55 protein-coding genes and 1 tRNA gene (2 of these 56 cut by a window edge) are annotated in these 57,671 nt (G+C 31.7%); 23 read left to right on the forward strand and 33 right to left on the reverse strand.

Annotation, left to right across the window (positions count from 1 at the left end):
• Nucleotides 1-229: the beginning of a DUF4230 domain-containing protein gene (locus ACFQ0S_RS04320; protein WP_379754354.1), read on the reverse strand. 392 nt of this gene lie to the left of the window's left edge; only the first 229 of its 621 coding nucleotides appear in the window; it begins with the start codon at nucleotides 227-229; its stop codon lies off the left edge, out of view.
• Between the two features lie 2 nt (nucleotides 230-231).
• Complete coding sequence (locus ACFQ0S_RS04325) at nucleotides 232-1,182, reverse strand: GSCFA domain-containing protein (protein ID WP_379754357.1); 951 nt, start codon at nucleotides 1,180-1,182, stop codon at nucleotides 232-234.
• Nucleotides 1,183-1,286: 104 nt separating this feature from the next.
• Between ACFQ0S_RS04325 and ACFQ0S_RS04330 the strand changes: the two genes are divergently transcribed.
• Complete coding sequence (locus ACFQ0S_RS04330) at nucleotides 1,287-3,032, forward strand: ABC transporter ATP-binding protein (RefSeq protein ID WP_379754360.1); 1,746 nt, start codon at nucleotides 1,287-1,289, stop codon at nucleotides 3,030-3,032.
• Nucleotides 3,033-3,068: 36 nt separating this feature from the next.
• Here ACFQ0S_RS04330 and ACFQ0S_RS04335 read toward each other — a convergent pair whose 3' ends face one another.
• The 3 genes from ACFQ0S_RS04335 to alaS form a co-directional block, all read right to left on the reverse strand.
• On the reverse strand, nucleotides 3,069-3,593 hold the full coding sequence (locus ACFQ0S_RS04335; RefSeq protein WP_379819054.1) for a hypothetical protein: 525 nt from the start codon (nucleotides 3,591-3,593) through the stop codon (nucleotides 3,069-3,071).
• Between the two features lie 83 nt (nucleotides 3,594-3,676).
• Nucleotides 3,677-3,940 carry a hypothetical protein gene (locus ACFQ0S_RS04340; RefSeq protein WP_379754366.1) on the reverse strand — a complete coding sequence of 88 codons (264 nt, stop codon included), beginning with the start codon at nucleotides 3,938-3,940 and terminating at the stop codon, nucleotides 3,677-3,679.
• Between the two features lie 18 nt (nucleotides 3,941-3,958).
• The gene (gene alaS / locus ACFQ0S_RS04345; RefSeq protein ID WP_379754369.1) at nucleotides 3,959-6,595 is read right to left on the reverse strand and encodes an alanine--tRNA ligase; all 2,637 of its coding nucleotides are present in this window, start codon (nucleotides 6,593-6,595) and stop codon (nucleotides 3,959-3,961) included.
• 171 nt (nucleotides 6,596-6,766) lie between these two features.
• On the opposite strand from alaS, the gene ACFQ0S_RS04350 reads away from it, so the two are divergent.
• The 11 genes from ACFQ0S_RS04350 (at nucleotide 6,767) to ACFQ0S_RS04400 (ending at nucleotide 16,632) form a co-directional block, all read left to right on the forward strand.
• Nucleotides 6,767-7,744, forward strand: a complete 978-nt coding sequence (locus tag ACFQ0S_RS04350) for a peptidoglycan DD-metalloendopeptidase family protein (RefSeq protein ID WP_379754372.1) — start codon at nucleotides 6,767-6,769, stop codon at nucleotides 7,742-7,744.
• On the forward strand, nucleotides 7,744-8,076 hold the full coding sequence (locus tag ACFQ0S_RS04355; protein WP_379754375.1) for a MerR family transcriptional regulator: 333 nt from the start codon (nucleotides 7,744-7,746) through the stop codon (nucleotides 8,074-8,076). The genes ACFQ0S_RS04350 and ACFQ0S_RS04355 overlap by 1 nt, the downstream gene beginning before the upstream one ends.
• A gap of 74 nt (nucleotides 8,077-8,150) precedes the next feature.
• Nucleotides 8,151-8,429, forward strand: a complete 279-nt coding sequence (locus ACFQ0S_RS04360; protein ID WP_379754378.1) for a GldL-related protein — start codon at nucleotides 8,151-8,153, stop codon at nucleotides 8,427-8,429.
• A 69-nt stretch (nucleotides 8,430-8,498) separates the two neighbouring features.
• Nucleotides 8,499-9,086, forward strand: a complete 588-nt coding sequence (locus tag ACFQ0S_RS04365; RefSeq protein WP_379754381.1) for a LemA family protein — start codon at nucleotides 8,499-8,501, stop codon at nucleotides 9,084-9,086.
• A gap of 42 nt (nucleotides 9,087-9,128) precedes the next feature.
• Nucleotides 9,129-9,566: a TPM domain-containing protein gene (locus ACFQ0S_RS04370; protein WP_379754384.1), complete on the forward strand. Its 438-nt coding sequence runs from the start codon at nucleotides 9,129-9,131 to the stop codon at nucleotides 9,564-9,566.
• Nucleotides 9,566-10,399, forward strand: a complete 834-nt coding sequence (locus tag ACFQ0S_RS04375; protein ID WP_379754387.1) for a TPM domain-containing protein — start codon at nucleotides 9,566-9,568, stop codon at nucleotides 10,397-10,399. The genes ACFQ0S_RS04370 and ACFQ0S_RS04375 overlap by 1 nt, the downstream gene beginning before the upstream one ends.
• 90 nt (nucleotides 10,400-10,489) lie before the next feature.
• The gene (locus ACFQ0S_RS04380) at nucleotides 10,490-10,903 is read left to right on the forward strand and encodes an RrF2 family transcriptional regulator (RefSeq protein ID WP_379754390.1); all 414 of its coding nucleotides are present in this window, start codon (nucleotides 10,490-10,492) and stop codon (nucleotides 10,901-10,903) included.
• Between the two features lie 245 nt (nucleotides 10,904-11,148).
• Nucleotides 11,149-13,740, forward strand: a complete 2,592-nt coding sequence (locus tag ACFQ0S_RS04385) for a TonB-dependent receptor (RefSeq protein WP_379754393.1) — start codon at nucleotides 11,149-11,151, stop codon at nucleotides 13,738-13,740.
• Between the two features lie 123 nt (nucleotides 13,741-13,863).
• Nucleotides 13,864-14,409: a hypothetical protein gene (locus ACFQ0S_RS04390; RefSeq protein ID WP_379754396.1), complete on the forward strand. Its 546-nt coding sequence runs from the start codon at nucleotides 13,864-13,866 to the stop codon at nucleotides 14,407-14,409.
• An 18-nt stretch (nucleotides 14,410-14,427) separates the two neighbouring features.
• Nucleotides 14,428-15,606: a chromate transporter gene (locus ACFQ0S_RS04395; protein ID WP_379754399.1), complete on the forward strand. Its 1,179-nt coding sequence runs from the start codon at nucleotides 14,428-14,430 to the stop codon at nucleotides 15,604-15,606.
• Between the two features lie 285 nt (nucleotides 15,607-15,891).
• The gene (locus tag ACFQ0S_RS04400) at nucleotides 15,892-16,632 is read left to right on the forward strand and encodes a DUF2490 domain-containing protein (RefSeq protein ID WP_379754402.1); all 741 of its coding nucleotides are present in this window, start codon (nucleotides 15,892-15,894) and stop codon (nucleotides 16,630-16,632) included.
• Between the two features lie 7 nt (nucleotides 16,633-16,639).
• Here the strand turns inward: ACFQ0S_RS04400 and leuB are convergent, their stop codons facing one another.
• Both leuB and ACFQ0S_RS04410 read right to left on the reverse strand, forming a co-directional pair.
• Nucleotides 16,640-17,761 (reverse strand): 3-isopropylmalate dehydrogenase, encoded by a 1,122-nt coding sequence (leuB, locus tag ACFQ0S_RS04405; protein ID WP_379754405.1) that lies wholly within the window; start codon nucleotides 17,759-17,761, stop codon nucleotides 16,640-16,642.
• Nucleotides 17,762-17,779: 18 nt separating this feature from the next.
• Nucleotides 17,780-18,946, reverse strand: coding sequence for a 2-isopropylmalate synthase (locus ACFQ0S_RS04410; protein WP_379754408.1), 1,167 nt, complete (start codon nucleotides 18,944-18,946; stop codon nucleotides 17,780-17,782).
• A gap of 154 nt (nucleotides 18,947-19,100) precedes the next feature.
• Here ACFQ0S_RS04410 and ACFQ0S_RS04415 point away from each other — a divergent pair, with 154 nt between their 5' ends.
• Entirely contained in the window at nucleotides 19,101-20,645 is a 1,545-nt protein-coding gene (locus ACFQ0S_RS04415) for a hypothetical protein (RefSeq protein ID WP_379754411.1), read from the forward strand.
• A gap of 22 nt (nucleotides 20,646-20,667) precedes the next feature.
• Here the strand turns inward: ACFQ0S_RS04415 and ACFQ0S_RS04420 are convergent, their stop codons facing one another.
• Nucleotides 20,668-23,442 carry an outer membrane beta-barrel protein gene (locus tag ACFQ0S_RS04420; RefSeq protein ID WP_379754414.1) on the reverse strand — a complete coding sequence of 925 codons (2,775 nt, stop codon included), beginning with the start codon at nucleotides 23,440-23,442 and terminating at the stop codon, nucleotides 20,668-20,670.
• A 95-nt stretch (nucleotides 23,443-23,537) separates the two neighbouring features.
• Entirely contained in the window at nucleotides 23,538-24,848 is a 1,311-nt protein-coding gene (gene der, locus ACFQ0S_RS04425; protein WP_379754417.1) for a ribosome biogenesis GTPase Der, read from the reverse strand.
• Nucleotides 24,849-24,988: 140 nt separating this feature from the next.
• On the opposite strand from der, the gene ACFQ0S_RS04430 reads away from it, so the two are divergent.
• Nucleotides 24,989-25,483, forward strand: coding sequence for a hypothetical protein (locus ACFQ0S_RS04430; protein ID WP_379754420.1), 495 nt, complete (start codon nucleotides 24,989-24,991; stop codon nucleotides 25,481-25,483).
• A gap of 276 nt (nucleotides 25,484-25,759) precedes the next feature.
• Complete coding sequence (locus ACFQ0S_RS04435) at nucleotides 25,760-26,443, forward strand: DUF6268 family outer membrane beta-barrel protein (protein WP_379819055.1); 684 nt, start codon at nucleotides 25,760-25,762, stop codon at nucleotides 26,441-26,443.
• 2 nt (nucleotides 26,444-26,445) lie between these two features.
• Here the strand turns inward: ACFQ0S_RS04435 and era are convergent, their stop codons facing one another.
• Nucleotides 26,446-27,327: a GTPase Era gene (gene era / locus ACFQ0S_RS04440; protein WP_379754426.1), complete on the reverse strand. Its 882-nt coding sequence runs from the start codon at nucleotides 27,325-27,327 to the stop codon at nucleotides 26,446-26,448.
• 349 nt (nucleotides 27,328-27,676) lie between these two features.
• Between era and ACFQ0S_RS04445 the strand changes: the two genes are divergently transcribed.
• On the forward strand, nucleotides 27,677-28,264 hold the full coding sequence (locus tag ACFQ0S_RS04445) for a DUF4202 domain-containing protein (RefSeq protein ID WP_379754429.1): 588 nt from the start codon (nucleotides 27,677-27,679) through the stop codon (nucleotides 28,262-28,264).
• 84 nt (nucleotides 28,265-28,348) lie between these two features.
• Nucleotides 28,349-29,005, forward strand: a complete 657-nt coding sequence (locus ACFQ0S_RS04450) for a response regulator (protein WP_379754432.1) — start codon at nucleotides 28,349-28,351, stop codon at nucleotides 29,003-29,005.
• A 41-nt stretch (nucleotides 29,006-29,046) separates the two neighbouring features.
• Here the strand turns inward: ACFQ0S_RS04450 and moaA are convergent, their stop codons facing one another.
• The 13 genes from moaA to ACFQ0S_RS04515 form a co-directional block, all read right to left on the reverse strand.
• Entirely contained in the window at nucleotides 29,047-30,054 is a 1,008-nt protein-coding gene (moaA, locus tag ACFQ0S_RS04455; protein WP_379754435.1) for a GTP 3',8-cyclase MoaA, read from the reverse strand.
• The gene (gene moaCB / locus ACFQ0S_RS04460; RefSeq protein ID WP_379754438.1) at nucleotides 30,041-30,955 is read right to left on the reverse strand and encodes a bifunctional molybdenum cofactor biosynthesis protein MoaC/MoaB; all 915 of its coding nucleotides are present in this window, start codon (nucleotides 30,953-30,955) and stop codon (nucleotides 30,041-30,043) included. The genes moaA and moaCB overlap by 14 nt, the downstream gene beginning before the upstream one ends.
• Nucleotides 30,956-31,393 carry a molybdenum cofactor biosynthesis protein MoaE gene (locus ACFQ0S_RS04465; RefSeq protein ID WP_379754441.1) on the reverse strand — a complete coding sequence of 146 codons (438 nt, stop codon included), beginning with the start codon at nucleotides 31,391-31,393 and terminating at the stop codon, nucleotides 30,956-30,958.
• 19 nt (nucleotides 31,394-31,412) lie between these two features.
• Entirely contained in the window at nucleotides 31,413-32,489 is a 1,077-nt protein-coding gene (gene moeB, locus ACFQ0S_RS04470; RefSeq protein WP_379754444.1) for a molybdopterin-synthase adenylyltransferase MoeB, read from the reverse strand.
• 57 nt (nucleotides 32,490-32,546) lie between these two features.
• Complete coding sequence (locus ACFQ0S_RS04475) at nucleotides 32,547-32,783, reverse strand: MoaD/ThiS family protein (protein WP_379754447.1); 237 nt, start codon at nucleotides 32,781-32,783, stop codon at nucleotides 32,547-32,549.
• Nucleotides 32,780-33,577, reverse strand: coding sequence for a uroporphyrinogen-III C-methyltransferase (gene cobA / locus ACFQ0S_RS04480; RefSeq protein ID WP_379754450.1), 798 nt, complete (start codon nucleotides 33,575-33,577; stop codon nucleotides 32,780-32,782). The genes ACFQ0S_RS04475 and cobA overlap by 4 nt, the downstream gene beginning before the upstream one ends.
• 154 nt (nucleotides 33,578-33,731) lie before the next feature.
• The gene (locus tag ACFQ0S_RS04485) at nucleotides 33,732-34,475 is read right to left on the reverse strand and encodes a sulfite exporter TauE/SafE family protein (protein ID WP_379754453.1); all 744 of its coding nucleotides are present in this window, start codon (nucleotides 34,473-34,475) and stop codon (nucleotides 33,732-33,734) included.
• 6 nt (nucleotides 34,476-34,481) lie between these two features.
• On the reverse strand, nucleotides 34,482-35,654 hold the full coding sequence (locus tag ACFQ0S_RS04490) for a molybdopterin molybdotransferase MoeA (protein WP_379754456.1): 1,173 nt from the start codon (nucleotides 35,652-35,654) through the stop codon (nucleotides 34,482-34,484).
• 119 nt (nucleotides 35,655-35,773) lie between these two features.
• Nucleotides 35,774-35,846, reverse strand: a tRNA-Met gene (locus tag ACFQ0S_RS04495).
• 176 nt (nucleotides 35,847-36,022) lie between these two features.
• Nucleotides 36,023-36,325 (reverse strand): hypothetical protein, encoded by a 303-nt coding sequence (locus ACFQ0S_RS04500; protein ID WP_379754459.1) that lies wholly within the window; start codon nucleotides 36,323-36,325, stop codon nucleotides 36,023-36,025.
• A 69-nt stretch (nucleotides 36,326-36,394) separates the two neighbouring features.
• Nucleotides 36,395-36,874 (reverse strand): hypothetical protein, encoded by a 480-nt coding sequence (locus tag ACFQ0S_RS04505; protein WP_379754462.1) that lies wholly within the window; start codon nucleotides 36,872-36,874, stop codon nucleotides 36,395-36,397.
• A 405-nt stretch (nucleotides 36,875-37,279) separates the two neighbouring features.
• Entirely contained in the window at nucleotides 37,280-38,134 is an 855-nt protein-coding gene (locus ACFQ0S_RS04510; RefSeq protein WP_379754465.1) for a leucine-rich repeat domain-containing protein, read from the reverse strand.
• Nucleotides 38,135-38,852: 718 nt separating this feature from the next.
• A complete protein-coding gene (locus ACFQ0S_RS04515) occupies nucleotides 38,853-39,128 on the reverse strand; it encodes a 4a-hydroxytetrahydrobiopterin dehydratase (RefSeq protein WP_379754468.1) in 276 nt (91 codons plus the stop codon).
• 87 nt (nucleotides 39,129-39,215) lie between these two features.
• On the opposite strand from ACFQ0S_RS04515, the gene ACFQ0S_RS04520 reads away from it, so the two are divergent.
• Nucleotides 39,216-40,364 carry a GNAT family N-acetyltransferase gene (locus ACFQ0S_RS04520; RefSeq protein WP_379754471.1) on the forward strand — a complete coding sequence of 383 codons (1,149 nt, stop codon included), beginning with the start codon at nucleotides 39,216-39,218 and terminating at the stop codon, nucleotides 40,362-40,364.
• Between the two features lie 13 nt (nucleotides 40,365-40,377).
• Here ACFQ0S_RS04520 and ACFQ0S_RS04525 read toward each other — a convergent pair whose 3' ends face one another.
• A complete protein-coding gene (locus tag ACFQ0S_RS04525; protein WP_379754474.1) occupies nucleotides 40,378-41,247 on the reverse strand; it encodes a diacylglycerol/lipid kinase family protein in 870 nt (289 codons plus the stop codon).
• A 65-nt stretch (nucleotides 41,248-41,312) separates the two neighbouring features.
• On the opposite strand from ACFQ0S_RS04525, the gene ACFQ0S_RS04530 reads away from it, so the two are divergent.
• Entirely contained in the window at nucleotides 41,313-42,275 is a 963-nt protein-coding gene (locus ACFQ0S_RS04530; RefSeq protein WP_379754477.1) for an App1 family protein, read from the forward strand.
• A 56-nt stretch (nucleotides 42,276-42,331) separates the two neighbouring features.
• Here ACFQ0S_RS04530 and ACFQ0S_RS04535 read toward each other — a convergent pair whose 3' ends face one another.
• Nucleotides 42,332-42,724, reverse strand: coding sequence for a DUF4345 domain-containing protein (locus tag ACFQ0S_RS04535; protein WP_379754481.1), 393 nt, complete (start codon nucleotides 42,722-42,724; stop codon nucleotides 42,332-42,334).
• Nucleotides 42,725-42,926: 202 nt separating this feature from the next.
• Nucleotides 42,927-44,834: an ABC transporter ATP-binding protein gene (locus ACFQ0S_RS04540; RefSeq protein ID WP_379754484.1), complete on the reverse strand. Its 1,908-nt coding sequence runs from the start codon at nucleotides 44,832-44,834 to the stop codon at nucleotides 42,927-42,929.
• 64 nt (nucleotides 44,835-44,898) lie between these two features.
• Here ACFQ0S_RS04540 and ACFQ0S_RS04545 point away from each other — a divergent pair, with 64 nt between their 5' ends.
• Nucleotides 44,899-45,279, forward strand: coding sequence for a DUF983 domain-containing protein (locus ACFQ0S_RS04545; RefSeq protein ID WP_379754487.1), 381 nt, complete (start codon nucleotides 44,899-44,901; stop codon nucleotides 45,277-45,279).
• 1 nt (nucleotide 45,280) lies between these two features.
• Here the strand turns inward: ACFQ0S_RS04545 and ACFQ0S_RS04550 are convergent, their stop codons facing one another.
• From ACFQ0S_RS04550 to topA, 7 genes are all read right to left on the reverse strand, one after another.
• Entirely contained in the window at nucleotides 45,281-46,327 is a 1,047-nt protein-coding gene (locus tag ACFQ0S_RS04550; protein ID WP_379754490.1) for an NAD(P)/FAD-dependent oxidoreductase, read from the reverse strand.
• Nucleotides 46,328-46,387: 60 nt separating this feature from the next.
• The gene (porN, locus tag ACFQ0S_RS04555) at nucleotides 46,388-47,302 is read right to left on the reverse strand and encodes a type IX secretion system ring subunit PorN/GldN (RefSeq protein WP_379754493.1); all 915 of its coding nucleotides are present in this window, start codon (nucleotides 47,300-47,302) and stop codon (nucleotides 46,388-46,390) included.
• Between the two features lie 52 nt (nucleotides 47,303-47,354).
• Nucleotides 47,355-48,896 (reverse strand): type IX secretion system motor protein PorM/GldM, encoded by a 1,542-nt coding sequence (gene porM / locus ACFQ0S_RS04560; protein ID WP_379754496.1) that lies wholly within the window; start codon nucleotides 48,894-48,896, stop codon nucleotides 47,355-47,357.
• Nucleotides 48,897-48,940: 44 nt separating this feature from the next.
• Complete coding sequence (gene porL / locus ACFQ0S_RS04565) at nucleotides 48,941-49,579, reverse strand: type IX secretion system motor protein PorL/GldL (RefSeq protein ID WP_379754499.1); 639 nt, start codon at nucleotides 49,577-49,579, stop codon at nucleotides 48,941-48,943.
• A gap of 49 nt (nucleotides 49,580-49,628) precedes the next feature.
• The gene (gene porK, locus ACFQ0S_RS04570) at nucleotides 49,629-51,044 is read right to left on the reverse strand and encodes a T9SS ring complex lipoprotein PorK/GldK (RefSeq protein ID WP_379754786.1); all 1,416 of its coding nucleotides are present in this window, start codon (nucleotides 51,042-51,044) and stop codon (nucleotides 49,629-49,631) included.
• 244 nt (nucleotides 51,045-51,288) lie between these two features.
• Nucleotides 51,289-52,440 carry a formimidoylglutamase gene (locus ACFQ0S_RS04575; protein ID WP_379754503.1) on the reverse strand — a complete coding sequence of 384 codons (1,152 nt, stop codon included), beginning with the start codon at nucleotides 52,438-52,440 and terminating at the stop codon, nucleotides 51,289-51,291.
• Nucleotides 52,441-52,443: 3 nt separating this feature from the next.
• Nucleotides 52,444-54,948 carry a type I DNA topoisomerase gene (topA, locus tag ACFQ0S_RS04580; RefSeq protein WP_379754506.1) on the reverse strand — a complete coding sequence of 835 codons (2,505 nt, stop codon included), beginning with the start codon at nucleotides 54,946-54,948 and terminating at the stop codon, nucleotides 52,444-52,446.
• Nucleotides 54,949-55,277: 329 nt separating this feature from the next.
• Between topA and miaB the strand changes: the two genes are divergently transcribed.
• From miaB to ACFQ0S_RS04595, 3 genes are all read left to right on the forward strand, one after another.
• Nucleotides 55,278-56,723, forward strand: coding sequence for a tRNA (N6-isopentenyl adenosine(37)-C2)-methylthiotransferase MiaB (gene miaB / locus ACFQ0S_RS04585; protein ID WP_379754509.1), 1,446 nt, complete (start codon nucleotides 55,278-55,280; stop codon nucleotides 56,721-56,723).
• Nucleotides 56,724-56,828: 105 nt separating this feature from the next.
• Nucleotides 56,829-57,200, forward strand: coding sequence for a GxxExxY protein (locus tag ACFQ0S_RS04590; RefSeq protein WP_379754512.1), 372 nt, complete (start codon nucleotides 56,829-56,831; stop codon nucleotides 57,198-57,200).
• Nucleotides 57,201-57,251: 51 nt separating this feature from the next.
• Nucleotides 57,252-57,671, forward strand: the beginning of a protein-coding gene (locus tag ACFQ0S_RS04595; protein ID WP_379754515.1) for a sigma 54-interacting transcriptional regulator. The gene runs 837 nt beyond the window's last position; only the first 420 of its 1,257 coding nucleotides appear in the window; its start codon is at nucleotides 57,252-57,254; its stop codon lies off the right edge, out of view.

Here is a 57,671-nt window from a genome sequence, read left to right on the forward strand (position 1 = left end):
TCTCGAAAGAAATTAAATCCAAAAAATATTTATCTTGATCTTTATAGGTCAATACTTGAGAAAAATGCCCTTCGGTAACGATTAATTTACCAACATTTACAATTTGCTGTTGAATTAGATTTGAGTTGTAATCTATAGTTGAAGTATCTTCTTTTTTAAACTCACAAAACTTGAATAAGAAAAAAATAGTAAGTAAGCCTAGAACAATTAAAACGATTCTTTTTTGCATATCTAAAAAGTAATTAATGGATACTCTATTGCTAATTTAGTTATTTTTTCTTCAAGTTTCTTTTTAAATTTGATATGACTTTCGGAACTACTATTAAAAGGGCGATGTGCTAAACACTTTTGAATGCTTTGCACTTCTACCATGGTTTCGTGAGTCAATTTCGAAATCCAAGCTTCTGTAAAACGCTCCCAAATATATGCTATTGCGGTTTCATTTGGATGCAGTAAATCCTGAGCATAAAAACGATAATCACGAAGCTCGTCCATTAAGATTTCATAACTAGGAAAATAATTTAGTCCTTGAGATTTAAGATTTAGTATTTGATGAATTGCGCTTATTAAATGCGATTTACTTCTTTGATTCTCTACAAAACCATCTTTAATATGACGAACTGGAGATATTGTGAAAATAAATTGACAATCGGGATTTAATTTCCTAATTAAATTGACAGTGTTTTGAATCGATTCTTCAATACTTTCAATAGATAAAATTTCTTTATTAAATTGATTTTGTGGTACTTTATGACAATTGGCAACTACTTCGTTATTCGACTTTAATCTGTAAATCCAAGATGTTCCGTAGGTAATAATTATATGAGAAGACTGGGTTAATTGTTGGTGTGTAAATTGGAGAATCGCATTTAAATTTTCTAGAAATCCCTCTTTATCATTAGTACTCAAATCAGAATGAACCTCATAACAATGCCAACGTTCGTTGTAAAAGAAAACATCATTTTCAGTAAATTTTGCTTCATTTATTACTCTTGAAACCAATTTTTCAATAGAAACTGGATTAAAAATGATACCAAACGGATTAACAGTATTTTTAAATTTAAAATACTCGAATTTCTCCGCCATATTCTCCGAAAAACAAGAACCCAAAGACACAATTTTAGAATTGTAATCAATTGGTGCGTGGCTTTCAGGAATTGAAACTTTAGTAGTGAAGTTCATTTTAAAATATATTATCTTTCAAAAATACAAAATAGCAATCAAAAAAAATTATTGATTCTCTATTGCTTAATTAATCGCTATTTTTGCATCTACAAATAAGCAACATGAACCTATTATATTCTTATCTCAAAAAACATAAAATTTTATTATCATTTGCCTTATTAATGGCAGCTATAAACATTTGTTTTAGTCTTAGTGATTCGGTTATTACAGGTAAACTAATGCAGGATTGCGGTGTAGGGATTGCTAAATATAAAGGAAACGAAGTAGGATTTATAAAAGCAGTTGGTTTTTGGCTTTTACTATCTTTAGGTGTATCAATGATTTCCCGATTAACAAAAAATTTTCAGGATTATTTTACCAATATTGTCATTCAGCGAACGGGTGCCGAAATGTATACCGACGGAATTAAAAAATCATTGGATTTACCTTACGAAGATTTTGAAGACCAACGCAGTGGTGAAACGCTGAGCCGATTACAAAAAGTAAGAACCGATTCAGAAAAATTAATCACTTTATCTATTTCTCTAATTTTTCAAACCATCGTTGGGTTTATTTTTGTAATTATTTACATCTCTAGAATCGATTACCGAATTTCCTTTATCTTTTTAATTGCCGCGCCAATTATTGCCGTATTAAGTTCTTTTTTAGGAAAAAAGATAAAAGTAATTTCACGAAGAATTGTTATGCAAACCAATTCACTTGCAGGCTCTACTACTGAAAGTTTGCGAAATATTGAACTCGTAAAAAGTTTAGGCTTAACGCAACAAGAAGAAAAACGATTAAACAACAATACACAAAAAATATTGAGTCTCGAATTACAAAAAATCAGATTCATACGAAGTTTGAGTTTTATTCAAGGTACAACCGTACATCTATTGAGAACATGTGTTGTTTTTACTTTATATTATTTTTTATTTGGAGACCGAATTGTTGTTGGTGATTTGCTAACCATGGTTTTCTTTACTTTCTTTATTTTTAATCCATTACAAGAATTAAGTTCGTTTATAATTGTTAGAAATGAAACCAAAGTATCGTTAGAAAATTTTCAAAATCTACTGAATGCCCAATCGGAGTTTAAACCGGAAAACCCTAAGTCAATAGCAAAAATAGAATCATTGCAATTTTTAAATGTGAGTTTTAAACACAAAACGGCACATTATCCTGCAGTTGAGAACATCAATTTTACGATTAAAAAAGGAGAAACCATAGCTTTTGTTGGACCGTCTGGAGCTGGAAAAACAACTTTAGTGAAATTATTGGTTGGATTATATCCGCCAGCTCAAGGTAAAGTATTGTATAATGATATCAATTCGAAAGAAGTTGACTTGTTAGATTTACGTCAACAATTAGGTTTTGTTACTCAAGATGCACAATTGTTTTCAGGAACTATTCGCGAAAATTTATTGTTTGTAAAACCATCCGCTTCTGATGAAGAATTGCTTGATGTTTTAAAAAGAGCGAGTTGTGAAACTTTATTGCAACGTGCGCAAGACGGTTTAAATTCGACAATTGGCGAGGGTGGAATTAAAGTTTCTGGTGGTGAAAAACAACGATTATCAATTGCTCGTGCAATTTTGCGAAATCCAAATTTATTGATTTTTGACGAAGCTACTTCAGCTTTAGATTCGATTACCGAAGAAGAAATTAATTTGACTATAAGAACTATTTCAGATACGAATCGAATTACGGTTTTAATTGCGCATCGACTTTCAACTATCATGCACGCTGATAATATTTTTGTTTTAGAACAAGGGAAAATTATTGAGCAAGGAAAACACGACGATTTATTATTAGAAAAAGGGTTGTATTACGCGATGTGGAGACAGCAAATTGGGGAGAGAAAATAATGAATTATGATTAACTAATTTCGATTTATGATTTAATCAAAACTCCAATCCCGAAAGACTTATTTCTGTTAAAAAACTTTTAACTTCTTCTTCGCTTGGTTGATTTGGAATTAAAAAAGTAACTTCTTCGTCGTAGTTTATTCCTTTGAAATAGCCGAGTTGTGCAATAAATTGTTTTTCAATAAATTCATCCTTAAAAATTTCTTTTGCTTTTACTACAATTTCCTGAAATGAATAATGAAATTTTAAAATAAAATATAAATCAATATAATCTTTCCATTTTGACCTCCTTCCAAGAGCAAATGCTTTCATTGCACCAAGTGTCAATAAATCGGGCATTTTAAGAAAACCTTTTAACTCTGCATTTAATGGAACTTGATATGGAAATGAAAAAAAAGTTATTTTTACACCTTTTGACAACATATTTATTTGATTATAATCGGCAAACGAAACTTTGTAATCAAGATTTTTGAGTTTCAAATAAACATCTTTTTTTCGAATGTCTTTTTCTTTGAATAAATCAAAATCAATAGATTTTCGATGACCAAATATGCAATGCAATTGCCGTTCCTCCAACTAAATAATATTCTCTTTTAAATTGAGATAATATTGTAAGCAACTCTTTTTGTTCGTTATTTAGAATTTCAAGATGCATATTTCAATGTAATTCTTTTCATTAAATCTAGCATTTCAGGCAAATAATTTCCGATTTTTCTATCAGTTATTTCGTCGTAAACACGTTTTAATTCTTTATGCCCAATGATTTTAATTAAATCTTTTACATCTTGCCAAGTGCCATAATTGAAAATAAATTCCGCCAAAACTTCGTTCCCAATATTTGGAATAGCTTCCTTCTTGATATACCAAAAAAGGTCGGAATGTTTAGTTATGAATTCGTGTCTTGTCATGTAATAAAAATACAAAAATTATTTCACAAATCCAATAGCTTTCTCTATAGCTTCCTTAATTCTAGCAACATTTTTACCTTTTCCCGAAGCGAAGAAAGGTTGTCCACCACCATTTCCATCAATATATTGTCCTAATTCTTTTATTACTACATTTGCGTTCAACCCCTTTGCGGCAACCAATTCTTTTGAAATATAACAATGAATATTAGGCAATCCATCTTCTATTGAAGCTAAAACTACGAATGAATTTGGTTTTGCGTTTCCTAATAATTGCGTTAAATCTTTAGTCGAACTCATAGACAAATTTACTTGTTTGGCTAAAAAGTCAATTCCGTTTATTTCTTGAAAATCAGCAACTAAGGCATTCTTCAGTCCATCTACTTTCTCTTTCAATAATTGATCAATTTGTTTTTTCAATTTGGCATTATCATCTTGTAAACTAGTAACCGATTTTAAAATGTCTTGCGGATTTTTTAACGCTTCTTTTATCTCAGCTAGAGAATTTTCTTGATTGATAAAGAATTGCTGTACCGCATCACCGGTAATGGCTTCAATTCTTCGAATTCCTGCTGCAACCGCGCCTTCTGAAATGATTTTAAAATGCCAAATTTCAGCTGTATTTTTTACGTGAATACCTCCGCAAAGTTCTTTACTTTCACCAAACTCAATCATACGGACATTATCTCCATATTTTTCTCCAAACAAAGCCATTGCACCCTTATCTAAAGCTTGTTGAATTGGAATATTTCTGTGCTCTATTAATTGCAATTGTGCTTCGATTTGGGCATTGACACTTGCTTCTACTTTACGTAATTCTTCATCAGATACTTTACTGAAATGTGAAAAGTCAAAACGCAAGTAATTGGGATTTACCAAACTCCCTTTTTGTTCCACATGTGTTCCTAAAATGTTACGTAATGCTAAATGCATTAGGTGAGTCGCAGAGTGATTTTTTGATGTTGACGTTCTTAAATCGGTATTTACTTTAGCAATAAAACTGGCATTTAGATTCTGAGGCAGTTGTTTTGCAAAATGCATAATTAAGTTATTCTCTTTTTTTGTGTCTAAAATATCAATAGTTTCATTCGGCGAAAATAATTTTCCTTTATCGCCAACTTGACCACCGCCTTCGGGATAAAACGGCGTATTATCTAAAACTATTTGGTATAGAATTCCGTCTTTTTTAGAATCAACTTTACGGATTCTAGTAATTTTTACTTCGTTTTCGGTTTTATCATAACCTACAAATGTTTCTATATTTCCTGGAATTAATACATTCCAATCTTCAGTTGAAACTTCAGATGCAGCACGGGAACGGTTTTTTTGTTCTTGCATTGCAGCTGTAAATCCTGCTTCATCTAATTCATATCCTTTTTCTCTTAAAATCAATGATGTTAAGTCAATTGGAAATCCGAAAGTATCGTACAATTCAAAAACTTTTGCTCCTGAAATCTCTTTTCCTGAAGTTTCAGCAACCACTTTGTCTAATAATTGTAATCCTTGATCTAAAGTTCTTAAAAACGAAGCCTCTTCTTCACGAATGACATTGGTAACCAATTGTTGTTGCGATTTGATTTCCGGGAAAAACTCGCCCATTTGATTCGCTAAAACTTCAACCAATTTATTAATGAAAGGTTCTTTGGTATTCAAAAAAGTAAATCCGTAACGAATAGCGCGACGTAAAATTCTTCGAATTACATAACCTGCACCAGTGTTAGATGGCAATTGTCCGTCGGCAATAGCAAAAGCAACAGCACGAACGTGGTCAACAATGACACGAATGGCAATGTTGGTTTTATTTTGCTCCTCAGTTGTATTTTTTACTTCATTGGAAGTGTACTTTAAACCCGTAATTTGTTCGACTTTTTCAATTAATGGTGTAAAAACATCAGTATCGTAATTGGAAGTTTTTCCTTGTAAAGCCATACACAAACGCTCAAATCCCATCCCGGTATCTACGTGTTGTGCTGGTAATTTTTCTAAGGAACCATCGGCTTTTCGATTGAATTCCATGAATACATTATTCCAAATTTCAACCACTTGAGGATGATCAGCATTGACTAAACTTCGTCCTGAAACCGCTGCTCTTTCAGCATCTGTTCTCAAATCAATATGAATTTCGGAACACGGACCGCACGGTCCTTGATCGCCCATTTCCCAAAAATTGTCTTTTTTATTTCCTAAAATAATTCTGTCCTCTGGAACGTATATTCTCCAAATATCAAAAGCTTCCTGATCAAACGGCACATTTTCGGAAGGATTTCCTTCAAAAACAGAAACATACAAACGGTCTTTGTCTAACTTTAAAACTTCAGTTAAAAATTCCCAAGCCCAAGCCAAAGCTTCTTTTTTAAAATAATCACCAAAGGACCAGTTTCCAAGCATTTCGAACATAGTGTGATGATACGTATCGAAGCCCACGTCTTCTAAATCGTTATGCTTTCCTGAAACACGAAGACATTTTTGCGTATCGGCTATTCGCTTGCTTTTTGGAGTTCCATTTCCTAAAAAATATTCTTTGAATTGTGCCATACCTGAGTTGTTGAACATCAAGGTGGGATCGTCTTTTAGAACGATTGGTGCAGAAGGAACAATTAAATGTTCTTTAGATTCAAAAAATTTGAGATAAGATTTACGAATGTCTTGTGATTTCATTTTTAAAGGTTGTAATGTATTTTAGTTTGCTAATGAATAATTAATTGACAATACAACAATTAACTTTATCAACTTTAATATATTGTTAAAAAAATATCAGAACAGATGAAACATTTATTAAATTTGTTCTACTAACTTTTTTTAAAGAGCAAAAATAGGGTATTTTAAAATATGGCGAAAGTAAAATATTATTTCGATTCCGAAAATTTGGCTTATCGGAAGATAAAAACAAAAATATCTACAAAATTTGGTGTAGTGGCCTTATTTTTAGTTGCTTCGGCTTTATTTGGTTTCTTATGTTTTGTTGTACTTTTGAATACGCCATTTTTTGAAACGCCTAAAGATAAATTGCAAGCCAGAGAAATAGAAAATTATAAGCTTCGCTACGAGATTTTAAACAAAAGAATGAATCAAATAGACGAAGTTTTGGCAGATATTGAAGATAGAGACAACAATATATACAGGGTTTATTTTAACACATCGGCTATTCCTAATGAGCAACGAAAAGCAGGGTTTGGTGGCGTAAATAGATACAAAGAATTAGAAGGCTATAATAATTCGGACTTGGTAATAAACACATCGAAACGAGTTGATGTAATTTCAAAAGAATTGGTTATTCAATCGAAATCATTAGATGAAATTTTGAAATTAGCTAAAGAAAAAAATAATTTATTAGCGGCTATTCCGGCCATTCAGCCCGTAAGAAATGAAAATTTGAAGCAAATTGCTTCTGGTTTCGGATACAGAAATGATCCATTTACGAAAGCTAGAAAATTTCATGAAGGAATGGACTTTGCTGCTAAAACTGGAACACCTATTTTTGCTACCGGAAACGGAGTGGTAGAACGAGCAGACAATACCGCTTCGGGCTATGGAAACCACATTGTAATTAGGCATGGTTTTGGATATGAAACTTTATACGGTCATTTAAGCAAATACAATTGTAGAGCAGGACAAAGAGTGAAACGTGGCGATATTATAGGATATGTAGGAAGTACAGGACGATCTGAAGGACCACATTTGCATTATGAAGTGCATAAAAATGATGAAGTTGTTAACCCCTTGAATTTTTATTACGGAAATATATCGGCAGCAGAGTATGTTATTATTACAAAATTAGCGAATCAAGAAAATCAATCCTTAGACTAATGCATATAGAATTATCACCAAACAAAAGGTATTACAGTATTGGCGAAGTTGCCAAGGCTTTTGATGTTAACGCTTCCTTAATTCGCTTTTGGGACAAAGAATTTGATATTCTGAAACCCAAAAAGAATGCAAAAGGCAACAGAATGTTTACTCCCGAAGATGTGACTAACTTGAAATTGATTTTTCATTTAGTGAAAGAAAGAGGATTTACTCTTGAAGGCGCGAAAACCCATTTGAAAGAAGGCCAAAAGAAAACTTTGGACAAATTTGAAATTATTAGCAAATTAGAAACTATAAGAACTCAGTTGACAAATATTAAAAATGAACTTTGAAATAGCAATAGCAATTTGAATTTCAATAAAAATTAAAACAAAAACTAAATACTAAACTTTAAAATTAAATAAAAATGGATTTTAAAAATTTTTTACCTTGGAGTTTTATTGTTTCTTTTGTCTTAACAATTCCTGGAGCTTTATTTAAAATAATGCATTGGCCATTTGCAAATTTTTTTTTGATGATTGGGGTTTTGTCATTGTTGATTTTCATAGTTGGATCAATTTATGAAATTTCAAATTCAAAAAAAATAGAAGGAACTGAAAAATTTATATGGATTATGGGATTTATATTTTTCGGAATGTTTACAGGATTAATATATCTACTATCTAGTAGAAGAAAAATAATATAGAATGGCAATGACAATAGCAATAGCAATAACAAAATAAAAACTAAATATTAAACTTTAAAATTAAATAAAATGAGAAGATTTTTGCCTTGGATTATCGGAGCAGTTGTTATACTGGGAATTTACAGCTGGGTTAAAGAAATAAATAACACCGCAGTTACTTTAGGACAGACAGTTGAACAATCCTGGGGTGACGTACAAACGGCATATCAAAGAAGAAATGATTTAATTGGTAATTTAGTAAATACGGTAAAAGGCGCTGCCGACTTTGAAAAAAGTACTTTAACAGCAGTTATTGAAGCTCGTGCTAAAGCAACTCAAACCACTATCGACCCAACAAACATTACTGCTGAAAAATTAGCTGAATTTAATAAAGCACAAAGTGGTGTAAGCAGTTCTTTATCTCGATTACTGGTTTCAGTCGAACAATATCCTACTTTGAAAGCGAATGAAAACTTCTTGAAATTACAAGACGAATTAGCAAGTACGGAGAATCAAATTCTAACTGCTAGAACACGTTTTAACGAAGCTGTTAAGCCATACAATACTCACATAAAAACGTTTCCAAACAGTTTGTTTGCAGGTGTTTTTGGTTTCAAAGAAAAAGCCTATTTCCAATCTGTTGAAGGTGCTGAAAAACCAGTTGAAGTAAAATTCTAATCCTCCCTACCCCATCAAAGGAGTGGCTTTAAAAAACTAATTATGTCGAAAGTTGAAGATTTTTTAACCAAAGAAGAAGAACAAGAAATTGTTGAAGCTATTCGTGTGGCTGAAAAAGAAACTTCTGGCGAGATAAGAGTTCATATAGAAAAAACTACTTCCAAAGTTCCTTTTGATAGAGCTTTGGAAGTTTTTCACGAATTGAAAATGGACCAAACCGAACTAAAAAATGGGGTTCTTATTTATCTCGCTGTTAAAGATCATAAGTTCGTGATTTGTGGAGACAAAGGTATTAACCAAGTAGTACCGAAAGGTTTCTGGGATAGCACAAAAGAAATTATGGCAACCCATTTTAAAAGCGGTAATTTCAAGCAAGGTTTGATTGACGGTATTACTAAAGCTGGCGAACAATTACAGAAATATTTTCCTTTTGAAAATGGAGATACCAATGAATTATCAAACGAAATATCTAAAGGATAATGGAAATAAGTCAGAAGTTAGAAGTTAGAAGCCAGAAGTCGAAAATCAAAAAAGGACTAAACTTATTTTGTTGTTTTTTTATTCTATTTAATAGTAATTTTCTATTTGCACAATTTACGATTCCTGAAAAACCTAGTTTTCAAACTTCAGTTTATGATTATGCTGCTATTTTAAATGCTAACGAAAAAAAGCAGTTAGAAGAAAAACTAATTAAATATTCCGATTCTACTACTACTCAAATTGTTGTTATAACAATTGAGTCACTTAAAGGAGAAGACGTTAGCCTGTTAGCTACAAAATGGGGACAAACATGGGGAATTGGTGGCACAGCCAAAGACGATAATGGTGTAATAATTCTATTAGCAAAAGCCGAAAGAAAAATAGCTATAAATCCAGGTTATGGTCTAGAAGATCGTTTGACCGCAGGAATTGGAGGCCAAATAATTAGAAATATTATTAGACCTGAGTTTAAAGCCGGTAGTTTTTATACTGGTTTAGATAAAGGTACCGATGCGATTATTGATGTTTTTAAAGGCAAATACAAAGGCGAACGCAAGAAAACCAAAAGCAAAGATTTTCCTATATTACCCTTTATTATAATAGTAGTAATTTTGCTTGTTCTTATTTCTCGCAACAAAAACGGAGGAGGTAACTCAGGCAACTCTGGAGATATGGGTTCTAGTTTACTCGATGTTATAATTTTGAGTAGTTTAGGCAGAAATAGCGGCGGTTTTGGAGGAGGATTTGGCGGTTCCTCAGGAGGCGGTGGCGGTTTCGGAGGCGGTTTTGGAGGAGGCGGATTTAGCGGTGGTGGTAGCAGCGGAGACTGGTAAATTTTTTAATTTTCGTCAATATCACTAGAAAAAAATTAGTTTTGTCAAATTAATATATCAACAACTAAATTTAAAATATCGAGATACAAAATGCTTTCACATAAAACAAAATACGCACTAAAAGCCTTACTTTACCTAGCACAGCAAGATAAAAACCACATTTCAAAAACTATTGAAATTGCAGAAGAAGCTAGTATTCCAAAAAAATTTTTAGAACAAATTCTTTTAGATTTAAAACGAGGTCATTTTGTTGGAAGCAAACAAGGAAAATTTGGGGGTTATTATCTTTTAAAATCAAAAGAAGAAATCACTTTAGCTGAAATTCATCGTTTTTTTGATGGTGCTATTGCACTACTTCCCTGCGCCTCTATTAATTTTTACGAACCTTGTTCTGATTGCAAAGAAGAATCTGAATGCCTATTAAGACACGGTTTAATTGCTATTAGAAATGAAACTTTGAAAGCAATGGAGGGCATAACGATAGCTTCTTTAGAAAAAAAATAAAAAAATATTTTTTAAATTCTACTAATTTTATAGAATTAATTATATATTTGCCTCCGAATTTAATTCACAATTAAAAATTTAAGAATTATGAAAACCTTTTCGATGAAGTTAAAATTAAATGAAAAACAAAACACTAAATCAAATTCAAACACAATGAAGCAAAACAAACTATTACCTATGATGTGTATGTGCAGTCAAAAAAAATAATTTTAAACTCTACTAATCACATATAATATATAAAAATAATGAAAAAAATATTTAAATCAATAACATTTTTACTACTATTTAATTACTCATTTGCTCAGACAACCGTTGAAGGAGTAGTAAAAAACTCAAATGACGCTCCTTTAGAAGGAGTTAACATTGTCCTTAAAGGAACCAAATACAGCACAACAACGGATGCTAGTGGGAAATTCTCGATTGACACACATGATAAACTTCCTTTTACATTGATAATAGTTCAGGAGGGTTACAAAACAGCACAATTAGACTACACAGAATTACCAAATAAAGAGATCCAAATTATATTAACGATTGCAAATCAACTAAATGATGTAGTGATTACTTCTAGACGTAGAATTGAAAAAGCACAAAACGTTCCAATTGCTGTTTCTGTAATTGGTGGAAGACAGGCTGAAATAGCTGGAGCATTCAACGTGAATCGTTTAAAAGAATTAACACCTTCTGTCCAATTGTATTCATCAAATCCAAGAAACACAACACTTAACATTCGTGGTCTTGGTTCTACTTTTGGTCTTACGAATGACGGCATTGATCTAGGAGTTGGATTTTATGTTGATGGGGTGTATTATGCTAGACCCGCGGCAACTACTCTAGACTTTGTAGATGTAGACCAAATAGAAGTATTACGTGGTCCTCAAGGAACTTTATTTGGAAAAAACACTACCGCAGGAGCTTTCAACGTAACTACACGCAAACCTAGTTTTATTTCTGGAGCTACACTTGAATTAAGTTATGGAAATTACGGCTTCATCCAAGCAAAAAGTTCAGTAACAGGTGCTTTGTCTAAAAAAATTGCTGGTAGATTATCATTCTCAGGCACACATAGAGATGGACTACTTGAAAATGTGGCTACAGGAAATTCAGTTAATGATTTAAACAACCAAGGAGTTAGAGGGCAGTTATTATACAAACCAACTGATGACATCAACGTAACATTAGCTGTAGATTATTCTAAACAAAGACCAAATGGTTATGCCCAAGTAATTGCAGGTGTTGCTCCTACACTTCGTGATGGCTATCGTCAGTTTAACAGTATTATTGCAGACCTTGGTTATAAACTTCCAAGTACTAATCCATTCGACCGCAAAATAGATACAGATGCGCAATGGAGATCCAATCAAGATTTAGGTGGCGCTACACTGAATCTTGAGGCTAAACTAGGAAAAGGTACATTAACCTCAACTTCAGCCTATCGCTTTTGGGATTGGGACCCTTCAAATGATAGAGATTTTACAGGATTACAAGCCCTTAAATTATCGCAAGCTACCTCAAAACACAATCAATGGTCACAAGAAATTAGATATGCTGGAGAATTTACAAAAAGGATTTCAGGAGTATTTGGAGTATTTGCAATAGGGCAAAATCTTAAAGCGGATCCTATACAAATAGAAGAGGCTGGAAAAGACCAATGGCGATTTTCACAAAATGCCGCTCCAGGCACTCCTAATGCAGCATTATGGGCTACTCCAGGACTTTTAGATGGCTATGGAATAAAAACTAAAAACAATATCGATTCTTTTAGTGGTGCTCTATTTGGTCAGCTAGACTGGAAAATTACAGAATCACTTCATATCTTACCTGGATTAAGGTACAATTACGATACAAAGAAATTGGATTATAGTAGGCAAACCTATGGCGGTGGGGACTTATCAGGTTTTGATGCCGCAACTCAAACTAAATTGCTAGCCTTACGTAATTCTGTTTACTCGAATCAGGCATTTAAAGTAGATGTTGCTGATACTGATTTTTCAGGAAACATCACTTTTGCTTACAAACCTAGTGAAAAAATTAATGCATATGCCACTTATGCCAAGAGTTACAAACCTGTAGGTGTTAATGTTGGTGGAATACCCGCTGATGCAAACGGCCCTATTATAGAACTTGCAAAGATTAAACCGGAGCAAGTAAATCATTATGAAATTGGTGTAAAAACGAATCCATTTAATAACACTATTATTAATTTATCAGTTTTTAATACAGACATAGACGATTATCAAACCCTAGTTCAAAGTGAAGATATTACACTAAATCGTGGGTATCTTGCCAATGCTGAGAAAGTGAGAGTTCGAGGTCTAGAAATAGATGGTAGAATCACGGTTTCTAAAAATCTTTCCTTCAATACTGCCCTATCTTATACCGATGGTCGCTATGTAAGTTTCAAAAACGCTCCTCTACCACTAGAAGAAACAGGATTAAGAGTCGATGGAAAACAAATCTTTTCGAAAGACATTTCAGGTGCTGAACTACCAGGAATTTCAAAATGGGCTGGAACCTTAGGAGGAGATTTATCAAAAGATGCAAGATTCTTTGGTAATAAAGGAAAATTGTTCTTTGCAATTGATTCGTATTCACGATCTTCATTCTCATCAAATGCCACACCTTCTAAATATTTAGTGGTTAAAGGATATAGCATTTTTAATAGTAGAATTGGTTTCAGAGCCTCTGAAGGATTAACTGTTTTCATTTGGGGCAGAAATTTATTTGACAAAAACTACTTTGAACAATTATTACCTGCTGGAGGAAATGCAGGTCATTATGCAGGTGTTTTGGGAGACCAAAGAACTTATGGCATCACATTTAAATACACATTGTAATAAAGCATTTCTTCTTTAAATTATTTACTTAATAATAAGTTGAAAACATAAATAAATTGAAAAAATAACCATCAAAATTAAATTTGATGGTTATTTTATTTATTTTTAAAACTCAAAAAAAACATGAAAAAAGCACTCCGATATCTATTCAAGAAAAAAAAACAGTCTCTACTCAAACTATTTTTTGTATTTTGTATAATGACTTTGTGTAATACTATAAATGCGCAAAACGAAGAAAGCTTTCCTAAAATTACAGGCTTTGTTGGAGTACTTCATCCTATTGTCACTTTTTCATCTGAAGAAACAACCACTAACTTTAAAGATTATTATATTGTGGGTCTCCCTATTGGAATAAACATTTGGAAAAGCAAAACAATAGGATTCTCATTTGAATTGGTACCCACAATTAAAAGTGATAGTGAAATAAGTAAAGTGAATAATCTATTAATTCACCCAGGAATATTAATACGTCTAAAAAACAACTTTACATTTGCAGGAAGAGTAGCATTTGAAACTTCTGGTCGTTACGGCATTACTCCTATCATCAGCAAGGTTATTAAAAAAAATAAAGACCACAATTATTTTGTTGCTGTTCCTGTTCCTCTTAGGTTTGGAAATGACAAACCTTCATCCTTAACTATAGGATTTCAATTTGGAATCGCATTCTAATCTTTTTTTTTAAAAATTATGCGCGAATTTAATGAAACAACACCCAGTTATACTTTACTAGATTTGATCAAATATTTTCTCAAATTAGGCACAACAGGATTTGGAGGACCAGTTGCTTTAGTGGGATATATGCATCGTGATTTAGTAGAAGACAAACAATGGATTAGCGATTCCGATTATAAAGAAGGCTTAGCGCTTTCTCAATTAACTCCAGGTCCTTTAGCGGCTCAATTGGGAATTTATATAGGGTTTGTGCACTTTGGTGTTTTAGGCGCCACCTTATCAGGATTGGCCTTTATTTTACCCTCCTTCATAATGGTCGTATTATTAGGTATTGCCTATCAAGCGTATGGCGGATTACCATGGATGCAAGCTATTTTTTACGGCATTAGCGCAGCTGTAATTGGGATTATTGTTTTGAGTTCCTACAAACTCACAATAAAATCTATTAGCAAATTTGAAATTTCGACTATAAAAAGCAATTGGTTACTTTGGATATTTTACATTGCTACCACTATTCTTACGGCTGTAACTCAAAAAGAAGAACTACTGTTGTTTATTGCTTTAGGGTTCATCTACATGATTGTAAAAGCACCACCCGAATGGATTAAACGCCCTAAAAGGGCTTCTTTATTTTTTCTAACAACTGCTGGATTTTCAACAATCGAACTTGGGAAATTAGGAGATCTTGCCTGGTTTTTCATCAAAGCTGGAGCCTTTGTTTTTGGAAGCGGTTTAGCCATTGTTCCTTTTTTACATACTGGAGTAGTCAATGAACACAGATGGTTAACAGAACATCAATTTGTTGATGCGGTTGCAGTAGCTATGATTACTCCTGGACCAGTAGTTATTACCGTGGGTTTTATTGGTTATTTAGTCGCTGGAGTTACTGGTGCAACTATTGCAGCTTTGGGGGTTTTTCTTCCTTGCTATTTATTTACGGTAATTCCTGCTCCTTATTTCAAAAAAATATCCCAAAACAAAAGCATCAAAGCATTTGTTGACGGTATAACAGCTGGAGTAATTGGAGCTTTGGTGGGTGCCGTAATTGTAATCACTGGGCGAACAATAATAGACATTCAAACAGCATTAATTGCTTTAGGCACAATCTTGATTTTAATTTTCTTGAAAAAAATTCAGGAGCCTTATATTATAGGAATTGCAGCTGTCATAGGAATTTTGATTAAACTAATCTGAACATTCATTAAAAGCAAGGTTTCTTTGACAACTTCGCATCAAAACCAATTACTAACTTTTAATACTTGTTCAGGTAATTTACTTTTCAGTTTCTCTGTTACATACAAATTAATAAAGTAAGGATGTAACTAAATATTATTATTTCGTAGCTCGAAATAACACCGATTATACATCAAAACTCCAAACTATTTAAAAGATATAAGTAGTATAATAATTCAAGAAAAGTATATAAACAATTTTGTTTTAAATGCGTTTGTTTACCTTTGCCATTTTTAATCAAATAACTTGAAAAACTTAATCTTACTTTTTTTAATTATTATATCTCATAGTTCTTTAGCACAATCTCAAAAAAATATCGACCATCAAAGTATTCTTTGGACTCGATATTACAATCAACTTCTTATAAACAATTCATGGTCTATTCATACTGAGTTTGACAACAGAGTATTTCTAAAACCAATCGAACAAAATCTCTACGTATTTAGGATACAGGGAAGGTATAAATTTAATGACCATTTAGAAGCAGGAATTGGCTATGCTTATTTTTCAGTATCCACTCAGGTTCCAGAACAAATTTTTGATTTCGAGATTCCCGAAAACAGAGGTCAACAAGATATTACTTGGAAACATGAATTTGGAAAACTAAACTTTTACCAACGGTTTCAATTTGAACAACGATTTGTGAGAAATGCAAACACAGAGAGATTAACAGATGGAACCACCTTTTTTTGGCGATTTAGATACCGACTTCAAGCTGATTACACATTTTTGGGGAAAAAAAATCACTTTTTGAAAGCGGTTATAAATGATGAAATCATGTTTAATGCCGGGAAAAATATCATTTACAATACATTTGACCAAAATAGAATATATGGTGCCTTACAATTTGGTTTTAATGACAATCTAGCAATAGAACTTGGGTATTTAAATAGTTTTCAACAAAGAGTAAATGGGGTAGATTATTTTAATAGAAACATCATTCGACTGAGTATTTTTCATAAAATAAATTTAAAGAAAACGAAATAAAATAAGTTTAAAAGAAAATAGATTTTCCTATACTAATATTTTCTAAATTAATATAACCGTTTGGATCTTCGTTATTTAATATACTACTAACAATAGTTTCTCCAACATGATCAGTGCCAAAATTACGCACTACATTTATATCAGGAGTTACAATATTATGCTCTAAAGTTAATTCGATGGCTCTTCTAACGGCATTGGCTTCTTCGTTTAATCCAAAATTATCGAGTAACATTACTGCACTTAAAATGGCACCAATTGGATTTGCAATATTTTTCCCTTTAGCTTGCGGATAGGTACCATGAATAGGCTCAAACATCGCATACTTTGTACCAACCGATGCTGAAGCTAATAATCCTATAGAACCTACAATGACACTTCCTTCATCAGATAAAACATCGCCAAACAAATTATCAGTTAGAATAATGTCAAATTGATTGGGATTTAAAATCATTTGCTTTACAGCATTATCTATATAAAGAATATTTAAAGTTACTTTTGGATATTGTTTCGCAATTTCTTTTACTACTCTTCTCCATAATCTAGAAGATTCCATAACGTTTGCCTTGTCAACTAATGTTATTTTATTTCTTCTTGTTTGAGCTGCTTTGAATGCTAAATGTGTAATTCTTTCTATTTCCATTTGCGAATATTCGCATATGTCAGTAGCAACGGTTCCGTCTTCACTTAATTTTTTTTCACCATAATAGATACCACCTGTTAATTCTCTATATATGAGAATATCAGTTCCTTCAATAACATTTCTTTTCAAAGGGGATTTGTCTATAAGTGGGGTTATTACTTTTATTGGACGAATATTGGCAAACAAACCTAATTCTTTCCTTAAATCTAATAATCCTTGTTCAGGACGCACTTTAGCATCTGGATTATTATCGTATTTTGGGTCACCAATTGCGCCAAAAAGTATGGCATCAGCTGATTTACATAAATTTAAAGTTGCTTCTGGCAAAGGGCTACCAGTTTTATTAATAGCAATTGCTCCTACTAGGCCTTCTTCAAATTCGAAAGTATGATTATAAAATTCGGCTACAGCCTTTAAAACAGCAACCGCTTGTTTAATTACTTCAGGACCTATTCCGTCACCCGATAAAACAGCGATTTTCAAGTTCATAGACTGAAAAATTTATTATTATACTAAAATATCAATATTACTATTCTTTATTATTTGGTGTACATCACCATCTATAACTTCTTTTTTTCTGTCGGCATATTTCAAAAACTCTGTGTAAACAATATCTAATTGAAGTTTTGTTAATTCGTAACCAATTTTTTTAGCTCTGTAAGCCAAAGCCGCACGACCGCTTCTAGCAGTTAGTACAATAGCCGATTCGGTTACCCCAACATCATGCGGATTCATGATTTCATAAGTTTCGCGATTTTTAATCACTCCATCCTGATGAATTCCGGAGCTATGAGCAAAAGCATTCGCTCCTACAATTGCTTTATTAGGTTGCACAAACATTCCCATACTTTCAGAAACCAAACGGCTAGTATCGTATAATAATTTAGAATTTATATCTGTATATAAACCTAAATCAGGATGCTGACGCAAAATCATCACCACTTCCTCTAAAGCAGTATTTCCTGCTCGCTCTCCTATTCCGTTAATCGTACACTCTATTTGTCTAGCGCCATTAATTACTCCCGCAATAGAGTTGGCTGTTGCTAATCCTAAATCATTATGACAATGACAAGAAAGGATAGCTTTCTCTATTCCTATTACATTTTCTTTAAGGTATTTTATTTTAGCACCATATTCTTCTGGAAGACAATAGCCTGTGGTATCTGGAATATTAAGAACAGTAGCTCCTGCTTTGATAGCTTCACTACACACATAGGCCAAAAATTCGTTATCAGTTCTACCGGCATCTTCAGCATAAAACTCGACATCGTCTACAAAGGTTTTTGCATAAGATATGGCTTCTGCTGCTCGATTTATAATCTCGTCTCTTGAGGCATTAAACTTATATTTAATATGAGAATCAGATGTTCCTATACCTGTATGAATCCTAGGTTTTTTAGCGAACTGTAATGCCTTTGCAGCAACATTTATATCTTCCTTTACAGCTCTTGTTAAGGCACAAACGGTTGCATTCTGAACTACTTTAGCAATAGCTTCAACTGAAATAAAATCGCCTGGACTTGATATTGGAAATCCAGCTTCTATAACATCAACACCCAATTCATCTAAACGATGAGCAATAACTAACTTTTGCTCCGTATTTAGCTTACATCCTGGGACTTGTTCTCCGTCGCGTAGCGTAGTGTCAAATATTTGTACTTTTTGATTATCCATATCAATAATTAACCTTAATTTTAAGTTCTATTTACAAATTTAAGTTTTAAGGTAGTAAAATAATCCTTTTAAATGCTTAGATTTACAGTATTAAATTAAAAAAACAAGTTACTAAACAGCTGAAAAACAGTATTTTAAATATACAATTTTTACGATGGCAAACCCTTCAAAAGATAATCTATTTGTTCTTATAAATTCACTCTCTAAATCTGAAAAAAGACAATTTAAACTCTATGTAAATCGCTTAGGTGATAACACAGATGCTAAATTTTTGCTACTTTTTAATCTTTTAGACAAAATGAGTGAATATGATGAGGAAGAAATCTTAAAAAGCAACATAGTTACTAAACTGCAATTATCGAATTTAAAGGCGCATTTGTACAAACAAATTTTAATTAGTTTACGAATGAATCCTGTGAATCAAAACATTCGTATACAAATAAGAGAACAATTGGATTTTGCAACAATTTTATACCATAAAGGACTGTACAAACAGAGTTTAAAAATTCTTGACAAAACCAAATTAATTGCTCTTGAACATGATGAGAAAAATATTGCTTATGAAATTGTAGAACTTGAAAAAGTAATCGAATCGCAATATATTACTCGAAGTATTGTTGGTCGTGCTGATGAACTAGCCATACAAGCCAAAGAACTGAGCCAGCAAAATGTAATTGCTAGTAAACTTTCTAATTTATCGTTACAACTTTACAGCATCATGCTAAAAAGTGGCTATGCGAAAAGCAAAGAAGAAATGCAGGAAATATCAACGTATTTCAACAACCAATTACCTAACTATCAAATAGAGGATTTAGGATTTAGAGAAAAATTATGGCTGTATAAAGCCCATTTATGGCATAGTTTTTTGATTCAGGATTTCTTAGCTTGTTACCGTTATTCTAATAAATGGGTGAACCTATTTAATGAATACCAACAAATGATTTTCCTGAATCCTGTTTGGTATATTAAAGGAAATACGTATTTGCTAGAATGTTTGTACCTCATTAAACACAAATCGTATATAAAAGAAGTACTAGAAAAACTTGAAACAACAATTGCACTTGATGCTTTTCCTAAAAACGATAATTTAACTACGTTGCATTTTTTATGCTATTACAACAGTAAATTCAACTTGCATTTTTTAGAAGGGGATTTTGAAGGCGGCATGTATTTAGTAGAGGAAGTATTGAAGAATTTAAAGAAAAACGAAGACCGAATTGACGAGCATCATACTATGGTTTTTTATTATAAAATTGCCAGCATGTATTTTGGCGCAGGCAATAATAAAAAATGCATTGAATATTTAAAGAAAATAATCGACAATAAAAACCTTTCGATGCGCGAGGATTTAATGTGTTTTGCCCGAGTATTGAGTCTTGTAGCGCATTATGAGGCTGGCATGGATTACCTTCTTGAAGTGCAACTAAAAAGCACCTATAAGTTCTTGATAAAAATGAATGATTTGCATGAAGTGCAACGAGAAATGATAAAGTTTCTTAAAAACTTAGGTTCCATTTTTCCAAGTGAACTGAAATCTGAATTCAAAAAATTACACGCCCGATTAATTGTTTTTGAAAGTCATCCATACGAAAAACGAGCATTTCTATATTTAGATGTCATTTCGTGGCTAGAAAGTAAAATAGAAAACAAACCTGTGGCTACTATTATTCAGGAAAAAGCGAAGAAGTTGATACGTTAATATTAATCCTTTAAAATATGAACTACCAACTGTCTCTAGAAGGTTTTTCTTTACCCGCAAATTTTTCTATTTTATACGTTAACGAAAACATCATGTAGCGTCTCAGAACCGTGTTTTCTTCATCACGAATTGTAGTTGGTGTAATGGTTTTAGTAACGCTTTGATTTTGATTGAGCACATCATATACTTTTACTTTGGCTGACATTTTTTTATGAAAAAAATTATACGCTAAGCTTGTATTCCATAAATAAAAATCTTTTTTAAAACCATCGGCAATATTAGAATTATAGGTATACCCAAAATCATTACCAAAAACCCAATTTTTAGGCCAATAATTGGTGGTTTGAATATTAAAAGTATGCAAAACGTTTGAAGCTGAATTGATTAAATAATTGGTGTATCGAGTATCATTATAAGTAAAAGTATACGACGGATTTATGGTCAATAACTCTCCATATTCATAAGTAAAATTGGCTCTTGGACTAATCTGTAGCGCATGAGCAACAAACATATCGCCGTTTGTAAACCCTTTAGATTTAGTTAATTCTGCGTTGCTCCCAATCTGGAATTTAAAAATATGCGCTTCTTTTTTAAAAGTTTTATTCCATCGAGCGCCAAACCAATACTCAAATGTTCCAGAAACATTTTCAAAGGTAGTTGTTCTTTTTCCGCTATCGTTAAAAACGGTTGAAGACACTATCTGATTATCAAAAATATCAGCACCGCTATAAATTGAATAACCCGAACGTGTAGCATAATCGTAGTCGTTAAAATTAAAATTAATGCTGTGGTTTTTAATCAATTCCAAATTTGAATTTCCTATAAAAGTATTCAATGGATTCGCTATATTTTCTATAGGTAAAAGTTGTGAAGCCCTAGGGAAATTAACTGTATAATCATACATTGCCCAAAGCGATTTTGATTTTCCTAATTGTATATTTCCATAAAAATTGGCATACGGAAAAATATACTTCTTACTCAATTTTGTTGTTGTTCCTAGATACAACGATTGGTTGTCGAACTTAGCCACATTGGTTCCGCTGGCAAAATTTAAATTGAATTTTTTCTTCTCGATAGCAAATCCCATTTTTGGGGCAATTAAATTTATATTAGATGATATCGTGTTGGTTAAATTATCGTTTAGAATGGAATACTTCTGAGAAGTTTCATCAAAATCAAATGCTTTTCGAACTTCAGAATAGTTCTCGGTTCGTCCATACACATTAAAAGAAACTCTTAAAGAATCAGAAATAGGCTCCATAAAAGTTATCTCAGAAGCATATAAATCTTTGAGATTTCTGTTGTTTATATTTTGATTTCTAACATCATTTGGCGTACCATTTTGATAAAATACCGATGTCGATTTATTTAACGAATTGGCTATTTCATTGGTGTTTTCGTTATCAAACAAAATATTTATAGAGCGCCCTTTTCTTTTTAAAGCCTTATTGAAATTGATTGAATTGGTGAAATTCGTTTTGTCATTTTCATCAAAAGTATTGGAAACATTTTCGTTCAATAATTGATTGTTTTGATCTCTTGAAAACTCGGTAGCATTTGATGCAAATTTAGTATTGGCTTTAACAAATTTTGGAGCTATAAATATTGATGCTGTTGAATCTATCTTATACTCAAAAGTAAAATTTACATTATGTCCGAAACGATCTTCGTTTGTTTTAGCATTTGATTGTGTTGTGAAATCACCCGTTGGCAATAAATTAATTTGCTTGGTTGTATTGGTGTTTTGTGCATTTGAATTCGTAAAAAAATAACTGGTATTCGAATCGAAATCTTTAAACCACTCATCGCCATAATTGACGCCCACCATATTTGACCTCGTAATTCCTTTTCCGCCACCAAATCGCATGTTGCCAAAGCCATACGAACCATCACTACTATAAAAATAGGAAGAATTTCGTCCGCCTCCCATAGTATCAAAAACCTCATCCATAGAAAAACCTGTAGAATTGATATTATTGGATGAAGCTAAAACACTAATTTTTCTTTTATTCTTAAAATAATTGATTAAAGCACTGCTTTCGTATCGATTATCAGTGCCATAACCCGCCATAAATTTACCAAAAAGGCCTTTGTTTTTGTCTTCGTCAATGGTTAGATTGATACTAGCATTGTTAGTACTAGCCGCTTGATTGGTCACTTCTTCCTTTCGTGTTTTGGTGTCTGATATTTGCACTTTATTGATGATGTCTGATGGCAAACTTTGCAAAGCAATTTTTCCGTCTTTATCAAAAAATGGCTTACCGTTTACTAAAACCTGATTGACTTCTTTTCCGTTTACGGTAACTTTTCCTTCGGGTGAGACCTCTACTCCTGGCAACTGTTTGAGCAAGGTTTCTACATTAGAATCGGGGCGCACTTTAAAAGAAGAAGCATTAAATTCTAAAGTATCTTTTTTAATTCGAATGGGAGGTGCTTCGCTTTTTATAACCACCTCACCTAAAGTATTCGTAATTTCTGATAATCGTAAAATACCAAAATCTTTATCTTCAGCAATTGCTTTTTCCTCTTGTTTGAATATTTGATAGCCTATATAAGAGATTTTCAAAAACACAGGGTTAGTGATTTTCTTAGTGCTCATAGTAAAAAATCCTTTTTTATCAGTAATGGTGTAATCAATTACTGTTGAATCTTTTACAGAGGTAAGATATACAGTAGCTGCTTCTAAAGGAACTTGAGTGTTTTTATCAATAATTTTACCTTTAACAACGACGCTGTTTTGGGAAAATACCGAAAAACTAAAAAAGGAAATGAAGAATAAAAAGTATCGTTTTTTCATAAAAAAATTCGTTGTTACTATATTAGAATAATAACAACGGAATAAGTGGTTTAGTATTATGATTAAAAAATTTCGTGGAAATTATTTAATATTTTTTATTTCTCTCTAATGTAAATATCGATTGGAACACCTGAGAAATCCCAGTTTTCGCGAATTTTATTTTCTAAAAAACGTTTGTAAGCTTCTTTTACATACTGAGGCAAATTAGCAAAAAACACAAACTGCGGAGTTGCTGTTGGCAATTGCATGCAATATTTAATTTTTACATATTTCCCTTTCAAAGCTGGTGGCGGATACCCTTCAATTACTTTCAGCATATAATCGTTGAATTTAGACGTTGGGATTCTTTGTTTTCTGTTTTCAAAAACCTGAACCGTAGCTTCTAGTGCTTTCAACAAACGCTGTTTAGTGATTGCTGATACAAAAAGGATAGGCACATCGGTAAACGGCATTAATTCTTTTCTGATTTTTTCTTCATAATCACGAGTAGACATGGTATCTTTTTCGACCAAATCCCATTTGTTTACCAAAATCACAACTCCTTTTCTGTTTTTTTCCGCTAGCCAAAAAATACTTTGATCTTGACCTTCAAAACCACGAGTGGCATCAATAATTAAGATGCATATATCGGCATGCTCAATGGCACGAACAGAACGCATTACGGAGTAAAATTCTAAATCTTCTTTTACTTTTGCTTTACGACGAATTCCGGCTGTATCTACCAAATTGAATTCAAAACCAAAACGGTCAAACTTGGTATCAATGGCATCACGAGTGGTACCCGCAATATCGGTTACCATGAATCGTTCTTTACCAATTAAAGCATTTATAAAACTCGATTTTCCAGCGTTAGGGCGCCCTACAACAGCAAAACGAGGCAAAACAATTTCTTCTTGAGTAGGCTCTGGCAGTGTTGGAAAAGCTTCAATCAATGCGTCTAACAAATCGCCAGTTCCGCTTCCTGAAATACTCGCAAAAGTATAATACTCTCCTAATCCTAAATTATAAAACTCTACAGCGTCCTTCTCACGCATAGCATTATCGACTTTGTTTACAGCCAATAAAACAGGTTTGGTAACTTTACGTAATAATTTGGCAACCGCATCATCCATTGGCGTAATCCCTTCTTCTACATCAACTACAAATATAATTACATCGGCTTCATCAATAGCTAATTCTACTTGTTTACGGATTTCTCCTTCAAAAACATCATCCGAACCGCGCACATATCCGCCAGTATCAATTACCGAAAATTCTTTTCCATTCCATTCACTTTTTCCGTAGTTTCTGTCACGAGTAACTCCAGAAACCGCATCAACAATAGCTTCTCTTCTTTGAATTAATCGATTAAAAAGTGTTGATTTCCCTACATTTGGTCTTCCTACAATGGCAACAATATTACTCATATTCTTTTTCTAACTATTTATTTTACCCGAATACCTTTTTACAGTCTCGGGCTGCAAAGGTAGTGTTTAATAGTATAATATCTATATTTTTACTATATTAGCTCACTGGCCAATTATTTATTCATTACAATTTAAATACTATGGATACCAATACCACCATTCGGCTTCGATTGCGTTTTTATAAAGATGTAGAAAAAAACATTGAAGATGTTCATGAAATTTTTGAAGAATCTGCAAAAAACAATGAAGGAGATTTTTTGATTAAAGTATATGAAAATCACATTTGGTTTTATGTTGTAGCGTCTAAGAAACGCATTTGGTCTCCCCATTTGCACCTCGAATTAGTTCCAAAATCAGAAAAAACAACGCATATTAGAGGCTTATTTGGCCCAGACCAAACCCTTTGGACTTTTTTTATGTTTCTTCATTTTATTATAGCGGGAGCATTTGTGCTTTTCGGAATGTTTGCCTTTTCTAATTACTCGCTAAAACAATCTTTTTCAACCGATATTATAGTGATGGCAGCAATGGTTATTATTTGGTTTGTTCTTTATTTTATTGCAAAAGAATTGCGCAAAAAAGGAAATGACCAAATGAATGAAATGGAAAATTTGTTTTTGAAGATTATAGAATAGAATGTCAAAAAAATTTAGATGTAAATAATATGTTTTTCATGAATCGAATGTTTTGAATTTCATTTTTGATTACTAATTTTACGAAAATTTTAAAATAACTTAACTTTTTTTATGATGATAAAATCGTTGTTGTCCTTCGTTGTTTTTTTTAGCTTTGCTTGTACATGTTTTGGTCAAATTGAAAATAGAGCAACTCTTCAATACCTCTTTTACAACCCTACAAATGATCAAAATTCAAACAATGTAAATCAATCTAACGTTGAGTTGAACTATTTTTTGAAATCAAAAAAAATCTTCAAAAAAGTGAGATGGGACAACAGCTTTGGCTATAAAACTTTGTTTTTAGATCAGGGAATTAACCAAAATCTACAAGACGTATCCTATACTTCTAATTTTATTTACACTAAAAATTTAAAGAATTTTTTATTGTTCAACGCGAGAATCAATGTTAGAAGTGAACTTCAAACAGATATTTCTGGCAAAAGTATTTTTCCGGCTTTTTCGTTTGGCTATATGCGCCAATCACAAAAAAATAAAACCATTCGTTGGGGATTTGGAGTAAACTATAATAATGATTTTAATAAAAACACCATTATTCCTTTTGCATTATTTAATTATGAAACCAGTAAACTTAAGTTTAACGCCACTTTACCCAATAGCGTATTGTTTTTAGTAAAACACAAACCTAATTTTAATTACGGAGCAACGGCAACATTAAACGCATCTATTTATAATTTACCAAATGAGAATGCTGAATATTTAAAACTTTTTAATACCAACTTCTTTGGTTTTATTCAAACAAAAGTATACAATAAATTATGGTTAGATGTAAAACCTGGTATTACCATAATGCGAAATATTGATGCTTTACAATCTAATTTTGATTCGGTTTCTCCAGATTCAGAAAATAAATTGTCGAATAATTTTGTGCTAAATGTTGGCTTGTTATACAGAATGTAAAGTTACTGATTGTACCCAAACCGTTTCAACATATTTGCATTGCTTCGCCAATTTTTATTGACTTTAACGTACAATTCGATGTGGATTTGTTTTCCGAAAAACTTTTCTAAATCGGCACGAGATTCAACACCAACTTTTTTCAAAGCCGTTCCTTTATGACCTATTATGATTCCTTTTTGTGTGTCGCGCTCTACCATAATTAAAGAACGAATTCGAATAATGTTTTCGTCTTCTAGAAATTCTTCCGTTATAATTTCTACTGCATAAGGAATCTCTTTACTGTAATTCAATAAAATTTTCTCTCTAATCGTTTCATTTACAAAAAAACGTTCAGGCTTATCTGTTAATTGATCTTTTGGGTAATAGGCTGGCGATTCTGGCAATAAAGAAAGTATTCTGGCAAAAACCTCAGGAACATTAAAATTCTTTAAAGCCGATATTGGAAAAATTTCTGCATTAGGAACTTTCTCGGTCCAAAAAGCCACTTGCTCCTCCAATTGCTCTTGATTTGAGTTATCAATTTTATTCAATAACAGTAAAACTGGAATTTTAGCATGAATGATTTTATTAAAAAAAGCTTCGTCCTTCAGTTCCTGCTCACCAATTTCAACCATGTAAATTAATATATCTGCATCCTCAAAAGCCGATTTCACAAAGTTCATCATAGATTCCTGCATTTCATATGCTGGTTTAATGATTCCAGGAGTATCAGATAGTATCAACTGAAAATCTTCTCCGTTTACAATTCCTAATATTCTATGGCGTGTCGTTTGTGCTTTTGAGGTAATTATAGACAATCTTTCGCCTACAAAGGCATTCATAAGTGTCGATTTTCCTACGTTTGGATTTCCTATGATATTAACAAAACCTGCTTTGTGTGACATATATTCTTGTTCAGTTCAAATTTTTTTCTACGCTTCTCTCAAAAGGGAATGGTTTGCAAATATACAATATTAAGAAAGCCCTAAAACAGGCTTTACTATTAATTCTCTTTTCTGAAAACCAATTTAAAGATTCTTTTTGCTTTATCTTTAAAAGAGACTGATGGTTAAATATGACTAAAAAAATAAATTAAGTATTAATATTAGGACTAAGTTATTATTATTGATAATGACGGTAATAATCTTAGCGAGACAATTTAAATACTGCAACTTATCCTGAAAAACTGAAGGTAATGAAGCATACGTTGGCTTTTTAGAATATTTATGTATCTTTGAAAATATACTTTTTCAGATGACAACAACTCCTTTTCAAAAAGCAATTGCCTTAATAGATGCAGAAAATGCTCAAGATCCTAACCAAGAAATAAGCCAATCAAAACCTATTTCTAAAGAGTTATTATACTCGAATAGAATGTATGAAAGGCTTATGATTTTTGAACCAAATGCATCTGAAGCCATTCAAATTGCAGCAAAAGCCCAGCACATTTGCCGATGGAAAATAGCTAGAGAATCCTACCCAATGGATCGAGTAGGTTATTTAAAATGGAGAGAAGACCTTAAAAAGTTTCATTCAAAAACTACCGCTTCGATTCTGGAAAAAGTGGGGTATGAAAAAACTTTTATCGATAGAGTTTCATTTTTGATTGAAAAAAAATTACTAAAAAAAGATGCTGAAACTCAACTTTTAGAAGATGTTATTTGCTTGGTTTTTTTAGAGTATTACCTAGAAGAGTTTATACAAAAACACGATACCGAAAAACTGAAAAACATCATCTTGAAAACTTGGAACAAGATGTCTGAAAAAGGACACCAAGAAGCCTTAAAAATAAAATATTCTGCTTCTAGTTTAGCTTTAATTCATGCTGCATTAGGATTATAATTCCTATTGATTTTGAAAATTACGTATATTAGCACTACCTTATAGGTAATTATACGTAATAAAAGAGTTCAAATTAAGTAAATTATGAGCAACACAATTCGAGTGGTACTTGCAGATGATCATATTTTTGTAAGAGACGGTATCAAATCTTTGTTAGAAAATGAAGAAAACATAGTTGTTATTGGCGAAGCAAATGATGGACTCGAAGCATTAGCTGTAGTTGCGTCTCAAAAACCCGATTTACTTATTGTAGATATTAAAATGCCAAACTTAAATGGCATTGAAGTAATTGAGCAATTAAGATTTGAAAACAATTTAATCAAAATTGTTGTACTTACCATGTGTGAATCTGAAGAATATGTTTTAAAATCTGTAAAAGCGGGAGCTGATGGCTATCTTTTAAAAGGTTCTAGTAAAGAAGAATTTCTAAAAGCTTTGCATACCATATCTAATGGAGGAAAATATTTTAGTGGCGATATTTCTTCGATTTTGATAGGTCAACTTACCAAACCATCATTGTCAGTATCTAAACCTATTTCAGACGACGAATTGATGATTACAAAGCGAGAAAAAGAAATTCTTAAACTACTATTATCAGGCAAAGGAAACAAGGAAATTGCTGAAATATTAGATATTAGCAAGAGAACAGCAGAAGTACATCGATTTAATTTAATGAAAAAATTAAAAGTAAAAAACCTTATTGAACTTTCAAATAAAGCTACTGAATTTAGTTTGTTGTAATTCCAATCTGTTTTACTTATACCCTTTATGGGATACTACCATTAACCCCCAATGGCTATCATACTTCGATTATCCTGATTTAAAATAGGATTGTTTACATCATCAAAAGTATCCATTCCTGCCCTTACTTTCTTTTTATTTTTAATAGCAAATGAGATCAATTCTTCGAGGTTTTCTTCGTTCCTGAATGATGTTAACAAATCGGTTTCTGAATTAGAGAACAGACAATTTTTTATTTTACCGTTAGCTGTCAGTCGAATTCGATTACAGCCATCACAAAACGGATTTGTAATTGAGCTAATGATACCAAAAGTTCCTAAATATCCTTTTATTTTAAACTCCCGAGCGGTAAAGTTTTCTTCATCTTCTAATTTCTGTACATCCAATTCAGTAAAATTATGCCGCACTTGATTCAGAATTTCTACCTGAGAAACCATTTTGCTCCTATCCCAATCGTTGCCAGCAAAAGGCATGAACTCTATAAACCGAATGGATAGCGGCAAATATTTAGTTAATTTAATAAAATCTATAATTTCATTTTCATTAAAACCTTTTATCAAAACAACATTTACTTTTACTTTAAAATCGTTATTTAATAATAAATGTAAGTTAGCGATAACTTTTTCGAATTGATTTCGGAGTGTAATAGAATAAAATTTAGATGCAATTAAAGTATCTAAACTCAAATTGATTTTGGTTACTTTACTTTGCTTTAAAACAGCAATATGTTTGTCTATAAGAATTCCGTTTGTGGTAATCGAAATCTCGGTTTGAAGCGAAGCCAGTTTGGTGATAATATCCGGAAAATCTTTTCTTAACAAAGGCTCACCTCCCGTTAATCTTATTTTATCGACACCATTAGTAACGAATAATTGAGCAATTGAATAAATTTCGTCAGCAGTCATTAAGCTTTCCTTTGGACTTAATACAATTCCATCTGCTGGCATACAATACGAACAACGCAAATTGCATTTCTCTAGTAACGAAATTCGCAAATAGTTATGCTTACGACCAAAATCATCCGTTAAAATTGAATTATTTGGCATCATGATTTTTCCCTTTTAAAATATGAAAAACATGCAATACATGAGGAAAAATAGCATCCATAGATTCTTTTGCTCCATTGGTTGAACCAGGCAAAGCCAAAACTAAAGTATTGTCTAAAGTTCCTGCAACAGTTCTTGAAAGCATTGAATAAGGCATTCGGTCTTGTCCGTATTTTCGAACCGCTTCTTCAATACCGGGAATCCTAGTTTCTAATAAAGTTTGTAAGGCTTGCGGAGTAACATCTCTGGGTGAAAGCCCCGTTCCTCCTGTAAAAATGACCAACTGATTTTCTTTTGCATACCCTTTTGTGCGTTCTTGAATGATATCTATTTCATCAGGAATAATCTCATAATGTGTCGTTTCAACACCAAAAGAGTCTAATTTTTCTACTATTATTTTTCCAGATCGATCTTCTTTATTTCCTGCAAAAATAGAATCGGAACATACAAAAACAGCTGCTTTAATTGTTGACGGAAATTGGTCTTTAAATGATGATTTTCCGCCTTCTTTACTTATTAATTTAATGGTCGAAATTTCAATATTTTTATCAATAGGTTTTAGCATATCATACATCGTCAACGCTACAATTGATGCGCCGTGCATGGCTTCGACTTCAACTCCCGTTTTGTAGATTGTTTTTACCTTGAAAATAATTTCGACACTTAATTGTTTTATTTCATATTCGACAGAAGTAAACTCAATAGGAATAGGATGACAATCTGGAATAGACAAATGGGTGTTTTTTACTGCAAATAATCCAGCTGTTTTTGCCATTTCAAAAACATTTCCTTTAGGAACAGTATTATTAACAAGAGCGTCTATCGTAGCTTGATGACTAACAAGTACTGTTGCAGATGCAGTTGCTGAGCGGAGTGTACTTACTTTTTGAGTAATATCAACCATTTATAAAGTGTTTTTTTTCCATACAAAATCACTATTCTCGAAAAGCTCTTTTCCAAAAATAGGCACATCCGTTTTAATCCAATTTACAATGGCTTCTGTTGCTTTGTAAACTTCCTTTCTTCTTGTTGCCGAAACAAATACAAACAAACAAATTTCGCCAGCTTTTACAACTCCTAAACTATGATAAATATGCATGCAAATTAAATCAAATTCAGCAAATGCTTTCTCTCTAATGAGGCTCATTGCTTCGTCAGCCATTTCTTCATAGGCTGAATATTCAATTGCAGAAACTATATTTCCCTCTATTGCATCAGCTCGAACTTGTCCTAGAAATATATTATGCGCACCTATGGTTTGTTTCGATTGATGTTTTGCAATAGATTGCCCAATAAATTCTGCAGCTATTGGTCCGTGTAGAAAAACAGTTTTTTTACTCATACTATAAATTATTTATACTTTAAAAAGCAGAAACGGATTCATTATTTATCATTTTTTCAATAGCATTTGCGCCACCAACAATGCTTTGCGCCCTATTGAAATTATTTTTTCTAAGAATTTCAACTGCATTTTTACTTCTAACTCCCGATTGACAAAAAACAAAGAAAGTTGTTTCGGTATTTAATTTGTGCAACTCGAATTCTAATTGTTTTAATGGAATTTGAATACAATTATTAATTTTTAGTTTCGGATATTCATCTTCATTTCTAACATCAACAAATACCACTTCAGGATTATTTATTTGTATTAATGCTTTTGATACTTCAATTTCTATACTTGCACTTTCAATTTCTGAATATTTATAATGAAATGATGCTTTATGTATTGTACTGTCCGATTTTAAAATGTCAAATTTATGCTGTTCATTGTTCAAAAAATTATAAACTAACAATTTACCGCTCAAGATTTCTCCTATTCCTAAAATCATTTTCAAGACTTCATTTGCTTGAAACATTCCAATAATCCCAACAGAAACTCCTAAAACTCCAGCCTCATTACAGTTACTAACCTCATTGCTCTCCTGAGGAAACAAGCATTTATAAGTGGGTCCATTTTGATAATTAAAAACAGAGACTTGTCCTTCAAATTTATACACCGAGCCGTAAACAAACGGTTTATTGGTTTTGGAACAAGCATTATTAATTAAGTACTTGGTTTTTATATTATCTGTCCCATCAACAATAATATCATAGTACTCAAATAAAGAAATTGCATTTTTAGAATTTAATTTTTCGGTAATTGCATTTACTTTTACAGATGGATTTAATGCTAAAGCCATTTCTTTTGCCTCTAGTGCTTTGCTTTTTCCTATTGAATTATTTTTATAAATTACTTGGCGCTGCAAATTGGTAAGTTCTATAGTATCATCATCAATAACACCAATTTCTCCAACGCCAGCAGCTGTTAAATAGGGTAAAACAGCCGTTCCTAGTCCGCCAATTCCTACAATCAAAACTTTAGCATCAAGCAATTTTTGTTGTCCAATGTCTCCTACTTCAGGAAGTATTATTTGTCGGTTGTAACGCGTTTTTTCCATAAATTTATGGTTGAAAATAGTTATTTCTAAATATTAATCCATTTAAAATCTCACATTTTATCCTCCCGAAAATGGAGGTAATAAGGCAATAACATCATTTGATTTTAAACTATAATCATAAGGTTTTGGCATCATTTTTTGATTAATTGCAACACTAAATGACAAATCGCTTAATTGGTATTTCTCCTCCAAGTTCGATAACAAATCTTTTAATGACTCATTTGAGATAGAAACTTCCTCGCCTTGACTTTTAGTTTTCTCTGCTATTGCACCAAAATATTTTACTGTTATCATTCTATAATGTTTAAATTTTGAAAAATAAATTCATCTAATTCATTTTCGTTTTTTAAATAAGAAGTCAATTGTGAAATATTTTTAACTACTTCGCCAATTACTATAATTGCTGGAGAAGCCATTTGATGCTCCTTAACTAATTTTGATATGGAACTAATAGTTCCAATCACTTTCTTTTCTGAGTTTTTAGTCCCGTTTTGAATTATAGCAACTGACAAGTCATCTTCTCTGTTTTCTTTATAAATTGAGATAATTTCGTCTAATTTATTCATTCCCATCAATATAACAACTGTTGCTGTCGATTGTGACGCTAAAGTTACATCTGTAGACAATTTGTGATCCGATGTAGTACCCGTAATTACCCAGAAACTTTCGGAAATACCTCGTTGAGTTAGGCTAATTCCGTTTGTGGCGGGAACTCCTAATGCTGATGAAATACCAGGAACAATCGCTGTTTCTATACCAAATTTCGCTACATATTCAATCTCTTCGCTTCCACGACCAAAAATAAACGGGTCACCACCTTTTAATCGCACAACATGACCAAAACGTTTTGCCATAGAAACAATTAATTCGTTTATTTGGTCTTGATTGTAGGAATGGCAACCAAAACGTTTCCCTACAAAAACAATTTCTTTTGCATTGGTATAGTGCAACAATTCCTCGTTTACAAGTGCATCATACAAAACAACATCAGCACTTTCTAATGCCTTAATAGCTTTTAAAGTAATTAGCTCTGCATCGCCAGGACCTGCTCCAACAATTGTTAACTTAGGAATATTTGAATTTTCCATTTCGTCTTTTTTTAAAAAATATTCAATTCATTTAATTCAGCTAGTGAATTTACATTTTTTTATTGATTTCTTATGTCTTAGTTTATTAGGAATACTGCCCATTTAAATTAGCAATAAAACGCATCAATTTTAATTCATTTTCATCAATATCTTGCTAAAATAGTAACTTTACACTTGCCAATACAATTACAGTTGCCAAAACATATTTAAGCGTTTTATTCGAAAAATAACCGCTACCATAATACGCTCCTAATATTCCACCAAAAACAGCTATTGGAACAAAGTAAAAACTTTGTATTGGAAATGTATCTTTTCCTATAAAAAATCCTGATAAACCGGCTATTGAATTGACAAAAATAAACAAACTAGAAATAGCTGCCGTTTCTTTTAACGTTGCCCAGCCTAAAAATAAAAGAATCGGACTTAATAGTACACCACCTCCAATTCCTAACATACCAGATAACAAACCAATACCTAAACCAATTGCCATGGCAAAAGCAACATTAATTTTAGAGTTTTGTTTTTCATGTGTATTAATAAAACCAAATAATCGTAAAGCAGCCAGAATCAAAACTATTCCTAAAAGTATTTTGTACAATTTATTTTCTAAAGGAATCATTCCGCCTATAAATGCAGCTGGAACAGAGGTTACAGCAAAAGGATAAAACAACCTGAAATTAAAAAAATCTTTTTTATAATAAAAGAAAAAAGAAATGCCAGAAACAAATAAATTAAGGAGTAAAGCAGAGGGTTTCATTACTGAAATTGGAAAAGAACAAATAGCCATTAATGCTAAATAGCCCGAAGCTCCTCCATGACCCACACTTGAATACAAAAAGGCAACTAACGCTAGTAAAACACCAAACACAATCCAAAATTCATTGCTTGCTATTGCCATTTGAAATTAATTTATTGGAATTACAGTTACTTCTTCATTTTCTGCGACAAGTTCCGTGTTGTATGGCATGTAAATCAACCCGTTTGCAGTAGCAAAAGTATTTAACATGGCTGAACTTTGACTTTCTAAAACAGTGACGGACTCATCATTATAGAATCCTTTCAAAAATAATGATTTTCCAGTTGTATTTTGGAACGGAGTTTTGATTTTTCTTTTAATTTTATTTAAATGAACTGAATCAAAACCCATTGTTTTTTTTAATGCTAAATGAACATAAATATAAAAACATGACAATGCAGATGCTGGGTTTCCTGGCAAAGCAAAAACTATTGTTTTGTCTTTCTTTCCAAAAAACAAGGGTTTTCCTGGTTTTTGATTTATGGTATAAAACAATTCTTCTACTCCATTGTACAAAAGGGCTTCTTTTACAAAATCGTAATCTCCAACTGAAATTCCGCCAGAAACTAAAACCACATCAAACTTAGAAAGGCAATTTTGCAAAGTCTTTTTTGTATTTTTTAAATTATCTTTTACACTAAATGTTTTTATTTTATTTATACCAACACCTTGTAAAGCAACTTTAAGCATTACCGAATTACTTTCAAATATTTTCCCCTTTCCTAATTTTTTACCCGCTTTTACCAATTCATTTCCTGTAACAACTATAGCAACTTTTGGTTTTTTATATACATTTATTTCTGTAATTCCCAAACAGGCCAAAAAGCCTATTGCTGCTGGGGTTATCAAAGTGTCCTTTTCTAAAACAAGTTCTTCTTTTTTAATTTGCTCCCCTTTACTTCTAACATTTGTAAGAGCATTCGGTTTCTTTATAATTGTAATAGTTTGTTCATTTCTTTGTGTATGCTCTTGCATAACTACTGTATCTAAACAATCAGGAACATATGCACCAGTAAAAATACGTATAGCTTGATTTTTCTTGATTTGTTCATTAGAGAAATTACCCGCTTGAGAAACACCTACAATATCAAACTGATTAAGTTCACTAAACGAAAAAGCATAACCATCCATTGATGATTGTCTAAAAGGGGGCATATCAATTGGAGAATAGATAGTTTCAGCCAAAATAAAACCAAGTGACTTATGCACTTTAATTTTCTTAATTGGCATTTTACAGCTATTTTCTGAAATAATCGACAAGGCTTGACTAACTTGAATCATACAATTAAAACTAAGTAAAAATACTTAAAAACAAATATAAGTGAAAAACAATCAACCCAATAAAAAAATATATTTAACAAATAAAAAACCCATCAATTTGTATTGATGGGTTAATATAGTAGCGGGAACAGGACTCGAACCTGTGACCTTCGGGTTATGAGCCCGACGAGCTGCCTACTGCTCTATCCCGCGCTGTTTCGAGTGCAAATATACAACGAATATTGATACTTGCAAGTTAAATATTTAATAAAATTTATTTATTTCTATTTGTTTAAAAATCAGTGATTTGAAAAAAATTAGATGGAATAAAAAAACCATCACCTTTCGATGATGGTTCAAACCAATTTATTAAAATATTCACCAAAATATTATTCCTCATTAGCTAAAGCCGAATTTTTGTCTTTAACTTTTAAAACAACTGCCAATCCCTCATTATTAATCATTGTCATATTTAACGTGTCTAACTGCGCTAAGTTTTTAGAAACAAATCCGCTAAACATATTATACGATATATTCATCTCTTTTAAATTATTTAGCTTTTCTATATCAAAAGGAACTTGTCCTTCCATTTTGTTATCAAATAAACTTAGGGTTTCCAATTGAGTTAAATTCGCAATCTCATCCCCTAATTTTCCAATAAATTTATTACTATTTAAAAGTAATGTTTTCAATGATTTAAGTTGAAAAATAGAAGACGGTATTTTACCTTCTAACTCATTATTAAATAAAGATAACGTTTTTTAATTTGCCAGATTTCCCATTTCTGAGGGCAAAACTCCTGATAATTGATTCATAAACAATTGAATGTTTTCTAAAGAATTTAATCTTCCTATTGACGATGGAATTGAACCTGATAGTTTATTGAAAGAAATATTTAATTCTCTTAATTCTTTCATATTTCCTATTTTAGACGGAATAGTTCCAGAAATATTATTTTTAAACAATATCAAATTTTTCAAATGAATCAAGTTTACAATTTCAGAAGGCAAAACACCGCTTAAATTATTATTTGATAAATCTAATTCTAAAACTTTATCATTTTGCACTTTAACACCATACCAGGCAGAAACTGGCTTGTTGAAATCCCATTGTTTTTTCCATTGATTTCCGTTAGTAGCAATGTACAATTTAACTAATGCATCTTTTTCAGAAAAAGAAATACTTGCACTAATTGTAAGCGTAAAAAATAACATTAAGAGTAGAGAAGCTGCATTTTTCATAATCATAATTATTTATTCATTGATGGTATAAAAATAAAATAAAAATCGACTATAATCAAAAATAATCGATAAAATACATATATTAAAATATTTTGAATTATTTATCTTACAAATTAAATTGTTTTTGAATGTTGTAAATTTTAAGCTATTATTGAAAAATTTATATAAAGAAGAAAAAATGGAATTAAAACAACCAGATTTATAAATATTAGATTAGTATTCTAAGCTCAAAAGTTTATGAATTTAAAATGTACTATGAGTATTGAAAAAAGCATGTAAATGAGGAAAACTAAAACCAACAATGATATACAGCTACACATAATATTATATCGACTTCAATAAAAAAAACCATCAACTTACGTCAATGGTTTCTAACCAATTTAATATAAAATATTCACCAAAATATTAATCTTCAGATGCAAGTGCTGAGTTCCTATCCATTTGAACTGGCAACACTACTGCTACTCCTCTATCATTTATCATAGTCATGTTTAAAGTATCTAATTGTGCTAAATTTTTAGAAACTAAACCACTAAACATATTGTATGAAATATTCATTTCTTTTAAATTATTTAATTTTTCTAGATTAAAAGGAATTTGACCATCCATGTTATTTTCAAATAAACTTAAATTTTCAAGCGAAGTTAAATTTGCAACTTCATCACTTAATTTACCCGTTAAGTTGTTACTATTCAATAATAAAACACGCAAAGACTTCATTCCGTATACAGAACTTGGAATTTCTCCCTTAATTTGATTATTAAATAAAGAAAGTACTTTTAATTCTTTTAAATTTCCAATTTCGGTTGGCAATTCACCAGAAAGTTTATTCATAAATAACTCTATTGATTGTAAATTAGCGATTTCAACAATAGACTGAGGAATACTACCCGATAACTTATTGAAAGCCAAATTAAAAGTCTTTAATTGACTTAAATTACCTATTGAAGTAGGAATTATCCCTGAAATATTGTTTTTGAAAAGATTTAATTTTTGAAGATGTACAAGATTACAGATCTCAACAGGTAACTGCCCAACTAAATTATTGCTAGAAAGATCTAATGATACAACTTTGTTTTTTTGTAACTTTACTCCATACCAAGAGGACACTGGCGCATTTATATCCCATTTATTTTTCCAGTTACTACCATTAGTAGCATTGTATAACTTTACTAATGCTTCTTTCTCAGAAACTGAAACATTTGCCATCACAGAAGATGAAACGACTAAAAACAAGAATAAAATAGAAATCTTTTTCATAATAATAGTTTTTGCAATTATTGATGGTGTAAATGTACACGTAAAGACGATTATGTGCAAATAAAATCGATAAAAAGCAACATATTACAATAAAATAATGTATATTTCTTACAAATATTATTGTTTGTAAAAAAGAAGATTAAAATAAATAAATAAATAATCAAAGAAACTTATAATTAATCAAAAAAGCCGAATTTGATAATGCAACTCATAAAAAAAACATTTTGGATAACCTTTTTAACACTTTTACCTGCCTCTTTATTTACTCTTGTACTAGGTAAATAAGGCATCATTTGGAAACATTTGGATTAAAATCAGGAATGACCGAAGATAAAATGAAAGGATCTAATATGATTATGATATATGTTCTTTCAATTTTTTAAGATTTTTAGTAATTCATCAAACTAGAGTTCTGGGCATGAATGGTGGCGAACCATCTAAAGCTTTACCTACATATAAGGGTTTATGAAAGATTATGGTACTGTATTTAGAACATTTAAAAATGGAGCCACACGTATTTATGACTGGTTTGTTTATTACACTTCCTATTACTAGAGTTAACACACTTTATGAAAGAAGAAGTTTTAAATATGTAGAACTAAGTGGTGGATATTGAGTTTTTTAGTTTATGATTATGAGCGGAATTATATGCTTGATGCAATAGTTTTAAAAATTTAATTAACTCTCAATTGATTATTTTTTTAATCGAGAGTTAATTTTACAATTCATTTATAGCTTTTGCTAAATCAAAATCTTTTATGGTAAGTCCATTTGCATCGTGGGTTGTTAATCGAATGGTAACTTTATTGTAGCAATTTGTCAATTCTGGATGATGATTCTTTTTTTCTGATAAAACTCCTACTTGAACAATAAACGCTAAGGCTTGCGAAAAATTTTTAAATGTAAAGTGTCTTTCTATTGCATTGCTTCTATACTCCCAATTCGTGAGATTTTTTAATTCTTCTTTGATAATTTCCGTGTCGAGTGTTTTCATAGTTTTTATTATAAAATTAGGTTAAAAAACAATAAGTTACATTAACATTAACTTAATTGTTTAATTTTGACCAACAGCAATCACGATTTGAAAACTCCGTTAACTTTCGAAATTTATTCAACCTCTAAAGAACTTCCTCCTATATGGAATAAAATTGCTAAAGAAAACATTTTCTTAACTAGTTCCTATCTTGAAATACTAGAAAAAGCAGCGCCAAAAAACATGAATTGCTTTTTTATTGGAGTTTTTAAAAATGAAACATTAATTGGCATTGCGCTATCTCAGTTTTTAGATTTAAATAAACTAGAATCCTTTGGAGAAAGAGATAAATGTCTTAAAACTATGATTCGGAATTTTGCCTTTAAAAAATTTAGTTCACATGTTTTATTTATAGGTAATAATATGTTGACTGGTCAAAACGCTTATGCTTTTAGTGACGATATAGATACGGGAGAAGGAATAAAAACAATACATCAAGCAGCAACTTCATTAATAAAAATTTTAAAAAAAGAGAAAATAAAAGTACATCTATTGACTTTTAAAGATTTTTATCAAGAAGACCTAAAGACTTTTAATCTATCCGATTTCAATCACTTTTACCAATTTTCTACGCAACCCAATATGGTTCTGCAAGTCACAAAAAATTGGAAAACAGAAAATGATTATATCAATTCTTTATCCAAAAAATATCGGGATCAATACAAACGAGCTCGAAAAAAAGCAGAAGGCATTGAAAAAAGAAGAATGAATCTCAAAGACATCATTGCAAATGAAGATATCATTCATGAATTGTATTTTCATGTTGCTAAAAACGCTCCTTTTAATACTTTCTTTCTTCCAAAAAATCACTTTAGAGTTTTTAAAGAACAATTACATGACAAATTTCTATTTTATGGATATTTCATAAATGATAAATTAATAGGTTTTAATACTTTAATAAAGAATGGGAAAGTTTTAGACACTTACTTTTTGGGCTATGACGAAGCCCTACAAAAAGAGAAGATGCTTTATTTAAATATGTTATACGACATGATTGCTTATGCTATAAAAAAAGATTTTAAGGAAATTGTTTTTGCAAGAACAGCATTAGAAATTAAAAGTTCTGTCGGAGCAAAACCAATAGAAACCTTTGGCTTTATAGAACATTCAAATGCATTGATTAACAGCAATATGAGTAAACTATTTAACTATTTGGAACCAAAAACCATCTGGAATAATCGAAATCCGTTTAAATAATTTTTTCGAGACTTTATGGAATTGCTACTTTTATCATTTTGTGCAAAACTGTAATATCAAGACGAGTTTTTACACCGCAGTATTCCCCATCCATTTGAAAGCTAATCGGAAAATTAGTTGTAATTGTTGCTTTATCCGTTGAGATAATTTCTATATCTTCAGAATTAATTGGCATATTTCCAGTAATTATTTTTCCTAAAACGATTAAATCTAAATTTTTCAAAATCACTAATTCAAACTTTCCATCATTCATTTCTCCGTTTGGATTTATTATTATTCCTGAACCATACTTTTTGGCATTAGCAATCACAATCATTCTTGCTACACATTGTATTGTTTTATTATTAGCAGTAATTGTAGCAGTAAAAGGCTCCTCTATTTCAACAATGGTGGTTAATATTTGTAAAGCATATCCCCATTTTCCTCGAACAAGACTCTTTTCATAGTTTTTAATAAGTTCAGCATTAAGTCCTAAATCACTTAAATGCATGCTTTTTTCATTATTAATTTCTATAACATCAATCTCAAAATAATCATTTAGGAAAGCTATACTTAAATTTTCTTCCAGTGTCTCTGGTAAATTTAAATCGGCGGCTAATCCATTAGAAGAACCTGATGGCAAAATTCCGAGAATTACATTTTCTTTTTCTATAGCCTCAGCAACCATTTTTATTGTTCCATCACCTCCAGCAACAATGATTCTTTCGGGATTATAAGTGTCAAAAAGGGCTTTTATTTTTGGAATATCATTTTGTCCAGAAGTTTTATAAATATAGAGTTTACATTTTACATTTTTTGCAAAACGTTTTGTAGCATTTATTAATTCCGTTTTATCGATTGCTCCAGAAATTGGATTAACAACCATTATGACATTCTTTTCCAAACTTTAATTTCATTTATTCATTAAAAACAATTAAATTTAAACTCCTATCAAAATTACTACTTTAAATGAAACCAATTTTGAAATTATATCGTGGTTATGCTAATGAGCAAGAATTAATTGTGATGGGGCATGTTTTCAAGCCAACTTCAATAAAAGATTATGATTTTCAGAAGAAAAATCTAAAAAACGCTACTTCAATAATTAATATGTTTCGAATAAAAACTCAGTCCAATGCTGATGTTTATTTAGAACACAATAACACAAAAATTCATACGAAAACCCTAAAAGACGGCTATTTTAAGTTTTGCGTACCTCTAGATAAAATTGATAATTATGGTTGGATTGAATACAAAGTAAGCATTGTATATAATCATAAAACAATAACAACAAAAGAAAGTTATATTCATCCTCACAAAGGAAATTTAGGAATTATATCTGATATTGATGACACCTTTTTAGTCTCTCACTCGCTAAACCCTATTAAAAAATTATATATTCTATTATTTAAAAACATTAACAACAGAAAAATTTTTAAGGATGTTGTCTCTCATTATCAAGCTTTGAGTTCATCAGGAAGGTCTAATAATGAGGAGAAAAATGCTTTCTTTTATGTGTCAAGCAGCGAATGGAATTTATACCGCTTTATAACAAAATTCACGGAAATTCATCAATTGCCTAAAGCGGTTTTATTGTTAAAAGATATTAAAACTAGTTTGACTGATTTCTTTTTTACTAGTAGCAATCACAATCATAAATTTGAAAAAATTAAACACATTTTGGAGTTTTATCCAAATTTAGAATATGTTTTATTAGGAGATGACTCTCAAGACGATCCGCTTTTGTATGAAGCTATTTGCAAAATATTTCCAGTAAGTGTTAAAGCTGTTTATATTAGGCAAACGGGGAACCATAAAAAGAAGGCAGCAATTGATGTCTTGAACACTTTAGAAAGCTTGAAAGTAGCTGTTTGCTATTTTAAAAACAGTAGTGAGGCTATCACACATTCTAAAGCAATTGGAATTATATAAAATAGTATCCCTGAAATTTTATATTAGAATAAAAGAAAAAACAGAAAAGACAACTCTTAAATGGTGCTTTTTTGATGTTTTATAAGTTGGTAAATTCCAAAAATAGCCAAAATCAGTTCTCCAATTGTTCCCATTGAAAAAATCAAAGAAGGTAATCCATCAATAATTAAGCTTATAACTCGTCCAAGTGCTAAACCTAACATGAAAATAATATTAGCTATTGTGGCTGCGTACCAATAATTTTGTTTAAGAATTCCTAGAATCCAAAGTACAGAAAAGCAAAGATACAATCCCATGATGGCTTTAAAGATATTGGCTTCGTCAATAGAATTTATGGTAACATCAAAAAGCAAATGTGGTTGAAAGCCGTAAACCAAAGCAACAGGAATTACTATAAGTATTGAAATTAATAGATGTACGTTTTTTCTATTTCCTATTTCTTTAATCATACTTCAAAAGTATGAAAAATTGTCATTTGAAAACTGTATTTATAGCCCCGATTGCAATGGAAACCCTTTTTTGATAAAATGTATTTTTTCATGAAAATTCAGAACGACCAACGGAAGTTCCTGAATTTGCCTAGAAAAAACCATTTTAGATAAAAAGGTTGAAATGAAAAGCGGGAGATGGCTCTTGAAAATGAAAAAAACTTTACAAACTATCAATTTCTTCTTGAACCAATTCCCAATCTAATAGCAATTGGTCTAACTCTTTCTTTTTTTTGTTGTACGCCATAAAAAACTTAGCGTCTTCTATGTGTTTGTCGTAATTAGAAGCCAGCATTTTGTCGTCGTGTTGAATGTCTTTCTCTAATTGCTTGATTTGACTTTCAACCTTACTCAATTTGTTTTGCAAGGATTTTCCTTTTTTCTGATCTTCGTAGGATGCTTTGTTGCTTTCTTTAGCTACTGTTGCCTTTTGAGCATCTTTTTTCTCAACTTCGCGCATGTTTTCCATGTTACGCTGCTCTAAGAAATAATTGATGTCACCTAAATATTCTTTGATTTTTTGGTCTTTAAATTCATAAACCAAGTTTGACATTCCTTGTAAAAAATCTCTGTCGTGAGATACTAGTAATAGAGTTCCTCCAAATTTTTGCAGTGCTGCCTTCAAAACATTTTTAGATTTTATATCCAAATGGTTGGTAGGCTCATCCATTAGCAATACATTGATGGGTTGCAGTAACAATTTGCATAATGCCAAACGGTTTCTTTCGCCTCCAGAGAGGACTTTTACCTTTTTCTCGACATCGTCGCCACGAAACAAGAATGAACCTAGCATATCGCGCACTTTCATTCTGTTGGTATCCATTGCGGCATCTTCCATGGTTTGTAGTAGTGTAATTTCGCCATCGAGATATTCTGCTTGATTTTGAGCGAAATACCCCAACTGTACGTTGTGTCCTAATTTAATTGAACCTTGATACTCAAACTCATCAACTATAGCTTTAATAAAAGTAGATTTTCCTTGACCGTTTTGCCCAACAAAAGCAATTTTGCTTCCCCGTTCTACTAGTAAATTAATATCTTTAAGAATAACTTTATCCCCATAACTTTTAGTAACATTATCTGCTTCAATAACAACTCTTCCTGGCTCTTTCGAAACTGGAAAAGTAATGTTCATTACTGAATTATCGTCTTCATCGACCTCAATGCGCTCTACTTTATCTAATTTCTTAATTAACGACTGTGCCATAGAAGCTTTGGAAGCTTTAGCACGAAATTTTTCGATTAATTTTTCGGTTTCTTCTATTTTCTTGGCTTGGTTTTTTTGGGTTGCCAATTGTTTTTCGCGAATTTCATGACGTAATTCAAGATATTGAGAATAGGGTTTATTGAAATCATAAGCCTTACCAAGAGAAATTTCGATGGTTCTGTTGGTTACATTGTCTAAAAACATTTTATCGTGCGAAACAATTACTACAACTCCTGGGTAATTTCTGAGGAAACTTTCTAACCAAATGATACTTTCAATATCCAAGTGATTGGTTGGCTCATCAAGAAGCAATACGTCATTTGCTTGCAATAATAATTTAGCCAATTCTATTCGCATTCGCCAACCACCAGAAAAAGTCTCGGTTTGATTATCGAAAACTTCTCGTTTGAATCCTAAGCCTAAAAGAATTTTCTCAGTATCTCCTACATAATTGTAACCACCTAATAGTTCAAAGCGATGGTTATAATCGGATAAATCTTCAATAATTTGACTGTACTCTTCACTTTCATAATCAGTTCTAGTAACCAATTGATGATTGATTTCTTCTAATTTTTTTTCAACAATCTTAATATCAACAAATGCTTCATAGGCTTCTTCAAGAACGGTTCTGCCTTGCTCAAAATCGATATCTTGACGTAAAAAACCCATTCGAACTTCCTTTTCGGTAGCAATACTTCCTGAATCTGGTTCGAAATCTTTTGCTAAAATTTTAAGCATGGTCGATTTTCCGGCACCATTTTTACCTACTAGACCAACACGGTCTCCCGCTCCTAATCGGAAAGTTACTTCTTCAAATAAATATGAACCTCCGAACGAAACGGATAAATTATGAATATTAAGCATAGTTTGTGACTAATGTTACATTGATAGCAAACTAAAAATGTACCTTTGTTAAAATTAATTGCAAATGTTAAAAAAAGGATCCAAACTAAATAGTATTTTAACAGGAAGTTGTCCTAGATGCCAAAATGAAAGCATGTATGTAGATAAAAATCCCTATCATTTAAAGAATGTGTTAAAAATGAATGAAAACTGCAGTAGTTGTGGTTTAAAATATCAAATAGAACCTTCTTTTTTTTATGGTGCCATGTATGTAAGCTATGGATTAAATGTAGCGCTTGGCATTGGAACATTCATAATTACCTCTGTTATGCTTCATAAAAGTTTAAAGTTTTCTTTTATAAGTATAATTTTGGCAATTCTTTTTTTAACACCCCCAGTTTTGAGATGGTCGAGAAACATATACATTAATATGTTTGTTTCCTATAATGCAAATACCAAAAAATAATTTATTTTTTCTTTTCGTATCTTTCTATATTGATATCTTTGGGCAGTGGGATTCCTGATTCAATTGATTCGAATAATAACTTTGCAAGAGTTGGCCCTAGCATTACCCCTCTGGTTCCTAAACCGTTCAAAACATGAATGTTTTTGAATATGTTATGAGTTCCAATTAATGGTTTTCTGTCTTTTACCGTAGGGCGAACTCCAGCAAAATGAGAGACAATTTCAAAATCACAGTTAAGAATTTCTTTAATTCTACCTATAAGTTCTTGTTTACCTTCATCAGTTGGCGTATTGGTTTTATCTTCCCAATTATATGTTGCACCAACTTTGAATAAATTATCGCCTAAAGGCAGGATAAAAACACTTGTATTTACAATTACATTTAAATCTAGCTTTGGAGATTTGATTATTAACAATTCACCTTTTGTGCCGTCTAATGGTAAATGATTAAAATAAGGATTAGAATGCATACCAAAACCTTCTGCGAAAACAATATGCCTTGCCAAAATATCTTTATATTCTATACCATTCGAATTTGATTTTAAAACGGAATAATTAAATGAATCGTTTAATAGTAAATTATTATTGATTAAATAAGATTTGTATTTTTCTATTAATAAAGCAACATCAACATAGCCTGTTTGTTTTACTTCACCAAAATCAAAAGGAGAATCTAGTCCAATAATTTTTTTTGTAATTAGATTTGTAGAGAGAAATGGAGATAAATTCTTTTTGTCCGATGCGACAAACCAATTATTTTGTTCTTCTATAGAAAAGAATTTTCTAAATATTGGCATTTTAAAATCAACTTGAATTCCAAGTTTACATTCTAATTTTGTATAAAAACTCGTTAATTCATTTAGCTGTTCTTGAGCATTCCAAATAGGTGTAAATCTTTTTAAGATTACCGGATTGTATAAGCCACCTGCTACTTTAGAAGAAGATGCGCTATCATTATCAATGACTAAAACTGACTTATTATTATTTAGTGCGGTTTCTGCAAACGCAATACCTGCCAATCCTGAACCTATAATTAAATAATCTATCATGGTCTAAAATTAAAAAAACTCTTATCAATGATAAGAGTTTTAGTATAAATTGTAATTACTTTAGTAATTCCACATATCTTGTTCAAAATCACGAATCTTGTCTTTAACTCTTTCAGATTCTAATAATTGCATCTGCGAATTCTCTTTCATATACTCAGCAATTTCTCTATCACCATATACATTTTCTTCTTTATAAACAACGGCATTAAAGCGTCTTGAATTTAAAAGATGGTCAAAAGTAATTGGCATGGCTGAGTTTCTATCATTAAAAGCTTTTGCTTCATGAAGTACATCTCTGACCGCAGGAAAATAAACCCAAAATAATTCAATTAAATCTTGATTCTCAGCTCCTATTTCTTTCGCTTCTGGTGATATTGGACAAATACCTAAAAGTCTATATTTTAATTCACTTTGACGTTTGTCAAAATACCAATATCCCTTAATTTTATAATCAGATATGTCAATAGCACCTAACTCTTTAGTATTTATATACTGAGGATCTAAAACTTTTTTACCCGATTTGTAATCTTCAGGAAAGTTATTTATTTCTTCTTTACCTGCATCTGTTGTATCGACATATGTAAATGAAGAACTCATATCCTTAAAGGTCTTTTTAGTATTGAAATAACTATCAGTATATACTTCCGTAATTTTACCTTCTTTTATACCTTTTAATAAAACATCAAATAAAGATCTTCTTTCTTTACCAATATTTGCGGTATCAATTGGATAATACAATGGAAAGTTAATTCTTTCATCTAAGTCAATAGTTTCCCAAATGGTTTTACCCAACAAGACGTCTCTATCGTGAACATAACCATAAGCTAATGGTTTATCATTATCAGATATTAGTTGTGCTGGCGTTTTCTTTCCGATTTCAGAAGGCACTTTTGCATTAAGCAAGTTAGACTGAGCAAATGAAGAAAAACTTCCAAAAACAACAGCTATAACGATTAAAAAATTTCTATACTTCATGATTTAAAATTTTAAGTTATGATAAGTCAATAACGTTTTATAACTTAAATTATTATTGGATTTCGTAAGTAACTGGAGCCGTTCTTGATAGCAAAATATCAGACCCTTCTAATTTAGTTTTGATGTCTGAAATTACTATTAGATCACCTCTTCCTGCTTTTGCAAGTGCAGCTTTACATTGCGCATTTACTCTATCGCCATTTACAATTACAGTTGCTTGACCTGTTACTTTTAAGCTAAAAGAAGTAACTTTTAATTTAACTTCAAAATCAAAGTCTAACATTTTAGCGGTGATTTGAGATACTTCTAAACGTGATTTAGCACCTTTAACAGAACCGTAATCCCCACCAATACATCCAGTCGGCGCAGGTATACTTTTAATTCTAAAAACTTTCTTATCGGATACTGTTTTGCCGTCAGGTAGTTTAGCATTAACATTTATAGCTAATTCCGTACCAGAACCAGGACGTATTTCATATTTTCCGGTACCACTTGCTTTAGTCATGCCAGGAGCACTAGCAGTTACATCTTTATCAGAAACACCAGCAAATGATATCGTCATCGGGTTAGTAACACCTCTATACACAACATTCATCTTATCTGCAGAAATGGTTGCTGAATTAGGTCTAGGTACTACAACATATTTACCTTCAAATTTCAAAGGCACTGGTTTTCCATCTTCCATAAATGAGAAAGTACCGTTAATCGTCTTTTCACCAACACCACCAGCAGTCATAGAGATTACGGCTTGTCCGTTCTCAATTTTACCCGGCCCTGAGAAGCTAGTAGGAACAGTATTTGCATCATATTTTCCTAATACCACTTTACCCTTTACGGTTTCACCCTCAAAGAATACATTCTTTTCTAAAATTACCATTGCTTGAAAATTTTTCAAAGAAGCTGCTTGAGCAATTGTATTTCCAATTAATGCATTGTAAATATCTTGTTCGGTTGCATGAACATCATTTTCCATACTAGTCAATTTTGCAATTGAAGCAACTGCTGGAAAAGATTCAAAATGATACGATAAATACTTTTTAGAAACACCGTCTTTATCTTTTACATTGTCTAAATTAAATTTAGTTTTGATATTATTAATAATTGGTTGATACTTAACATCATTTCCAAAAACAGCAATAATGTCTTTTTTATAATTTTCAATAGTAGAAATTATTTCTGTACCTTTTGGAGAATAACCGTCTCCTTTAAACCAATTTTCATCGATGTAACTCCCTTTATCCATTGCTTCATAAGGCAACTTTCCTGTTTTCTCATCTCTTTCAAATTCTTTAGAAACATCAGCTTTTAAATTAGCAAGGTAAACGTAAAGTTTTTTAGAAATAGCTTGAACTTCATTTGCTTTATCCAAAGGAGCCTTAAAACGTGTTGGTTCATCTTCAGCTTTTTGTTCTAAAGTAGATAATAAACTTTTATTATATTCTTCAGAAAACTTATTAACACCTTCAAACTTCTCATTCATCAAACCGAATGCGGTTAATACTTCTTTTGACATATTTAATGCCAACATTGCGATGAAAACCAAGTACATCAGGTTAATCATCTTCTGCCTAGGGGTTAATTTTCCTCCTGCCATTTTTTCTAGTTAATTTTGATTTATATTAAAAATGTAGTGAGATACTAATTCCCTTTATTACTCATTGCAGAAAGCATTCCACCATAAACATTGTTCAATGAAGACAAGTTAGAGGTTAATGACTGCATTTGATCTTTTAGTTTTAAATTGTTTTCAGCAACTTCATTGTTTATTTGTGCGTTTCTTGAAGCACTTTCTAATTGAATTTTGTACAAACTATTCAATGACTCCATTTGAGCTGAAGCTAAATTTAGTTCTTCACTGTATTTCTTAGTTGAAGCTATAGAATCTACAGTAGGAGATATTCCCTTTGCAGCCGATTCGAAATTTTTAATACTATCTCCTAGGCTTGACATCAACTCAGCATCGATCTTAGCTTCTTTCAACATAGCATCTAATTTTTGAGAAAGCAATCCTTGAGCATCGGCCGAATCTTCTTTCTTAGCTGATTTTCCTTTAGCTTCACCACCTGCCAATTCAGGATAAACTAAAGACCAATCTAATTCTTTGTCAACTGGATCAAAAGCAGATAAACCAAAAATTAATGCTTCAGTCATAAGACCAATAATTAATAATGCACTTGCACCAGGCCAGTGTTGTATTTTAAATAATGCCCCTACGATTACTACTGCTGCTCCCATTCCGTAGGAGAAATTCATTACCTTTTTGCTTAAAAATGCCATAATAAAAAATTTAATTGGTTAAGTTAATTTAATTTGTTGAGTTTAAAATTTATCTTTTAGGTGCTTTTCCAGTAGTCACTGTTCCCATATAATCCTGAACGGTTCTAAAACCGATATAGCTTCTTGCAGTATCCGCGTATTCGAAATCACGTGTTCCTACTTGTAAAAAATAAGCCACATCTTTCCAAGATCCACCTCTAACTACTTTTCGCATGTTTTTTAAATCTCCTACACTAGGATTCATACTAGAAACATACTCGTATGCACCAGCATCATAAGAAGAATCTGTCCATTCAGCCACATTACCAGCCATGTTATAAAGATTATAACCATTAGGTTCGTAAGATTTTGCCTCTACAGTGTATAAAGCCTGATCTGCAGCATAATCACCTCTATTCGGCTTGAAGTTTGCAAGAAAACAACCTCTATCATTTTTAGAATAAGGACCTCCCCAAGGAAAAGTTCCAGACTCTAAACCTCCTCTAGCAGAATATTCCCATTCGGCTTCAGTAGGTAATCGGAAAGTGTTAATTAGATCTCCACCTTTCTTTTTAGATTTGATGTAAATATTCTTTTTTAAGGTTCTCCAAGCACAAAATGCTTTAGCTTGTTTCCAATTTACTCCAACAACTGGATATTGAGAGTACGCTTCATGCCATAAATAATCATTGTGCATAGGCTCGTTATAAGAGTAAGAAAAATCTTTTATCCAAACAGTTGTATCAGGATACACCTTAGTCTGCTCTGTTTTAATAAAATCTTTTCGCTTACCTGTTTTAGCTTTAGCTGCTGCCTGAATATCCATCCAAGAATAACGGAATTTTAATTTATTTACATCTATAGTTCTCAAACCGTTGAAAGATTCTGCTACTGGAAGATACATTGTATCCATAACTTCAGTGTAATACTCGTCTGGATATTTAGAAGTATCTGTAATTAATTTTACTTTTCTATTTAATTTCCTTCCAGCATAAGCATCATCAGCCGTGCCTACACTGTAATAATTTTCATACATATACTTATCATACGCTGTCATTTTTGCAGGATCAGCATCGTTAAAAGCGAAATCAGCAATACTTCCTGAGCTTTTTCCTCCTTTACCTTTAGCGCCCCCACCAGCAGTACCTCCGCCCCCAACTTCATCAGCTAGAATCGCTAAGCGCACTCGCATTGTTGAATCTTTAACCCATTCAACAAACTCACGATACTCGCTGTTAGTAATTTCAGTTTCATCCATATAAAATGATCTTACAGTAACCGTTTTTGTTGGAGCATCTTGCACATTAGCTAAATCATCATCTGATTTACCCATAATAAATGCACCTCCAGGCACTAAAGTCATACCAAAAGGTTTTTCAGGATTCCATTTTTTTCCTTTAACTCCAACTAATTCACCTTTGTCACCTGATCTGCCACAACCTACCAGCAACGCTGAAATGACTGTAAAAGCAATTAATTTTTTCATATAAATCTGGGTTATGTATGTATTCATATTTTAAGGGCGTAAACCTATTTATTTTTTTTTTAAAAAGCAACTATTTATTTAAATATGTGTTAAATAATAACACAAAACTAATTTTTTTAAATTATAAAAAAAATATTTTACCGATTAAATGCGTTATTTCGCGACTAACTACGCTAAAAATGCATTTTTAGATGTATTTTTCTTACTTTTATGATTAATATATCTCTTTTTTATGTCAATCTCATTAAAGATTATTCTTTCTTTGCACTTTCCACCATCTCTCAGGTAATTCCTGATTGCAAGCCGACAAATATTCATCATAAGAACAAGGTAATAACGTATTTCTTTTTAATTTATTGTTTGATACTGAATTAAAAGAAACTTCTAACCACCATCTATCTGTTTTATTACTTTTATAAAAAACTAATTCTTCATTGTCAAAAGGAATGATGAACTTAAGGTAATTTTCTTTATCTCCGAAAGGATACTCATTTGACCTATAATGAAAACCTTCAATAAAATACCAAATAATTTGGGCTATCAAAACTGCTTCTTGCTCAGAATTGTTATGGTTAAAGACACCGAACGAAGAAACCTTATCGCTTATTCCTGAATATCTAGACAAAGAACATATTTCTTTTCCAGTAAAACCGTTAGGTGTAAATGTAATAAAATTACCTGAATCAGATGATTTTACAGATGTTAAATCTACTACAACGATATCGGCATCTCTAAAGACTGGTTCAGCTATTGCTATATTGTTTGAAACATCACCCAACCTGTAAGCATCGAAAAACAATTTTTCAATTAAATCTATTTCTTCTTGAGAGTTATAATAGGTTTGAAAACCAATATTACTATAATTAAAAAGGTTGTTTGGTTCGTTTAAAATAATATTAGTTAAATAAGATGTTGCATAAACAAACTCGTTCTCTTTTCCAAAATCGAATTTACTATCGATGGCAACTAAATTTACCATTTGCTCTAATTGGTCATAGGCTCTATACATAGGATAGGTCAAATCTTGCGAACCTCCAATAATTATAGGTAAAATTTTATTTTTAATTAAAGTTTCTGAAACTTTTTGTAAGGCAAAATAAGTATCTTCTTTTGAGTTTCCAGAATTTATGTCTCCTAAATCTGCTATAGACACTTCCCAATTACCAGGATACAAACTGTATAATTCTTTTCTAATATGAAATAGACTAACGTCACTTATGGCATTTGCATCTCCCCTATTCTCAATAACACCAATTACAGCAATTTTAATTTTATCTAAATCTGGAAAATCCGATTTTGTGTGCAAAACTATTTTGCTACCCAAATGCTGGGAAGAAAGTTCATTAACAAAATCTAATATATCACTATTTAAAGGAGAAAGAAAATCAAATTCCATTTTTTATTTCTTTTTTGTAGCTTTCTTTTTAGCTAAAGGTTTTTTTGCTGATGTAGCTTTTTTTGCAGGAGACTTCTTTTCAATCATTTCTTGAACTTCGGCCAATGTTAATTTTGACGCATCAATGTCTTTACTTAATTCTATTTTAATTTTACCTTTAGTGATTTCTGACCTTCCCCATCTTGCTTTTTGAACTAGAATTCCTTCAGCTTCCCAATTATGAATTACTTTATCAATGTTTTTTTGAAGTTTATCTTCAATTATTGTTTCTATATCTTCTTGAGACAAATTATTGAAGTTGTATTTCGTACTTACATTTATAAATATACCATTCCATTTAAGAAAAGGACCAAATCTTCCCGTTCCTTTTTGAACAGCTTCTCCTTTATATACTGCAATTGGCGCATCGGCTGAAGCTTTTTCATCAATTAAAACTTTGGCTCTTTCTAAATCTACATCTAATGGTTCTTCTCCTTTTGGTAAGGAAACAAATACTTTTCCAAATCTAATAAAAGGTCCAAAACGACCTAAACTTACTTCAACTTCTTCTCCTTTATATGTACCTAACACTTTTGGAAGCAAAAATAGATTCAGTGCTTCTTCGAGGGTAATATTGCCTATATTTTGTTCTGGTCGCAAACTTGCAAATTTCTTTTCTTCGTCATCAACATCTCCAATCTGAGCCATCGCGCCAAATTTCCCTAAACGAACTAAAACCGTTTTTCCTGATTCTGGATGCTTTCCTAAAATTCGTTCACCACTTTCTCTATCAGCATTGGCTTCCACATCTTTTACGTTGGGATGAAATTTATCATAAAACTCTTGCATCATAATTGTCCAATTAATATTTCCTTCCGCAATTTCATCAAAATCTTGTTCTACCTTAGCAGTGAAATTATAATCTAAAATAGCACCAAAATTCTTTACCAAAAAATCGGTAACAATTGTTCCGATATCCGTTGGGACTAATTTACCTTTATCGGAGCCTGTATTTTCTTTTAAAGTTTTATCAGTAACTTTCCCCGACTGCAAAGTCAATTGGGTATAGTTTCTCTCTTGTCCTTCTAAGTTTCCTTTTTCAACATAATTTCTATTAATAATAGTAGAAATAGTTGGCGCGTAAGTTGAAGGACGACCTATTCCTAATTCTTCTAATTTTTTTACTAAAGAAGCTTCAGTATATCTAGCCGCAGCACGAGAATATCTTTCGGTTGCAGTAATGTAATTGTTTTGTAACTTTTCATTGACTTTCATGGCAGGTAGCATTCCTTCTTGCTCATCTTCATCATCATCATTTCCCTCTAGGTATACTTTTAAGAACCCTTCAAATTTAATTACTTCTCCAGAAGCAGTAAAAATTTCACCATGATTATTGGCTACGATTTTAACGTTAGTTCTTTCCAATTCAGCATCACTCATTTGTGAAGCTAAAGTTCTTTTCCAGATTAAATCATACAACCGTGCTTGATCACGGTCAATATTTACAGTATGCCTAGACATATCTGTTGGGCGAATTGCTTCGTGTGCTTCTTGTGCTCCTTTACTTTTATTTACAAATGTTCGAGGTTTTGAAAATTCCTTTCCGTAAGATTTAATAATCTCTGCTTGAGCAGCTTCCATAGCATCTTTCGAAAGGTTAACGCTGTCTGTTCTCATATATGTAATCAATCCAGCTTCGTATAATCGTTGTGCCAATTGCATAGTAATTCCAACAGGTAAGTACAGTTTACGAGCTGCTTCTTGTTGCAAAGTTGAAGTCGTAAAAGGCCCGGTTGGTGTTTTCTTTGTAGGTTTAGTTTCTAAATCAGAAACTTTATAAGACGAGCCAATATTATTATTCAAAAAATCTTGGGCTTCTTTTTTAGTATTAAAATTCTTTGGTAATTTAGCTTTAAAAGTTTTGCCTGCTTCGTTTACAAATTCTGCAACTACCGAATAACTTGCAATGGCTTTAAAGTTTTGAATTTCACGTTCTCTTTCAACGATTAATCGGACTGAAACCGATTGCACTCTTCCGGCAGACAAACCTCCTTTAATTTTTCTCCACAATACTGGCGATAATTCATAGCCCACCAATCGATCTAAAACTCTTCTCGCTTGTTGTGCATTTACTAAATTGTAATCTATTTCTCTTGGATTATCAATAGCTTTTAAAATAGCCGATTTTGTGATTTCGTGAAAAACAATTCTTTTCGTTTTATTCTTGTCTAATTTTAATTCTTCCGATAAATGCCAAGAAATAGCTTCTCCTTCACGATCTTCATCACTTGCTAACCAAACTATATCGGCTTTTTTTGCTAATCCTTTAAGTTTAGTAACCAATGCTTTTTTATCGGCCGAAACTTCGTATTTCGGTTTGAATCCGTTTTCGACATCTACCCCTATTTCTTTGGAAGGCAAGTCTGCAATGTGACCATAACTAGATTCAACTTGGTAATCTGATCCAAGAAATTTTTCGATGGTTTTTGCTTTTGCTGGTGACTCAACTATTACTAAATTCTTTGCCATTGGTTTGTTTTTCTGGAACAAAAGTAGAAGATTTTTTTAAATATCATCAGTTTGAATAAATTTTTGGCCTTTTTAAATCTAAAAAAAAGTTTTGAAATTTTGGAGACTGATATTTAGTCTTGAATAATGAATAAAGCTATTTGAGCAATCAAGAAAGGATTTCTACAACTAAAAACACAAACAAGTCTTTCACAATCAACAAGTAACTTAATTTAAAAACAGGACTTAAATAGCATCAACATCGTTTTTCAAAAAAAATTGTTAAATCAAAACTGACATCTTGTCATATTGTTTGAAATTGCATTATCTTTGTGTTTTGAAAAAATGTAATGGAAAAAATTATTGACGAAAGCAAACAAGGAGAAAGTCTTGTATTAGAATATAAAACCGAAAATACCAAAAAACTTTTTATAGAGAGTTATGGTTGTGCCATGAATTTTTCGGATTCGGAAATTGTAGCCTCTATTTTGTCTAGAAATGGCTATAATACTACAACTATTTTAGAAGAAGCCGATTTGGTTTTGGTTAACACCTGTTCCATTCGTGATAAAGCCGAGCAAACGATTCGCAAACGTTTAGAAAAATACAATGCCGTAAAACGATTTAACCCTAAAATGAAAGTAGGTGTATTGGGATGCATGGCAGAGCGATTAAAAGACAAATTTCTTGAAGAAGAAAAAATTGTAGATTTAGTTGTAGGTCCTGATGCCTATAAAGATTTACCGAATTTATTAAACGAAGTTGAAGAAGGCAGAGATGCCATAAATGTAATTTTGAGCAAAGAAGAAACCTATGGCGATATTTCGCCTGTGCGCTTAATGAGCAACGGAATTACAGCACTTGTCTCTATCACTAGGGGTTGTGATAATATGTGTACGTTTTGCGTAGTCCCTTTTACTCGTGGAAGAGAACGAAGCCGTGATCCTCAAAGTATTATGGAAGAAATTCAGGATTTATGGAACAAAGGATTTAAAGAAATTACGCTTTTAGGTCAGAATGTAGACAGCTACCTTTGGTACGGCGGTGGACTGAAGAAAGATTTTGAAAACGCATCCGAAATACAAAAAGCAACTGCTATCGATTTTGACCAATTACTAGAAATGGTTGCTGTTGGTTTTCCTAAAATGCGCATTCGATTTTCGACTTCCAATCCACAGGATATGCACGAAAGTGTATTACATGTGATTGCGAAACACAATAACATTTGCAAACATATTCACTTGCCAGTTCAGTCGGGAAGTAATCGAATTCTTAAAGAAATGAATCGTTTGCATACTCGCGAAGAATACATGACTTTGATTGATAAAATAAGAGCTATTATTCCAAACGCTTCAATTAGTCAAGATATGATAGCTGGTTTCCCTACCGAAACCGAAGAGGATCATCAAGACACTTTAAGTTTAATGAATTATGTAAAATATAATTTCGGGTACATGTATTCGTATTCAGAACGCCCTGGCACTTTAGCAGGTCGTAAAATGAAGGATGATGTTCTTGAAGAAACAAAAGCTAGAAGATTACAAGAAATAGTCGATTTACAACAAAAGCATGCTTGGTTTCGCTCTGAAGAATTTATAGGACAAACCGTAGAAGTTTTGGTCGAAAAAGTTTCAAAAAAATCAGCAGAAGAATTCTCAGGAAGAAATTCACAAAGTATTACAGTTGTTTTTCCAAAAGAGAATTATAAAATTGGCGATTTCATCAATGTTAAAATTATTAGTTGCACTAGTGGTACTTTAAAAGGAGTAGCAGTTGATTTAAGTGAAATGAATTAAAAATATTGACCACGAATTACACAAATTATCACGAATTACTTACTTATTATAAACTGATTTAATCCTAAAATAAAATTCATGTAATTCATGATAAAAAAACAGATTATGGAATTATACAAAAAAGATGAGTGTTATAAAATTGTCGGCATTTGCATGGAAGTTCATCGAATTTTAGGATGTGGTTTAGATGAAATCGTTTATAAAGATGCTTTAGAATACGAATTTAAGAAAAATAACATTCCTTTTGAAAGAGAAAAAGAATTTGAAATTCAATATAAAGATGTGATTTTAGCCCACAAATTTTATGCAGATTTCATGATCTTTGATGAAATTATTTTAGAAATAAAAACTGCTAAAGCTATTGGAGACGAACATATCGCACAAACTTTAAATTACATAAATCTTTCCTATAATAAATTAGGAATAATTGTCAACTTTAAAAACAAATCTTTAGAACACAAAAGGATAATTATTTAGTATAAAAGAAATTCGTGATAATTTGTGTAATTCGTGGTTAAAGAAAAATTTATGGAAACAGTTCAATCAATAAAACAACGATTTGAAATTATTGGTAATGACCCAAAACTCAATCGTGCGATAGAGAAAGCCATTCAGGTTGCTCCTACAGACATTTCTGTATTAGTTGCAGGAGAAAGCGGTGTAGGAAAAGAAAATATTCCTAAAATTATTCATGCACTTTCTCATCGTAAACACGGAAAATACATTGCAGTAAACTGTGGTGCCATCCCAGAAGGAACTATTGACAGTGAACTTTTTGGTCATGAAAAAGGCGCTTTTACAGGTGCTACAAATACTCGTGAAGGCTACTTTGAAGTTGCTAATGGAGGAACAATTTTCCTAGATGAAGTAGGAGAATTGCCTTTGACAACACAAGTTCGTTTACTCAGAATTCTAGAAAACGGTGAGTTTCTAAAAGTGGGATCATCA

The sequence above is a fragment of the Flavobacterium myungsuense genome, from assembly GCF_042677265.1.
Classification (GTDB): domain Bacteria; phylum Bacteroidota; class Bacteroidia; order Flavobacteriales; family Flavobacteriaceae; genus Flavobacterium; species Flavobacterium myungsuense.

What these genes read in the sequence shown, in the direction of transcription:
- ACFQ0S_RS04330 (WP_379754360.1), top strand. Translation starts at nt 1,287, where the DNA reads ATGAACCTATTATATTCTTATCTCAAAAAACATAAAATTTTATTATCA.
- moaCB (WP_379754438.1), bottom strand. Translation starts at nt 30,955, where the DNA reads ATGGTTGATATTACTCAAAAAGTAAGTACACTCCGCTCAGCAACTGCA.
- ACFQ0S_RS04550 (WP_379754490.1), bottom strand. Translation starts at nt 46,327, where the DNA reads ATGATAGATTATTTAATTATAGGTTCAGGATTGGCAGGTATTGCGTTT.
- porL (WP_379754499.1), bottom strand. Translation starts at nt 49,579, where the DNA reads ATGGCATTTTTAAGCAAAAAGGTAATGAATTTCTCCTACGGAATGGGA.
- ACFQ0S_RS04340 (WP_379754366.1), bottom strand. Translation starts at nt 3,940, where the DNA reads ATGACAAGACACGAATTCATAACTAAACATTCCGACCTTTTTTGGTAT.
- ACFQ0S_RS04510 (WP_379754465.1), bottom strand. Translation starts at nt 38,134, where the DNA reads ATGAAAAAGATTTCTATTTTATTCTTGTTTTTAGTCGTTTCATCTTCT.
- topA (WP_379754506.1), bottom strand. Translation starts at nt 54,948, where the DNA reads ATGGCAAAGAATTTAGTAATAGTTGAGTCACCAGCAAAAGCAAAAACC.
- ACFQ0S_RS04545 (WP_379754487.1), top strand. Translation starts at nt 44,899, where the DNA reads ATGTTAAAAAAAGGATCCAAACTAAATAGTATTTTAACAGGAAGTTGT.
- ACFQ0S_RS04485 (WP_379754453.1), bottom strand. Translation starts at nt 34,475, where the DNA reads ATGGCAATAGCAAGCAATGAATTTTGGATTGTGTTTGGTGTTTTACTA.
- miaB (WP_379754509.1), top strand. Translation starts at nt 55,278, where the DNA reads ATGGAAAAAATTATTGACGAAAGCAAACAAGGAGAAAGTCTTGTATTA.
- leuB (WP_379754405.1), bottom strand. Translation starts at nt 17,761, where the DNA reads ATGAACTTGAAAATCGCTGTTTTATCGGGTGACGGAATAGGTCCTGAA.
- ACFQ0S_RS04380 (WP_379754390.1), top strand. Translation starts at nt 10,490, where the DNA reads ATGCTTTCACATAAAACAAAATACGCACTAAAAGCCTTACTTTACCTA.
- ACFQ0S_RS04410 (WP_379754408.1), bottom strand. Translation starts at nt 18,946, where the DNA reads ATGGATAATCAAAAAGTACAAATATTTGACACTACGCTACGCGACGGA.
- ACFQ0S_RS04420 (WP_379754414.1), bottom strand. Translation starts at nt 23,442, where the DNA reads ATGAAAAAACGATACTTTTTATTCTTCATTTCCTTTTTTAGTTTTTCG.
- ACFQ0S_RS04390 (WP_379754396.1), top strand. Translation starts at nt 13,864, where the DNA reads ATGAAAAAAGCACTCCGATATCTATTCAAGAAAAAAAAACAGTCTCTA.
- ACFQ0S_RS04490 (WP_379754456.1), bottom strand. Translation starts at nt 35,654, where the DNA reads ATGATTCAAGTTAGTCAAGCCTTGTCGATTATTTCAGAAAATAGCTGT.
- ACFQ0S_RS04430 (WP_379754420.1), top strand. Translation starts at nt 24,989, where the DNA reads ATGGATACCAATACCACCATTCGGCTTCGATTGCGTTTTTATAAAGAT.
- alaS (WP_379754369.1), bottom strand. Translation starts at nt 6,595, where the DNA reads ATGAAATCACAAGACATTCGTAAATCTTATCTCAAATTTTTTGAATCT.
- ACFQ0S_RS04325 (WP_379754357.1), bottom strand. Translation starts at nt 1,182, where the DNA reads ATGAACTTCACTACTAAAGTTTCAATTCCTGAAAGCCACGCACCAATT.
- era (WP_379754426.1), bottom strand. Translation starts at nt 27,327, where the DNA reads ATGTCACACAAAGCAGGTTTTGTTAATATCATAGGAAATCCAAACGTA.
- ACFQ0S_RS04475 (WP_379754447.1), bottom strand. Translation starts at nt 32,783, where the DNA reads ATGATAACAGTAAAATATTTTGGTGCAATAGCAGAGAAAACTAAAAGT.
- porK (WP_379754786.1), bottom strand. Translation starts at nt 51,044, where the DNA reads ATGAAAAAATTAATTGCTTTTACAGTCATTTCAGCGTTGCTGGTAGGT.
- ACFQ0S_RS04375 (WP_379754387.1), top strand. Translation starts at nt 9,566, where the DNA reads ATGGAAATAAGTCAGAAGTTAGAAGTTAGAAGCCAGAAGTCGAAAATC.
- ACFQ0S_RS04385 (WP_379754393.1), top strand. Translation starts at nt 11,149, where the DNA reads ATGAAAAAAATATTTAAATCAATAACATTTTTACTACTATTTAATTAC.
- ACFQ0S_RS04370 (WP_379754384.1), top strand. Translation starts at nt 9,129, where the DNA reads ATGTCGAAAGTTGAAGATTTTTTAACCAAAGAAGAAGAACAAGAAATT.
- ACFQ0S_RS04445 (WP_379754429.1), top strand. Translation starts at nt 27,677, where the DNA reads ATGACAACAACTCCTTTTCAAAAAGCAATTGCCTTAATAGATGCAGAA.
- ACFQ0S_RS04415 (WP_379754411.1), top strand. Translation starts at nt 19,101, where the DNA reads ATGGCAAACCCTTCAAAAGATAATCTATTTGTTCTTATAAATTCACTC.
- ACFQ0S_RS04505 (WP_379754462.1), bottom strand. Translation starts at nt 36,874, where the DNA reads ATGAAAAATGCAGCTTCTCTACTCTTAATGTTATTTTTTACGCTTACA.
- ACFQ0S_RS04465 (WP_379754441.1), bottom strand. Translation starts at nt 31,393, where the DNA reads ATGAGTAAAAAAACTGTTTTTCTACACGGACCAATAGCTGCAGAATTT.
- der (WP_379754417.1), bottom strand. Translation starts at nt 24,848, where the DNA reads ATGAGTAATATTGTTGCCATTGTAGGAAGACCAAATGTAGGGAAATCA.
- ACFQ0S_RS04360 (WP_379754378.1), top strand. Translation starts at nt 8,151, where the DNA reads ATGGATTTTAAAAATTTTTTACCTTGGAGTTTTATTGTTTCTTTTGTC.
- moaA (WP_379754435.1), bottom strand. Translation starts at nt 30,054, where the DNA reads ATGATGCCAAATAATTCAATTTTAACGGATGATTTTGGTCGTAAGCAT.
- cobA (WP_379754450.1), bottom strand. Translation starts at nt 33,577, where the DNA reads ATGGAAAATTCAAATATTCCTAAGTTAACAATTGTTGGAGCAGGTCCT.
- ACFQ0S_RS04535 (WP_379754481.1), bottom strand. Translation starts at nt 42,724, where the DNA reads ATGATTAAAGAAATAGGAAATAGAAAAAACGTACATCTATTAATTTCA.
- ACFQ0S_RS04590 (WP_379754512.1), top strand. Translation starts at nt 56,829, where the DNA reads ATGGAATTATACAAAAAAGATGAGTGTTATAAAATTGTCGGCATTTGC.
- ACFQ0S_RS04515 (WP_379754468.1), bottom strand. Translation starts at nt 39,128, where the DNA reads ATGAAAACACTCGACACGGAAATTATCAAAGAAGAATTAAAAAATCTC.
- ACFQ0S_RS04540 (WP_379754484.1), bottom strand. Translation starts at nt 44,834, where the DNA reads ATGCTTAATATTCATAATTTATCCGTTTCGTTCGGAGGTTCATATTTA.
- ACFQ0S_RS04530 (WP_379754477.1), top strand. Translation starts at nt 41,313, where the DNA reads ATGAAACCAATTTTGAAATTATATCGTGGTTATGCTAATGAGCAAGAA.
- porN (WP_379754493.1), bottom strand. Translation starts at nt 47,302, where the DNA reads ATGAAGTATAGAAATTTTTTAATCGTTATAGCTGTTGTTTTTGGAAGT.
- ACFQ0S_RS04395 (WP_379754399.1), top strand. Translation starts at nt 14,428, where the DNA reads ATGCGCGAATTTAATGAAACAACACCCAGTTATACTTTACTAGATTTG.
- moeB (WP_379754444.1), bottom strand. Translation starts at nt 32,489, where the DNA reads ATGGAAAAAACGCGTTACAACCGACAAATAATACTTCCTGAAGTAGGA.
- ACFQ0S_RS04365 (WP_379754381.1), top strand. Translation starts at nt 8,499, where the DNA reads ATGAGAAGATTTTTGCCTTGGATTATCGGAGCAGTTGTTATACTGGGA.
- ACFQ0S_RS04355 (WP_379754375.1), top strand. Translation starts at nt 7,744, where the DNA reads ATGCATATAGAATTATCACCAAACAAAAGGTATTACAGTATTGGCGAA.
- porM (WP_379754496.1), bottom strand. Translation starts at nt 48,896, where the DNA reads ATGGCAGGAGGAAAATTAACCCCTAGGCAGAAGATGATTAACCTGATG.
- ACFQ0S_RS04450 (WP_379754432.1), top strand. Translation starts at nt 28,349, where the DNA reads ATGAGCAACACAATTCGAGTGGTACTTGCAGATGATCATATTTTTGTA.
- ACFQ0S_RS04350 (WP_379754372.1), top strand. Translation starts at nt 6,767, where the DNA reads ATGGCGAAAGTAAAATATTATTTCGATTCCGAAAATTTGGCTTATCGG.
- ACFQ0S_RS04575 (WP_379754503.1), bottom strand. Translation starts at nt 52,440, where the DNA reads ATGGAATTTGATTTTCTTTCTCCTTTAAATAGTGATATATTAGATTTT.